Below are 42,514 nucleotides of genomic sequence, written 5' to 3' on the forward strand. Positions count from 1 at the left end.
GGGCCCGAGTTCGACGGTGTACGTGCCGGGTTCGCCACGCCGTACGTCGAACGAGATCCGCCCGCTCCTCCCCGGCCGCAGGGGGAGGGTCCGGCGCTGGTCCTCCTGGCCGTTCACGCGCAGGACGGCCGCGTACTCGCCGGCCAACTCCCCCACGTTCTTCACCTGGGCCCGCACCTGTACGCGCCCCGGCCGGGAGTGCTCCGAGGTGATCTTCAGGTCGCTCGGTGCGAACAGCGGCTCGGGGCCGGGGGCCAGGTCGTGCACGAAGACGTCGGAGCGGTGATTGGTGTCGCCTTCGACGAGGTTCCCCGCGGAGCTCTCGAAGGCCACGTACCTGCCGTCGGCGCTGATGGACGGCAGGTCGGCCCCGCCGTCGCCCTCGGCTCCCTTGGGAGCTCCTGAGATCTTCCTGCTGGTGCCGGCCGCGACGTCGCGGACGAACACGTCGTTCGACCTGTTGGTGTCTCCTTCGACGATGTCGTCGGCGAGACTGTAGAAGGCGACCAGGCGCCCGTCGGCGCTGAGCGACGGCGCGAACGACATGTTGGAGGCCTCGCCCCCGTCCTTGTTCGCCGACACCAGCTCGGACGTGCCGGTCGACAGGTCCTGGACGTAGATCTGGCCGGTCCCCACGCCGTTGGTGAAGGCCAGCGCGTTGCCGTCGGCGCTGAGCACCGGGGACCTGGTGTCAGTGTCCGGGTGCGGGACCACGACCAGCTTGAGCGCGCCGGCTTCGCGGTCGAGGACGAAGGCGTCCGTCCGGCCGTTGCCGTCACCAGGGACGAGACCGTCCGCGTCGCTCTGGAACGCCACGAAACGGCCGTCGGCGCTGATGGACGGCTCGCGGGACTGGTCGCCCGCCTGCGAGCCGTCGTGGGCGACGGAGATCCGCTCGGTCGTGCCGGCCTGGCGGTCGCGCAGGAAGATGTCGGCGCGGCCGTTCGTGTCGCCGGGCACGAGGTTGGCGGCGTCGCTGACGAAGACGGCGAACCGGCCGTCCGCCGAGAAGTCCGGCGCGCCGGAGACCCCGTCGCCCTGGACGCCCGCGGACGACAGAGAGATCCGCTCGGTCGTCCCCGTCCGCCGGTCGTGCACGAAAGCGTCGGTCTGTCCGTTCGTATCGCCGGGCACCAGGTTGGTCGCCCCGCTGGTGAAGCCGACGAAGCTCCCGTCGTGGCTGACCGTCGGCGACAAGGAGAACGAGTCGCCCAGGCCGCCACCGGTCGGCACCGACACCCGCTCGGTCGTCCTGGTCCGCAGGTCGGTGGCGAAGATGTCCAGTTCGCCGTTGGTGTCCTCGTCGCTGACGAGGTTGGAGGCGAAGCCGGCGAACACCACGACGTTCCCGTCCCCGCTCAGCTCCGGCCACCACGTCTCGTGGTTGGCCTGGCGGCCGTCGGGACCCAGCGACACCCGTTCGGTGCCGGGACGCCGTGGGAGGGTCAGGTCGGCGGTGTTCCTGCCCCTGCCGACGCTCGTCTGCACGGGCTCCGACCGCGAGACGCCGGGAGAGTTCGCCGAGACTCGGTAGCCGTCGCCGTAGGGGACGTCCCTGATGGTGTAGCGGCCGTGCCTGTCGGTGGTGGCCGACAGGTCGTCGGGCACATCGAGCACCGTGACCGTGGCGCCGGGCACCGTCGACCCGGTCGGCCCGTAGGTCACCCGCCCGGACAGCGTGCCCCGGCCCGTGCGCTCCAGCTCCATGCGCACGTCGGAGAGGCGGCCTGCCCGGACGCGTACGGTCTCCGTGCGGTTCTCGTAGCCGAACCGGGACAGCGACAGACGGTGCCTTCCCTCGGGCAGCCGCAGTTCGAAACGCCCGTCCTCCCCGGTCTCGACGCTGCGCCCGTCCGTCCTGGCCACCTTCACGCCGGCCAGCGGCCTGCGGGTGCGTTCGTCGGTGACGACGCCGCGCACGCCGCTTTCGAGCGCGGCCTCCGCGACGGCGGCGTAGGCGTCGATCCGGCCGGCGCCGACGCGGGGGTTCGGGCGAGGGCCGTAGCGGTCGTCGGAGACGGCCGTGCCGGTCAGGATGTCCAGCGCGGCGTCCACGCTCAGGCCGGGACGGGCCTCCATCATGAGCGCGACCGTGCCCGACACGTGGGGAGTGGCCATAGAGGTGCCGTTGAGCGACTGGTACGCGCCCCCGGGTATGGACGACAGCACGTCCACGCCGGGCGCCGACACGTCGGGCACGACGTACGAGTCCGGCCACTCGGGCGGGGCGTCGAACCAGTCGGTCCGGTCGACCACCCCGCCGCAGGAGAAGTCGGGCACGTTGTCGTCGGCGTCGGTCGCGCCCACGGCCACGGACTCGTACACGTTGCCCGGGCTGCCCGACCCGCCGGGGCGGCAGTTGTTGCCGATGGCGAAGGACGGGAACGCACCCGCGTAGTAGATGTTCCTGGCCGGCTGGATCATCTCGTCGGCGTAGCCCTCGCCGCCCAGCGACATGCTGACGATGTCGGCCGGCTCGCCCGCCCTGGTTCCGTCGGCGGTGAACGGCGCGATCGCCCACTGCATGCCCGCGATCACCTGGGCGAAGGTGCCCTGCCCGCCGGGGATGACCAGGGCGCCCATCAGGGTGGCGCCGGGCGCGACGCCGATGCGGGTGCCGGAGGCGTCGCCGCCCGCGATCGTGCCCGCCACGTGCGTCCCGTGATAGCTGCTGTCGTGCGGCTCCGAGGCCACCGGCCTGCCGTCCCGGCCGAACTCGATCCAGCCGCCCGGATGCTTCGGGTCGGAGGGGTCGGCCGTGGCGAGCTTGCCCTGGAGGTCGGGGTGCGTGATGTCGATGCCGGTGTCGAGCACGGCCACGCGCACGCCCTTGCCGGTGAGCCCGCGCTCGCCGCTCACCCTGTCGGCGCCGATCTTGGCGACGCCCCACGTGGTGGCGCCGGCGGCCTTGGGGGTGACGCCCTTCCCGGGGGCGGGCGCGGTCAGCGTGAAGTTGGGGATGATGCGCTCGACCGTCTCGAGCTCCGCCAGGGCGTTCAGGGTGCCGTGCGTGGCCCGTACCAGGACCATGTTCTTCAGCCAGAAAGTGTTGACCACCTCGTCGCCGCGTGAGGTGACGAGCCGGACCACGGGGTCCTGGCCGGCCTTGGCACTGCGCTGCAACGTGTCCCGCGCCTCGGCGCGGGACACCGGCGCGCCGGGCGGCGTGTGCGGGGCGCGAAGAACGACCGCCGCTTCGACGCGCGCGTCGGCGCTCTTGAGCTGCGCGGTCAGCTTCTGGTCGATCTTCGGTGCGGCCTCCGGCTCCGCGGTACGGGTCTCCGCCGCGGCCGGGCCGGCTGTCAGCGCGCCGAGCAGGACGGCCGGTAACAGTGTGGCGAGCAGGCGACGTGTGGCGGATCGTCGGCGGGATGGCGGCATGGTGCTCCTTCGGTGCGGTGGCCACGAGGGCCGATGGTGCACCTGAAACGCTGACATCTACCGATATTTCCTGACAAGATCGCTTTGTGACGAGTTTCCGTCACATGACGTGATCCCGACATCCAGGAGGGGCGGCGTGCTCGAGGCCATCGGACTCGGTCCTCAGGACGAGGAGGTCTACGACGCCCTGGTCCGCCGGACGCAGGCGACGGTGACCGAGATCGCCGACGACTGTCACCTTCCCGCCACGGCCGCGCGGCGCGTTCTGCAGTCGCTGGTGGAGCTCGGCCTGGCCACCCGCTCGGCCGGCAGGCCGACCCGCTACGTCGCGGTCTCGCCCGACAGCAGCCTGGAGGCCATTCTGCGCGAGCGCGAACGTGAGCTGGACGGGGTGCGCGCCCACATCAGGTCGCTGATGGACGTCTACCGCGCCGGCACCCGTTTCGCCCATCCGGGCGAGCTGATCGAAGTGGTCTCGGGCCGCGACGAGGTCAACCACCGCTGGGTCCGGATGCAGCAGGACACGCGGGCGCAGGTGCGCGGGCTCGACCGGCCGCCGTACGCCGCTCCCCAGGAGCACACCGAGTCGAACCCGATCGAGCTCAACCTGCTCCGGCGTGGTGTGAAATATCGCGTCATCTACGACACCAGCGTGCTGGATCTTCCTGGCTGGCTGGAGGACGTGACGGCCGGCATGCAGCACGGGGAACAGGCCAGGATCGCCGCCGGCCTGCCGATGAAGCTGGCCATCTCCGACGACCGGCTGGCCATCATCCCGCTGCTTCGGGCCGGCGACGACGCGGTCACGGCGTCGTACCTGATCCATCCGTCACCGTTGCTGGACGCCCTGGTGGCGCTGTTCGAGGCACTGTGGGAGCGCAGCGTGCCCGTCCGCATGACGGCCCGCGGCGGGGAGTTGTCGGACGACGAGGAGCGGCTGCTCACCCTGCTGGCGGCGGGGGCGACGGACCGCGCGGCGAGCCGGGCGCTGGGGTGGAGCGAACGCACGGTTCAGCGGCACATCACGAAGCTGATGCGGCGGCTGGGGGCGCGGACCCGCTTCCAGGTCGCGATGGAGGCGACCCGGCGCGGCTGGATCTGATCGGATGGAGAGCCGTCACGCCCGCCGACGCGGGATGGGTGACCGAGAACCACACGACCTTGCCGCCGTCGGCCGCCCGTACGCCCCAGTCGTCGGCGATCGCGGCGACGATCTGCAGGCCCCGGCCCGACGGTGTGCCGGGCGCCGGGGTACGCGGGCGCGGCATGCCGTCGCCCGGGTCGAACACCTCGCCGTAGAGGCGGCCGCCGTGGTCCTCCAGGCGCAGCGCGTACGCCGACCCGCCGTGGACGACGGCGTTGGTGACGAGTTCGCTGACGATGACGAGGCAGTCGTCGATCATGTCGTCGTGGCCCCACGCGGTCAGGTCGGCGCGGACCAGAGCGCGCGCCCTGCCGACGCCGGCCGGCACCGAGGGCAGCAGGTGCTCCGCCGTCCGGATCGGCGTCGCGGGCGGGGGCCCGTGGCGGAGGGGCATGCGCATCACATCTCTCGGTTTTTGGGAGCGCTCCCATACCAAGGTAAGCCCTTTCCCTGCTTCTGGGAATCCATGACGGCACACATTGTTGCCTAACCGTGTCCAGTCTCGGGCACGCTTCCAACACGGAGAGTAATCGTGCCGACACATGAGGTGTCGGCACCGGATCGAACTGAGGAGAGCGTATGTCCAGGAAGGCCATCACCGCCCTGACCCTCGCGGCCTGCATGCTCCCGGGGGCGGCACTCGCCGCGCCCGCGAGCGCCGACGCGGAGAACGACCTTAGTGACTGCTACGACGGCACATGCACGCTCACCGTCACCGAGCCGGTGACCTTCCCCGTCGACCCCCGCTACCGCCTGTCCGACGTTCGGGTCTCCAAGGTGCATGTCGCCGGCATGTTCCACGCCGTCATGATCCAGTCGACGAACTCCGGCGCGGCCACCACCCTCGGCGCGGGCACCCGCGGCAGCATCAACGGCCTGTCCGTACACGTGCAGCGCATCACCGACACCGACGCGACCGTCCGCTTCGAGGGCTGACGGCGGCGGCCAGGTCGGCGAGCAGGCACTCAGCGACCAGTTCCTCGGGTACGGCGAGCCCGTGAGAGCGCAGGGCCGGGGCCAGGCCGGGGTCCCAGGGGGCGTCGGTCACCCGGCCCGGCGTCGGGCCGGACAACAGACCTGACCACAAGCCCGACGAGGGGCCGGACGGCGGGCGGCCCGCGAGAGCCCGCAGGTAGTCGTCGGCGGACATCCGCCACGGCTCCGCCCCGGTCTTGGCCATGGTGTAAGCGGCGATCCGCAGGCCCTCCCCGTCGAAGTCGCCGTGATACCGCAGCCCGACGTCCCGCGGAAACGCCCGGAGCAGGCGGATGACGGCGCTGTTCGGCCAGCCGGAGGTGCAGACCATGGGCGGGCAGTCGCCGCCGAAGCGCTGCTCGGCCAGGGCGAGCACGGTCGGGTTCTCCACCACCCAGACGACCCGCTCGCGCACCCACAGCTCCTGCGTGTCGTGGAGCTGCGCCAGGGTGATCACGCTGGCCCGGCCGTCCCAGACGCGCAGGGCTCTGGCCAGGGGCTCCTCCCCGTCCGGGCGTAAGCCGGCGACCAGGGCCGTCGTCGACAGCGCGTCGCAGGCCACCCCCGCCCGCTCCCACAACGCCCGCCTGGCCTGCGCGCCCTCCGGCGCGGGCACGTCATAGAGCGTCGACAGCGCCTTCAGCACCAGCGACGACAGCCGCGTACCGTCGTCCAGGGCGTGCGGGTCGCCGGTCACGTCGGCGGCCACCGCCGCCAGCGGCCGTCCCGCGGCGGGCAGCGCGGCCAGCACGGCCAAGGCCCGCTCCATCAGGTCGCGGCCGGCGCGCGCGGCCGGCAGGGCGAGCAGCGCGGGCTCGGCCACGACCACGGGATGCGCCGCGAACCAGGCGGCCAGCGCCGTCCGCTCCCGTTCCCGCTCCTCGCGCCTGCGCCGGCGGTCGCCGAGCGGGCCGGCGATCTCCTCGGTGACGGCGCGCACGTCGAGCCCGCCGAGCGCGGCCGCCAGCCGGGACACCTCGATGGTGATCGAGGCGCCGGGGTAGCGGTCGAGGCCGAGCAGGTCGGCGACGGCGGCCTGCTGCCCGTCGGCCAGGCCCGTCACCCTGACCCGGCTGACAGGGCGGCCGGAGGAGAGCCGCTCGTGCAGGGCCAGCCACACCGGCCGCAGCTCGGGGGCGCGCAACCGGTCGGGGACGGTCATTCGGCCGGCACCGTACGGTAGCCGTTCCAGACGAACCTGGCCGTGGTCACCGCGTCGTCGCCGTCCCCTGTGATGAGCTGGTGGATCGCGATGCCGTCCAGCTCCCGGTATTCGCACCACTCGTGGTCGGACGTGAGCACCAGGTCCAGCCCCAGGTCGACCAGCAGGTCGAACACCTGCCCCCGGTTGGTCCTGTCGACCCCGACGAACACCTCGTCGAGCAGGATGAAGCGCGGGCACCCCGGATCGGTCTGGTAGTGCGCGGCCACGGCGGCGAACAACGGCAGGTGCAGCGCGATCGCCTTCTCCCCGCCGGACAGCGCCCCGTGCAGCTTCCTGGTGAGGTCCTGCCAGCCCTGACCGTCGCCCCGCTCCAGCCTGACCACGAACCGGTGCCAGGAGGTGTAGTCGAGCACCTTCATCAGCTGGTCCTCCCAGCTCGCCGACGAGTTGTCGGCCCGCGCCTCCTCCACGCGGTCCCTGAAGAAGACGTAGAGGGCCTCCTTGTCGGCCTCGCTCAGCCCGGCGGGGTCGCGCAGCAGCAGGTCGCGGGCGGCGCGGGTGCCGGCCGACTGGGCGGGATCGACCTGCCACACCAGCCGCACGGCCACCCGCGAGGCGGTGCGGACACGTTCGAGGCGCTGGTTCATGCCCTCGACCAGCGCGCTCGCCTGCCTGATGCGGTCGGCCAGGTGCCGGCGCGTGTCGCCGGCCAGCGTCCGGTCGAACAGGTCGCGCTCCGCCTCCGTGATGTCGGAGCGCCGCTCGTCGCGCTCCTTGCGCAGCGCCGCGCTGAGGGCCGCGGCCCCCGCCCGTACGCCGCTGACGGTGGCCGTCAGCACCTGCACGTCGTCGTCGGGCGCCAGCTCCAGGTCGGCCCGGTCGGCGAGGACCTCCCTGGCGTGGTGGAAGGCGTCCTGCAACCGCGCCTCGGCCTCCCTGACGTTCTTCAGCTCGTACGGCACGGAGGACAGCCGCTCGCCGACGGCCCTGGCCGCCTCCAGCACCGCCCTGACCCCGGCACCCGCGGCCGGCTCGACCGTCACCCGCGCGTCCGCCGGCAGGTGCCCGGCCGCCAGCCGCCGGAACCGTTCGGACACCTCGTCCCGCGTGCGCCCGGCCTCGGCGTGCCGTTCCTCCGCCGTGCCCAGCTCTCCCCTGAGCCGGCCGAGCCTGGCGTTGAGCTGGGCCAGGCTCTCGTTGACCGACTTGATGAGCCGGCGGCAGGCGTGGTAGGCGGTCTGGGTGTCCTGGAGTTGTCCGAGGACCCGGTGGTGCTCGGCGCCGACCGTGGACTCGACCGCGGCCAGCTTCTCCGCCAGCACGACGGCGGCGGCCGCGGCCTCCTCGGCGCGTTCGACGGCGGCCACGGCCAGCGCCTGGTATTCGCGGGCGGTCTCACGCGCGTGCCCGGCGCGTTCCCTGGCGGCGCGGGCGCCCGCGCGCCGGTCGTGCCAGACGGTGCCGGTCATCTCGGCGGTGCGCAGGGCGTCTTCCAGGTTGTCGAGCGCGGGCGGGCCCGTGGGCAGCGCGTGGCTCGCGGCCAGCTCGGTGAGCCGCCGCAGCGACCTGGCGACGTCCTGCTCGCGCTCGTGCAGGCGCTGCTCGCAGGCGTGGAGGCGGTCTTCGAGCAGCGCCACCCCTCGTACCGCGCCGTCGAGCTCCTGCACGGCCTCGGCGTACGGTGTCCTGTCGGGCCTGCGCCGCAGCTCGGCGGCGAGCGTGTCGCGGTCGCCCTCGACCACGGCGAGCAGGTGGTCGCACTCGGCGACGGTGCCCGCCAGCTCCCCGAGCCGGTCGTCGAGTTCGGCGATGCGGCGGCGCCGGGCGCGTTCGCGGGCGGTGGCGCCGATGTAGGAGGGTTCGGGCTTGACCCAGCGGCCCGCCGCGAGGCCGAGCCGCCAGGTGCCGTCGGCGCCGATGACGGCCGGATGGTCGACGCCGATCGCGCTGGGCGCGAACGCGATGCCGGACAACACCGTGTCGGCGGGCACCGGCGAGTCCGCCTCCGTGAACAGCACGTGGGCGAGGCTGTAGCCGGGCGCGGGCTTGGCCAGCGCGGCCACGGCGAAGGCGTCGTGCTCGCCCGCGTCGAACCCGCCGTCGGGCAGCAGCCACAGGTCCAGCAGCCCGGCCGCTTCGAGCGCGGCCTCCACGCCCGCCTGCGCGACCGGATCGAGGCCGGACCTGAACGCCACGGCCCGCCACAGCGGCGCGCCCGGACGGCCCTGCCGGCTCGTGGTGCGGGTGTGCGGGGCGGGCGGGTCCAGGACGGTCCGGTCGTTGAGGCGTTCGCGTTCCTTGGTGAGGTCGGCCCGTTCGGCGACCAGCCGGTCGCGCAGCCCCGTCAGGTGCTGTTCCCGGGCGGCGTAGCGAACGGCCGCGGCGGTGCGGGCGGCGCCGACCAGCTCGTCCGCCCGCTCGAACCGTTCGGCCAGGTCGGCCAGTTCGCCGGGGTCGAGCTGGAGCTGGGTGCAGCCGCCTGCCCACTCGGCCAGGGCCGTGGCGAGGTCGCGGGCCCGCTCGTCGCGCAGGCGTTCGGCCTGGTCGTGGGCGGCCCTGGCGGCGGCGAGGTCGTCCCTGGCGTCGTCGCGATCCTGCTCGGCGGTGGCGCGGCGGTCGACGGCCTCCTGGTGCCCGGCGATGCCCGCCCGGACCTCCCTGATCTGGGCGGCGCGGCTGGACACGGCGGCACGCAGGAGCTCCCGCGCCCTGCGTACGTCCTGCTCGCCGTCCGGCCCGCCCTCCGGACCGCCGGGTGCGGCGCCCACCTCGCCACCGGCGCCGTGGGCGACACTGTGGGCGGCGTCCTGCCCAGAGCCGTGGGTGGCGGCGCGTTCGCTCTCCTCGTGGACGCCGAGCAGGCCGGCGCGTTCCGCCGCCCTGCGGGCCTCGCCCCTGGCGCGGTCGGCCAGCGCGGCGGCCGTGCGGGCGCCGTCCTGGGCCCGGGCGGCCAGCTCCTCCTTGGCTGCGGCGGCGTGGGCCGCCGTCCCCGCCTGGTCGCGCAGCCGGGCCGCCGTCTCGTGCGCGGACTGCGCCTCCGTACGCAGCCGGTGCAGCCCGCCGCCGGCCTGGTACGCCTCGCTCTCCTTGAGACCCTCGATCTGCGCGGCCAGCGCCAGTTCCTGCGCCTCCTCCTCGGCCAGCCGCACGGTGGCGGCCTCCAGCTCGCCCTCGGCCTCCGTGAGCGCCTCCCGCTTGTTCCGCACCTCGGCGGCCAGCGAGTCCAGCGTGTAGCCGGCGGACGTGACGGCCGCGGCGGCGGCCCGCAGGACGCGCTGGGCGTACCCGCGTTGACGGGCGGCCAGCCGGTCGGCCTCCTCCACGTCGCGGTCGAGCAGCCGCAGCTCCTCGCGCTGCCGGTCGAGCCGCTCGAATCCCTCCGCGATCTCGTGGATCTCGCCCTCGCCGAGCGGCGGCAGCGCGCTGGACAGCAGCTCCGACAGCAGCCCGGGATCGAGGCGTTCGGACAGCTTGGGGGTGCGCAGCTGGCGCAGCGCGGTGAGCAGCGAGTCGTAGCGCTGCTCGTTGAGCCCCCGGTAGAGGGTCTGGCGCACGACCCTGCGGTAGGCGTCGGCGGACTCGTGCACCGTGCCCGAGGTGCCGAGCTCGTCGGCGAGCTGGGCCTTGGTCAGCGGCTGGCCGCTTTCGCCGCTGAGCCGGATGCCGTCGGGGGTGTCGACACGGGCCTCGGTCGTGAAGTAGGCGGCGGTGACGTTCTTGGTGTGGACGGTGGCCTGGAGCCGGGCGCCGCAGGTGAACCAGCGGCCGCCGGGGTGCCGGAACTCGATCCACACGTAGCCGACCCGGGTGGCGCCGGCGGCGCCGTCGCCCATGAGGTTCCAGTGCATGGTGCGTTCGGTGCCACCGAACGTCGACAGCCTGCTCGGCTTGAGGCTGGCGTCGAGCAGGTACGGCAGCAGCAGCTCCAGCACCTTGGACTTGCCGCTGCCGTTGGGCCCGCGCAGCAGCAGCCGGCCCCGGTGGAACTCGAACACCTCGTCGTAGTAGCGCCACACGTTGAGGATGCCCGCGCGTACGGGTACCCAGCGGTCCTCCACGACCTGCGCGGCGCGCGCGGGTGTGAGCTCGGTGACTGTCATGCATCCTCCTGGACGGCCGTGCCGCGGTCGACCCGGTAGCGGGCCGCGGCGGGCAGGGCGGCGACCCGGTCACCCGTGCGGCGGGCCAGCCCGAACATCGTGAGCACCTCCAGCGCGTCGGCGGCCAGCCGCGCCCCGCCGCCGTCGGACTGGTACGCCTTCGCCCACTGCGGGAACCGGCGCAGCAGCCCGTTCGCCTCGGCGTCGAGCCGCCGGGCGGTGACGGGACCGGCGGAGACGAGCAGGTCGAGCAGCAGCAGGGCGGCCACCTTGGCGTGGCTGCCGTCGTCGGGGAACCTCGTGTCGGTGGCGGTGCCGTCGGGGTCGACGAGCAGGAACCCCTCGGCCCGCTCCTCCAGCACGAAGCCGGCCTCCTCGGCGGCGCGGCGCAGGATCTGGCGGCCGGTGAGCGAGGCGGCGTAGTCGGACTCGGCGCCGGTCAGGTCGGCGCGGTAGACGACGGGCTCGTCGAGCAGCCGCCGGATGAGCGAGTGGCGGGCCCACAGGTTGCGCTGGGTCTCGGTGGGCTCGTCGCCGCCGTAGCGGCTTTCGGTGGTGAGGGCCGCGGTGAGCTCGGCGAGCGTGCCGGGGTCCGGCTCCTCGGCGGCGCGGGCGGCGATCCGGGACGGCGGCACGGGCGCGGCCAGCAGCCTGATCACGCGGGTGGTGTCGACCCGGTAGAGCACTTTGGCGTCTTCGTCGTCCAGGTAGGAGTCGGTCGTGCCGTCCATGACGGTGATGGCGCCGTGGTGTTCGAGCAGTTTGAGCGCGTCGACGAGGGCGGCCCGTTCGCCGGCCTTGACCGGGTCGAACGCGGGCACGTCGGCCTCGACGGCGGCCGCCTGCACGACCCGCTGGGCGAGCATGCCGATCGTGGTGACAGGCGAGGTGAGCAGCTCGGCCGCGCAGAGGCAGAACAGGGTGTAGCGGCGGCGGTCGAAAGGCGCTCTGGTGGCGCGGCGCCGGCGGGCGGGCCTGGTGGCGCTCGGCTCGGTCCTCACCTTGACCAGCCGGGCGTAGCCCTGGCGCGGCTCCACGACCAGCCGCCAGCCGCAGAAGTAGTCGAACCACTGGATGAGCGGCTGCCGGCGTTTCCTGATCAGGTCGAAGGCGGCGGGGTCGGTCTGCAGGGACACGAGCGGCCGCCCGAGCAGGGTCCTGATCGCCCGGGCGATCTCCTCCTTCTCGGCCCTGACGAGCTGGTTGGCGAGGCTGCTCATGCGCCCGCCGCCCGGGATCCCGCCGCGGGCACGCCGGCGTGGGAGTCGCCGAGCGCGCGCACGTCGATGAGGTAGTCGGGGCCGCGGAACCACCCCTCGGACGTGCACAGCACCGCCACGGCGCCGTCGCCGGGCGCCCTGAGCACGATCTCGACGCGCCCGTCGGAGGTGACGGCCCGCCGCGCGCCGGTCGTGTCGGGGCGTTCGGCGAGGGCCCTGCCGAGCAGGTCGAGCAGCCGCCCGAACGCCTCGTGGTCGAGCTCCTCCAGCTGCGAGAGCCGTACGGTCCCTGTGGTGGCGAGCGCGGCCCAGGCGGCCTCCAACTCGGCGCGTTCCTTCTCGGCCCGCGCTCGGCGCCCGGCCCGCAGCTCGGCCACGTCGCGGACCTTGCCCGTGCGCCCCATCCGCTCGGTGCGGCCGCGCGAGCGCAGCAGCGCCGACACCTCCACGGGCTGGGCCTCCGACCAGGGGACCCCGGAGGGGATCAGCTCGGCGTCGGGGTGCCCGAGGTGCGCGTGGCGGGCGGAGCCGAGCCCGAACGCCGCGTCCCACAGCCGGTGCGCGTCGTCCTCGGCGGGCGCGGTGGCGAACCAGCGGGCCAGCGTACGGAAGTCGGCGGCGGCGCTGGAGGATCGGCGGCGGGAGTCGGTGATCCGGTCGAGCACCTGCAGCAGCGCCACGATCGCCCGCCTGGCCACGTCGTGCAGTTGCCGCACGCGCGGCACGACGGGTTCGCCGGTGTTGTCACCGGTCCTGGCACCGAAGCCGTCGTGCTGGGCGAACCACGACCGCAACCCCTCCCACTTGGCCGCCCGCGCCGCCAGCCACGGGGTGGCGTGGTCGGTGCCGGGCGTCCTCGGCAGGTCGGCGCCGTCGAGCGCCCGCGCGTGCAGCACGCTGACGCCGTGCGTCTCGACCCCTTCCAGGGCGGCGGCGATGGTGTCGCCGCGCTGCTCCAGGTTGGTCACGAACTCCTGAAGGTAGGCCACCGTGGCCGACTTGACCTCGTGGAACGTGGCGAGGTCGGCGCCTTCGAGGCGCAGCAGCCGCTGCAACTCGCCGTTGAACCGCTTGGTGTTGTTGCGCAGGCCGTCGAGGTGGCCCTCCAGCTCCTGCAGGCAGGTGAAGACCCGCCGGTTGCGCCCGGGATCGGGGTCGCGCAGCAGCGTCTCCAGCTCCCCCAGCCGGTCGGCGACGGCGTCGAGCACCGCGGTCTGCAAGGCGCCCGCCGAGGCCAGCATCGCCATCGCGTGCTGCACCCCGGCGAACGCCGCCTCGCCCCGCCTGGTGAGCGAGTACTGCAGGTTCTTGCGTTCGTACTCCTCGGCGGTGGCGAAGGTGCCGGCGTGGTTGAAGATCACGTCGAGCAGCCCCCAGCCGGCCAGCTGCTTGAGCGTGCCGGACAGGTCGTGGTCGGCGACCGGGGCGTACCATCCGACCGCCCGCAGCCGCTCGCGGACCTCCTCCGACGTCAGCGCCGTCTCCAGCCGCTCGTTGGCCTCGCCGAAGGCGTAGAGCACGGCGGCGTGGAGGTCGGCCCGCTCGGTGGTGGTGAACCGGAACATCTCCGGCGGCACCCGTGGCAACTCCGCCATCGCCCCGCTCCCCTCGCCGCACGGACTCGCGCCGACAGCAACGGTAGCGGCAGGGCCCGGCGGTCCGGCGGCTGTTTGCCCGCACATCACACGGGTACGGCGGGAGCATTGATCAGGGGGTTGCGATGGCGGAGTTCGAGGCGACGCGCGGCATGCCGGCCGACAGCATGATCGTGTACGGCGTCGCGTCCGACGTGGAGATCATGGACAGGTGGCTGCCGCAGGGCCTGACGGTGACCGGCAGCGGCCCCGGCACCGTGGAGGCGGGCGGCGACCTGGTCCCCGGCACGGGCACGCACGAGGGCTTGTTCCGCGCCTCCGACGAGCAGCTGCGGGTGGAGTGGGGCGGGCGCGACCATCCCGGATACGCCGGCTGGCTGCAGGTGTCCGACTCGGCGAGCGGCACGAGCGAGGTGACCGTGCACATCTCGCTGCTCGACGAGCCCGATTCGGGGGCCCACGCCGACGAGGTGCGCGAGCTGCTCGACCGGTCGCTCGGACAGCTGGCCGACGAGGTGCGCAGGCGCGTCGACGCCGCCGACTGAGGCGCTCGCTGAGGCGCTGACGACGTCGGCTGCGCGCGCGTCCGGCGCTGACGGCTCCGGGTGGGCGCGCGTCCGCGGCTGACGGCTGCGTCCCACCCATCGGTGTGGGAGTGGTGAGGTTCGGGTCAACCCTGGTCGTGCCTGCGCGCCTGCGTCGGCACGACGGGAGAGATTGGGCGGACGTAACCGGAATTTCCGCCCGAGGAGCCCATGGAGCTGCTGCTGATCCTGCACGCGGTGGCGGCGGTCTGCGCTCCCTGGCTGGCCGCCCGCATGGGGCGCGGCTCCCTCGTCGTGCTGGCCGTGCCGCCGGCCGCCGCCTTCGCCTACACGCTGTGGGTGGCGATGCGGGGGCTGCCCGTGGCCGGGACCACCGCGTGGGCGCCGGTGATGCAGATGGAGCTGGCCTTCCGCGCCGACCAACTGTCCGTGGTGATGATGGCGCTGGTGTCGGGCGCCGGCGTGCTGGTGCTGGTCTACAGCGCCGCGTACCTGCCGGCGGACGACGACGGGCTCGGCCGCTACGGCGGCGTCATGGTGGCCTTCGCCGGGTCGATGCTGGGACTGGTGACGGCCGACAACCTGCTCCTGCTGTACGTGTTCTGGGAGCTCACCACCGTCTTCTCCTACCTGCTGATCGCGTACCACCCGGAGAGCCGGGTGAACAGGCAGGCGGCGATGAAGGCGCTGATGGTCACCACGTTCGGCGGGTTGTGCATGCTGGCCGGGTTCGTGCTGGCCGCACAGGCTGCCGGCACGTACCGGGTGTCGGCCATCGTCGCCGATCCCCCGGCGGCCGCGCCGGTCGCGCTGGTGCTGGTGCTGGCGGGCGCGCTGGCCAAGTCGGCGATCTTCCCGTTCAGCACGTGGCTGCCCGCCGCGATGGCCGCGCCCACGCCCGTGTCGGCGTACCTGCACGCGGCGGCCATGGTGAAGGCGGGCGTGTACCTGGTGGCCAGGCTCGGGCCGGCGTTCGGCGACGTCACGCTGTGGCGGGCGGTGGCCGTGCCGCTCGGGCTGGTCACGATGGTGCTCGGCGGCTGGCGGGCGCTGCGCGAGACGGATCTGAAGCGGCTGCTGGCCTACGGCACGGTCAGCCAGCTCGGCTTCCTCGTGGCGCTGTTCGGCGCGGGCACGCGGGGGACGGCGCTGGCCGGGGCCGCCATGCTGGTGGCGCACGCGCTGTTCAAGGCGTCCCTGTTCCTCGTGGTGGGCATCGTCGACCACGCGGCGGGCAGCCGCGAGACGGGCGAGCTCAGCGGGGTGGGCCGGGCGATGCCGTGGGTGTGCGGGGCGGCGTCGCTCGCGGCGGCGTCGATGGCGGGCCTGCCGCCGCTCGTGGGGTTCGCCGCCAAGGAGGCGGCGCTGGAGTCGCTGCTCGACGCGCCGTTCGCGCTGGCGGGCGTGGTGGCCGGGTCGGCCTTGACGGCGGCGTACGCCCTGCGCTTCCTGTGGGGGGCGTTCGCCGCCAAGCCGGGGGTGGCGGCGCGGCCGGTGGGCCGCGTGCCCGCGGCCATGTTCGTGCCCGCCGCCCTGCTGTCGGTGCTGGGCCTGGTGCTGGCGCCGGCGGCCTCGTCGTACGCGGAGGCGATGTCGCCGTACACGGAGGCCTTCCGCGACCCCGGCCACGAGACCCATCTCGTGGTGTGGAGCGGGTTCGGCCCGCCGCTGCTGATGTCGGTGGTGGCGCTGGCGGCCGGCGTGCTGTTGTTCGCGGCCAGGGAGCCGGTGGCCAGGGCGGGGGCGATGCTGCCGGTGCTGGACTCCAGCCAGGTCTTCTGGATCATCGTACGCCGCCTCGACCGCTTCGCCGTCCAGCTGACCGGGCTCGTCCAGCGCGGCTCGGTGCCCGACTACCTGATGCTCACCATGCTGGCCACGGTCGGCGTCGGCGTGTTCGCGGTCGCCTACGGGGGCGGGCCGCGTCTGGACGTGCCGGTCGTCGCCTGGCAGCGGCCGGGGCAGCCCGTCATCGCCGTGCTGGTGCTGGCGGCGGCCGTGCTGGCGCTGCTCGTCCGCGCCTCCGTCCATCTCGCCGTCGTCGTGGGCCTGCTCGGGTACGGGACCGCGCTGCTGTTCCTCGCGCACGGCTCGCCCGACCTGGCGCTCACCCAGTTCCTGGCCGAGACGCTGCTGCTGGTCGTCTTCGCCCTGGTGCTGCGGCGGCTGCCGATCGACTCGGGCAGGGGACGGCTGCCGTTCCCGGTCAGGCTCGGGCTGGGGCTGGCCGTGGGCGCGGTGGTCACGGGCGCGGGCATGCTGGCGTCGAGCGCCCGCGACGTCGTGCCGGTCGGGGCGCTCATGGCGACGGCGGCCCCGGAGGCGGGCGCGCGCAACATCGTCACCGCGCTGATCGTGGACATCCGCGCCTGGGACACGCTGGGTGAGAGCACGGTGCTCGTGGTGCTCACCCTGGGTGTGACGAGCCTCGTGTTCCTGCGGCGCAGGTCGTACCGGATCGAGCCGGCCGAGGCGGAGCACCCGACGGCGGACGCGCACTGGCTGGCCTCCACGCTTCCGCGCGGGCCGCGGGCGCTGGCGTTCGACGTGGTGGCCAGGCTGACGTTCCACACGGTGCTGCTGCTCTCGGTGTTCCTGCTGTTGGTGGGGCACAGCGGGGTCGGCGGCGGGTTCGCCGGCGGCATCGTGGCCGGGCTGGCGATCACCGTGCGCTACCTGGCCGGCGGGCGGAACGAGCTGGCCGTGGCGGTGCCGGTGCACGCGGGCGTCCTGATGGGCGTCGGGCTGACGTTGTCGGCGGGCACCGCGGTGATCGGGCTGCTGTTCGGCTCGGCGGCGCTGGACATGCTGGCCACGGACGTGAGCGTGCCGCTCGTCGGGCACGTGCACCTGTCCACCGGGCTGCTGTTCGACCTCGGCGTGTACATCTCGGTGATCGGCATGGTGCAGGACGTGCTGCGCGGCCTGGGCGCGGAGCTGGACCGGCAGATCGACGCCGAGGAGGGCGGGTGACGGTCTCCCTGGTGCCGTTCCTGGCCTGCTTCGTGCTCATCACGACGGGCGCGACGCTGCTGCTCGAAAGGAGCCTGGTACGCGCGCTCGCCGGCGTCATCGTCCTCAGCAACGGCGTGAACCTGCTGATCGTCACGGCGGGGAGCGGCGCCGGCGGCCCGCCCATCCTGGGGGTCACGCCGCCCGGTCGGATGGCCGATCCGCTGCCGCAGGCGATGGTGCTCACCGCCATCGTGATCACCATGGGCGCGACGGCGTTCCTGCTGGCCATGGTGCACAGGACGTGGCAGCTGACCGGCAGCGACGAGGTGCAGGACGACACCGAGGACCGGCGTGTGCGGCTGCTGTCGCGGCGTGGCGAGCTGGGCGACGCGGTGCGCCGCAGGGTGGACGACTACCGCCGGCTGCTCGTCCGGCAGCGGGCCGAGCTGGCGAACCTGCAGGCCGAGCAGGCCGAGCGGGAGCGGCTGCAGGAGGCCGACCTGGAGCAGCGCCTGGCCCGGGTGTACGAGGAGCTCGAGGAGTGGATGCGCCAGGGGCGTGAGCAGGGGTTGTCGGAGGAGGAACTGCACCGGCGCTTCGAGGACGTCGGGCAGCGGGAGGAGGCGCGGGCGGGCGACAACCTCGAGCGCATCGAGGAGCTGCGCAAGGAGCACGCCCGCCGGCGGGCGACGCAGGAGGCCGAGGAGAAGGAGCTGCGCAAGAGGCTGCGGGCGCGGCAGCGGGAGGCGCGCAGGCAGCTGCGGGCGGCCATCAGGGAGGAACGCGAGCGCCAGGCGCTCGCGCAGGACCCCGATCTGGAGGGCGACGACTGATGCGCCGCGTGATGGGCCGCCTGGTGGGGCGCCTGACGGTCCGCCGTTCTGGCGCGGGAGGGGGATGAGCGTGGAGCCGTCCCTTCCCGTGGAGAGCCTCGTCTGCCTGCCGGTGCTGCTGCCGCTGCTGGCCGCCGGCGTGAAGCTGGCCATCGGGGGGCGGCTGCGGCGGCTGCAGTCGCTCATCAGCCTCGTCACCCTCGGCGTGTCCCTCGCCGTGTCCGTGGTGCTGCTGGTGGCGGCCGAGTCGCGCGGCCCGCTGGTCACCGACATCGGCGGTTGGCCGTCGCCGATCGGCATCTCCCTGGTCGCAGACCGCCTGTCGACGCTGGTGCTGGTGGTGTCGTCGGCGGTGACGTTCTGCGTCATGGTGTACTCGGTCGCCAACGCCTACGACGAGCAGGAACACGACGCTCCCATGGCGATCTTCCACCCGGCCTTCCTGGTGATGGTCGCCGGCGTGGCGGACGCGTTCCTGTCCGGCGACCTGTTCAACATGTTCGTGGCGTTCGAGCTGCTGCTGAGCGGTTCGTACGTGCTGCTCACCTTCGGCGGCACCGACGCGAGGATCCGGGCCGGCGCGACGTACACGCTGATGGCCCTGGCCTCGTCGATGTTGTTCCTGGTGGCGCTGGCCATCACCTACGGCGCCACGGGCACGCTGGCGCTCGCGCAGCTGGCCGAGCGCTTTCCCGGCCTGCCGGAGCAGGTCAAGCTGCTGGTGGAGCTGACGCTGCTGCTGGCGTTCGCGATCAAGGCGGCGATCTTCCCCATGTCGGCCTGGCTGCCCGACTCCTACCCGACCGCGCCGGCCCCCGCCACGGCCGTGTTCGCCGGGCTGCTCACCAAGGTCGGCGTCTACTCGATCATCAGGCTGGAGGCTCTGCTGTTCCCCGGCGGGCCGGTGTCGACGCTGCTGATGTGGCTGGCGCTGGCCACCATGCTGGTGGGCGTGCTGGGCGCGGTGGCGCAGACCGACCTCAAGCGCATGCTCTCGTTCACGCTGGTCAGCCACATCGGCTACATGGTGTTCGGGGTGGGGTTGTCCACGCGGGCCGGGATGGCGGGCGCGATCTTCTACGTGGTGCACCACATCACCGTGCAGACGAGCCTGTTCCTGGTGGCGGGGATGGTCGAGCGGCGCACCGGAACGACGTCGGTGACCGGGCTCGGCGGTCTGATGAAGGCCACGCCGGTGATCGCGGTGCTGTTCTTCGTGCCCGCCATGAACCTGTCGGGCATCCCGCCCATGTCGGGGTTCCTCGGCAAGCTGCTGCTCGTGCAGGCCGGGCTGGCGGCGGGCGGCTGGCTGCCGGTCACGCTGGTGGCCGCGGGCCTGGTCACGAGCCTGCTCACGCTGTACGCCATCGCCAAGGTCTGGAACAGGGCGTTCTGGAGCGGCGTGCGCGCCGAACGGGTGGGCACGGTCGTGGAGAGCGAGGAGGACACCGGCGAGGACCCGACGGTGACCACGACGTCGCTGCCGGCGGCGCTGGCCGTGTCGGTGACGGCGCTGGTGGTGCTCGGGCTGTCGTTCACGGTGCTGGCCGGGCCGCTGTCGGCGCTGGCCGCGCGGGCGGCGGACGAGCTGATGGCGCGCGAGCCGTACATCACGGCGGTCCTGGGGAGGCAACGGTGAACCTCGACGTGCTGGCGCCGCGGCTGTTCGGCAGGCGGGTGCCGCTGCCGCTGGTCGCCTGGCTGGCGCTGGTGTGGACGGCGTTGTGGGGCGAGCTCAGCGCGGGCAACGTGATCGGCGGGCTGGCCGCCGCAACCGTGGTGACCTGGCTGCTGCCGCTGCCCGCCGTGGACCCCGGCATCAGGGTCAACCCGGCCGGCCTGGTGCGGTTCCTGCTCTGGTTCGCCAAGGAGACGGTGGTCTCGACCGCGCGAGTGGTCTACTGGGTCGTCCGCCCGGACCGGCCGCCGACGCAGGTCGTACGCGTGCGGCTGCGCACGTCGTCGGAGTCCATGATCGTCCTCACCATGGTGGCCATCATGTCCGTGCCCGGCAGCCTGGTGGCGGAGCTCTACCCCGACGAGCGCGAGCTGGCGGTGCACGTGCTGGGGCTGCCCGGCGAGGTCACCGAGGCCGTGCGGGCCAACGTCACGGCGCTGGAGCGGCGCATCGTGGAGGCCTTCGGCACCCGGGCCGACAGGGAGGAACTGCGATGACGACGGTGTATCTGGTGGTGATCGGGCTGCTCGGCTGCGGGGCCGCGGCCACGCTCTACCGGCTGGGGCGCGGGCCGTCCATGCTGGACCGGGCGGTGGCGCTCGACGTGCTGACGGCCATGGCGATGTGCGGCGTGGGGGCGTTCGCGGTGGTCACGGACGACTACTCCGACCTGCCGATCCTGCTGGTGCTGTCGCTGCTGGGGTTCGTCGGCTCGGTGTCGCTGGCCCGGTTCTTCTCGGGAATCTCGCGATGAGCCCGCTCGACGTGGCCTCGGCGGCCTGCCTGCTGCTGGGGTCCGTGCTGGCGCTGGCGGCCGGCATCGGCCTCGTACGGTTCCGCACGACCCTGGACCGCATGCATGCCGGCACGAAACCGCAGGTGCTGGGCGTGTTGCTGGTGTTGTTCGCCATGTGGCTGCACCGGCCCACGTGGGCGATCGCGGGCACGCTGCTGCTGGCCGGGATCTCCCAGGTGATCACCGTGTCGGTCGCGGCCTACATGGTGGCCAGGGCCTCCTACGCCCGCGGGTCGTCGGCGCCGCCCGACGACGGCTCGGGCATGCCGTCCGGCGACTGATCCGCCCGGGTCAGCGCCGGCTGGCCGAACCAGGTCCACAACGCCAGCAGGGCGAGCACTCCCGCGGTGACCCCCGCCAGCGCGGCGTCGAACAGGTGGTCGATCACGAACATGGTGGCCGTGGTCATCGACACTGCCAGGGCCAGCGCGCCGGCCAGGCCGTAACGGTTCGAGCGGCGTACGAGTGTCTCCTTGCGCCCCTGCCGGAACAGCACGCGGTGCTGCGCGGTCGGCGCGATGTACCAGATGGACGCGAGTGCGGCGCTGACCAGCGCCGCGTAGTAGAGCCACTGGTCGATCGCGTCGATCCGGGTGAACCCCGGCGAGAACGGCACCGTCAGCAGGAAGGCGAACAACACCTGGACGCCGGTGACCGCCACGCGGGCTCCCTGCAGCAGTTCGACGAAGTTCCGGTCCGCCCGCTCCCCGTGCGATTCGTTCTTCACCGCACCCTCCCGCCCGTGACCGCCTTTCTCCTTCCTCGGGCGCGGCGCCTAAAACCTAGACAAAATGCTGCCCGGGGTGATGGGCAGCTCACGCACGCGATGGCCGGTCGCGTGGTGAACGGCGTTGCCGATGGCCGCGGCCGTGCCGACGATGCCGATCTCGCCGATGCCCTTGCTGCCCATCGGGTTGAGCTCGCCGTCCTGCTCGTCCAGCCAGACCGCCTCGACGTGCGGCACGTCGGCGCAGGCGGGCACGTGATACTGCGCCAGGTCCCTGCGCAGGAACCCGCCGAACTCCTCGTCGGTGAGCGTCTCCTCCATCAGCGCCATCCCCAGGCCCATCGTCATCCCGCCGATGAACTGCGACCTGGCCAGCTTGCCGTCCACGATGCGGCCGGCGGCGAAGACCCCGAGCAGGCGCGGCACTCGGATCTCGCCGGTCACCGAGCTGACCCGTACCTCGGCGAACTGCGCCCCGAAGGCGTGCCTGGCCAGCTTGGCGTCGCCCTTGACCTCGTCGGTGGTGTCGGCGCGGCCCTCCTTGCCGTCCTCCTTGAGCTCCTCGCAGGCGCGTACGACGGCCGATCCCCACGAGGAGGTGCCCATCGAACCGCCCGCGACCGGCGCGTCCGGCAGGTCGCTGTCGCCGAGCTCCAGGTGCACCCGGCCGGGCGCGACGCCGAGCGTCTCCGCGGCGATCCTGGTGAGCGCGGTACGCGCGCCCGTGCCGATGTCGGCGGCGGCCACCTGGACGACGTAGTCGTCGTCGCGCACGAACGCGAAGGCCGTGGCCGGGCGGCGCCTGGCCGGGTAGGTGGAGGCCGCCACGCCGGTGCCGACCAGCCACTCCCCCTCGCGCCTGACGCCGGGCTCCGGGTCGCGGTCCCGCCAGCCGAACCGGCGGGCGCCCTCGCGCAGGCACAGGACGAGGTTGCGGGAGCTGAACGGCAGCCCGCTCTCCGGCTCGGCGTCGGCGTCGTTGACGACGCGCAGCTCGACGGGGTCCATGCCGAGGGCGCAGGCCAGCTCGTCCATGGCGGACTCCAGCGCGTACATGCCGGGGCACTCCCCCGGCGCGCGCATCCACGACGGGGTGGCCACGTCCAGCCGGACCAGCCGGTGCGCGGTGCGCAGCGCGGGCGTGGCGTACATGACCCGGGCCGGGGTCGCGGTCTGCTCGGCGAACTCCACCAGCGTCGAGGTCTGCTCGTACGCCAGGTGCTCGACCGCCGTGAGCCGGCCGCCGGCGTCGGCGCCGAGCCGCAGCCGCTGGATCGTCGGCGTGCGGTAGCCGGTGACGTCGAACATCTGATGCCGGGTCAGCGCGATCTTGACCGGGCGGCCCGCGGCCCTGGCCGCCAGGGCGGCGAGCACGGCGTGCGGCCTGGTGGAGCCCTTCGACCCGAAGCCGCCGCCGACGTGCCTGGACACCACGCGCACGTCCTCCCGGGGCAGTCCGAGCGTCTGCGCGATGGTGTCGCGGTCGGGGGACGCGCCCTGCGTGCTGTCGTAGACCAGCAGCCTGCCCTCGGGGTCCCACACGGCCATGGCGGCGTGCGGCTCCATCGGGTTGTTGTGCAGGACGGGCGTCGAATACGTCACGTCGACGCTCGCCGCGGCTCCGGCCAGGCCCGCCTCGACGTCGCCCTTGACGGTGTCGGCCGGGTAGTTGGGATTGACGACGTCCGGCCGGTAGAAGCCGGGATGGCCGGTGCGCAGGGTCACGTCGTGGTCGTCCGGGTCGTACTCGACGCGCACCGCCGCGGCGGCGGCGCGGGCGTTCTCGTAGGTGTCGGCGACGACGGCGGCGACGATCTGGCCGCGGTAGGCGACGTCGCCGCTCTGGAAGAGCGCAAGCTCGGGGTCGGCGTCCTCGGCCAGCCGGGGCGGGTCCGCGCAGGACAACACGGCCAGCACGCCGGGCATCTCGCGCGCCTCGGCGTCGTGGACGCGCACGACGCGGCCCTTGGCGACCAGCGACTGCACGGGGTAGGCGTAGGCGACGGACTCGATCGGGTATTCGGCCGCGTACGTGGCCAGCCCGGTGACCTTGACGCGGCCCTCGACACGGTTCACGGTGCCAGCTCCTCAAGGGTGGCGACGATCAGGTTCCTGGCCAGCGGCAGCTTGTAGGCGTTGCGCGGCAGCGGGCGGGCCTGCTCCAGCTCGGCCTCCGCGGCCCGCAGGAACGCCGCGCCGGTGGCGGGCCCCCCGATCAGCAGCCGCTCGGCGCGCTCGGCCCGCCACGGTACGTGCGCCACGCTGCCGAGCGCGATGCGGCAGTCGTTCACGACACCGTCGGAGCCGACGTCGAGCGTCGCCGCGATGGACACGAGCGCGAACGCGAACGACGCCCGCTCGCGTACCTTCCGGTACGTGGACGCCCCCGGAGGGGGCGCGGGCAGCTCCACGGCGGTGATCAGGTCGCCGGGCTCCAGCACCGTGTCCCGTTCCGGCTCGTCGCCCGGCAGGCGGTGCAGCCCCGGCATCGGGATGATCCGGTCGCCTTCCGGGCCGGTGACGTGCACCTCGGTGTCCAGCGCGGCCAGCGCGACCGCCATGTCCGACGGGTGGGTGGCCACGCACGAGTCCGAGGTGCCGAGCACCGCCAGGTTGGTGTGGTCGCCCTCGATCGCCGGGCAGCCGGACCCCGGGCGGCGCTTGTTGCACGGCCTGCCGACGTCCTGGAAGTAGGCGCAGCGGGTGCGTTGCAGCAGGTTGCCCGCAACGGTCGCCATGTTGCGCACCTGCCCCGACGCCCCGGCCAGCACGGCGCGCGCGAGCATCGGGTAGCGGGCGCGTATCAGCGGGTCGGCGGCGAGGTCCGTGTTGCGTACGGCCGCGCCGACGCGCAGCCTGTCGCCGGCCTGCTCGATCGCGTCCAGCGGCAGCCGGCTGACGTCCACCAGCCGGTCGGGCTCGGCCACGCCCAGCCGCATGAGGTCGACCAGGTTGGTGCCGCCGCCCAGGTACATGGTGCCCGGCCGGTACCGGCGCACGGCGTCGGACGGGCTGCCGGCGCGGGCGTACTCGAAAGGTTTCACGGTGCCGCCTCGCCGATCGCGCTGACGATGTTGACGTAGGCGCCGCATCTGCACAGGTTGCCGCTCATGCGTTCCCTGATCTCCTCGGGCGTCAGGTCGGGGTCGACCACGAGATCGCCGGTGACCGCGCTCGGACCCGGCTCCCCCAGCATGCCCACGGCGGAGCAGAGCTGCCCCGGCGTGCAGTAGCCGCACTGGAACGCGTCGTGCTCGATGAAGGCCTCCTGCAGCGGATGCAGGTCGTCCCCCTCGGCCAGCCCCTCGACGGTGGTGACCTCGGAACCGTCCACGGCCACCGCCAGCGCCAGGCACGCGTTGGCCCGCCGCCCGTCGATGATGACGGTGCACGCGCCGCACTGGCCGTGGTCACAACCTTTCTTGGCCCCGATCAGCCCCAACCGCTCGCGCAGCAGGTCGAGCAGCGACATCCGCGGGTCGACGTCGACCGCGCGGGGTGTGCCGTTCACCTTCAAGGTGATGTCCATGGCGCACGACTACCCGACGCCCTGACCAAGCAATCCTGAAGACGCCAAATCCAGACGGAGCCTTGATTTGCCCAGTTTTGCGGGGACGCTACCGGGTAGCGCGCGGTCATGAGGCGGGCCATGGACGAACAGACGACGGACTCCGCGGCGATCCTGACCGTGAACGCCGGCTCGTCGAGCCTGCGCCTCGACCTCGTCCAGGGCGGCAGCGTGCTCGACAGCGCGCACGCCGAGCGCGCCGCCGACCCGGGCACCGCGCGGGAGGAGCTGTCGGCGTTCCTCGGCGGCCACTTCGACCGCGACGTACGGGCCGTGGCGCACCGGCTCGTGCACGGCGGCGACCTCGTACGCGCCCCGGCCGTCGCCGACGACGAGACGGTGTCGGCGTTGCACGGCCTCACGAGCCTCGCGCCGCTGCACCTGCCGCCCGCACTGGCCCTGCTCGACGCGGCCCGCGAGCAACTGCCCGCCGTGCCGCACGTGCTCTGCCCCGACACCGCCTTCCACTCCGGCCTGCCCGACGCGGCGGCCGTCTACCCGCTGCCGGCGGAATGGCGCAAGCGGCACGGCCTGCGCCGTTACGGCTTCCACGGGCTGTCGTACGCGTGGGCCGCCGACCGGGTGGCCGACCTGCTCGGCAGGCCTCTCGCCGAGCTGGACCTGGTGCTGGCGCACCTGGGCGGCGGCTGCTCGGTGTCCGCGGTGTCGGGCGGGCGCAGCCTCGACACCTCGATGGGGTTCACGCCGCTCGACGGACTGCCCATGAGCAAGCGGTCGGGCAGCGTGGACCCGGGCATGCTGGTGTGGCTGCTGTCGGAAGGCCACCTGTCCGTGGCGGAGCTCGGCGAGGGGCTGGAACGGCGGTCGGGGCTGCTCGGCCTGTCCGACGGGCTGTCCGGCGACACGCGGGACCTGGTCGCGGCCGAGCGCGAAGGCAACGACGCGGCGGCGCTGGCGCTGGACGTGTTCGCCCACCGGGTGAGCAGGGAGATCGCCGCCGCGGCCACCTCGCTCCGGCGGATCGACGCCCTCGTGTTCACCGGGGAGATCGGCTGGGACCAGCCGGAGGTGCGCGAGGCCGTCTGCGCGCGTCTCGGCCTGCTCGGCGTGCTGCCTCCCGTACGCGGCAACCGCCGTGACGACGGGCCGGTCAGCGCGCCCGGCGCCGCCGTACCGGTCCTGGTGGTCCAGGTACGTGAGGAGCTGCAGCTGGCCCGCGAGTGCCTGGCCGTCCTCGCGGACACCGGCTCATGACGCACCGGCCACCAGCGCGCGTCACGCGATCGCAGCCCACGTCCCGTCACCCCTGGCCGGAGCCGGGACGTCACCTCATCCCGGGACCGCGCCGCCTTGGACGTTGCCGGGCGGGCTGAGGGCGCCGGCGGTCCGGCAGCGCCGGGACGGGTCGTGGAACCGGTGCCCCGGACCGTGGTTTGGACGATTGTCGGTGACGGGTGGTTGGATCGCTGCTGTGGAGGCGTCGGTCGAGCAGCTTGTCTACGTCCGCGAGGACGCATACACCGTGGCGCGGATGAGCGCCGACGGCGTGCCCGACTTCGTGGCCACCGGGCGGGCGCTGGGCGGGGTGCAGCCGGGCGAGACGCTGCGGCTGTTCGGGGAGTGGAGCAGGCACCCGCGCCACGGCAGGCGGTTCGCCGTGAGCGCGTGCGAGCGGGTGACGCCCTCGTCGGTCCGCGCCATCCGCATCTACCTCGGGTCCGGCCTGATCAGAGGCATCGGGCCGCGACTGGCGTACGCGATCGTCGACCACTTCGGCGAGGCCACGCTCAAGGTGATCGACGCCGAGCCGGAGCGGCTCACCGAGGTGGTCAACATCGGGCCGCAGCGGCAGAGCCAGATCGTGCAGGCGTGGCAGGAGCAGAAGGCGATCGCCGCGCTCATGGTGACGTTGCAGGGGCTCGGTGTCAGCCCGCTGCTGGCGGCGAAGATCTACCAGGTGTTCGGGCCGGATGCCGACGAGGTCCTGGCCGCCGACCCCTACCAGCTCATCGGGCGGGTCAGGGGCATCGCCTTCCGCGTCGCCGACAAGATCGCGCTGCAGTCGGGGGTGCCCGAGCGCAGCCCGCAGCGGGTCAAGGCGGCCCTGCTCGACCGGCTGGAGGCGGCGGGAAGCCGCGACGGCCACTGTTTCGTGCCCGTCGCCGCCCTGGTCAGGGAGACGGCGGAGCTGATCGAGCAGGATCAGGAGCTGGTGCTGCCGATGGTCGACGCGCTCGTGGGCGAGCGCCGGCTGGTCGTGGAGGCCGCTCCTGACCGGCCGGGGCAGGCGGTCGCCTACGCCAAGCACGTCCACGCCCGCGAGGTGGCGCTGACCGAGCAGCTCACCCGGCTGGCGCGGGCCCGCTCCACGCTGCCGCTGCGCGCCTTCCGCGAGGACCCTGAGCTCCACGACGACCAGCGCGCCGCCGTCAACATGGCGCTGACCAGTACGCTCTCCCTCCTCACCGGCGGCCCGGGGTGCGGCAAGAGCCACACGGTCAAGGCCATCGCGACCACCGTCAGGGCGGCGGGCGGCACGGTGACGCTCACCGCGCCCACGGGCAAGGCGGCCAAGCGGCTGTCCGAGCTCACCGGGCTGCCGGCCATGACCGTGCACCGGATGCTCGCCCAGCAGCCCGACCCCGACCCCGAGACGCTGTTCGACGAGCGGCCGGCCCAGGCCGACCTCATCGTGGTCGACGAGGCATCCATGCTCGACCTGCACCTGGCGACCCGGCTGACCGCCGCCGTGCCGTCCGGCAGCCATCTGCTGCTGATCGGTGACAGCGACCAGCTTCCGAGCATCGGGCCCGGCAACGTGCTGGCCGACCTGCTGCGCGTCACGGAGATCCCCCGGGTCCAGCTCGCCCACGTCTTCCGGCAGGCGGGCGGCAGCGGCATCATCGACGCCGCGCACCGCATCCGCGCCGGCCGGTCGCCGGCGGTGGGCGGCGGGTTCTGGTTCGAGGAGCTCGACGATCCCGAGCAGGTCGCCCGGCGGGTCGCCCACCTGGCGATGGTGGCGATCCCGCGGAAGCAGCAGGTCGAGCCCGACCAGGTCCAGGTGTTGTGCCCGATGCGCCGGGGAGAGACCGGCGCCACCTCGCTCGGGCGGCTGATCCAGGACCAGCTCAACCCCGCCGCCGACGGCAAGGCCGAGCACTGGTCGGGGGCGACGGTGTTCCGGGTGGGCGACCGGGTCATGCCGATCCGCAACAACTACGACAAGGGTGTCTTCAACGGCGAGACCGCGACCGTCACCGCGGTGGTCCAGGAAGAGCGGATGATCGAGATCCGCACGGACGACGGCGAGAGCGTGCGCTACGGGTTCGACGAGCTCGACGATCTCACCCATTCCTACGCGATCAGCGTGCACCGCTCGCAGGGCAGCGAATACCCGTTCGTGGTCGCGCCGATCGTGGCCGAGTCCGGCGGCATCATGTTGCGCCGCAAACTGCTCTACACGCTGGTCACCAGGGCCAAGGCGTGGGTCGTGCTGGTCGGTCAGCGCGAGGCGCTGGAGCTGGCGGTGCACCGGGTGGGTCGTCGCAGGAACACGGGGCTGGCTCGCCGCCTGGCCCTCAGCCTCCAGGGTTGACGTGCTTGAGGAAAACGGTTGACGGGCGCGGGACCATGGCGTGATGGACGAGCGTCGCCTGACACGGATCTCGAAATACCTGGCCCGGCACCTGCGGCACGATCCGCAGCGCATCGGCCTGGAGCTCGACGCCCACGGGTGGGCACCGGTCGACGAGCTGCTGCTGGCCGCCGCCTCGCACGGGTTCCCGTTCACGGACGCGGAGTTGCGGCAGGTCGTCGCCTCCAACGACAAGCGGCGCTACACGATCGCCGGCGGCCGCATCCGCGCCGACCAGGGGCACTCGGTGCCGGTCGACCTCGAGCTGCCCGCCGTAGCGCCGCCCGAGGTGCTCTATCACGGCACGGTGGGGCGGTTCGTGGCGGCGATCAAGGAGGAGGGGCTGCGCCCGATGAACCGGCACCACGTGCACCTGTCCCCCGATCGGGAAACGGCCGCGCGGGTGGGCGGCCGCCGCGGCGTTCCCGTGGTGCTCGTGGTGGCGGCCGGGGCGATGCACGCCGACGGGCACATGTTCCTGCGCAGCGCCAACGGGGTGTGGCTGGTGGACCACGTGCCACCCGGTTACCTCCGTCTCCCCTAGGCCGGCTCCCGGCTCACGACGATCCGCCCGATGGCCGGGCCGGCGCCTCGCCGGCCCGGCCGAGGCGTTCGGAGACCTCCCGTAGCACCGGGAGCAGTTCCGGCGGATCCAGGACCTCGAAGTCGAAGCCCTTCACCGCGACGTGGACGGCGAGCTCGTCGAGTGAGTCGGAGCCCGCGAGGAAGAGGCACGTGTGCTCGTCCACCGGCTCCAGCCGGCCCGCCCCGGGCGAGGTGCGTGGCGCGACGGACTCCAGCGGCGCGCGGAAGAGAATGCGGGCCCGGTAGCGGTAGGGCTCTGAGGTGATCGAACGCGACACGTACGCCGCCACGTCGTCCTGTGGCGGCGGCCGGGGCGTGAAGCGGGCGCCCGGCGGCTCCTGCGGCGCCTCGATGCGGTCCACCCGGAACGTCCTCCAGTCCTGTCTGCCCACGTCCCAGGCCAGCAGGTACCAGCGTCGCGGCGTGTGGACCAGCCGGTGCGGCTCCACCTCGCGTGCCGTGTCACCGCCGGTTCCCCGGTAGCGCAGCCGCAGCCGCCGGTGGTCGCGGCAGGCCGCCGCGAGGACCGCCAGGAGGTCGGCGTCCACCGCCGGTGTGGCGGCCCCGGCCAGCGGCACCGTGGCCTCCTGGAACGCGCTCAGCCGGTGCCGCAGCCGCGACGGCAGCACTTGGTGCAGCTTGGCCAGGGCGCGCAACGCGCTCTCCTCGATGCCGGCGACGCTGCCGGTCGCGGCGGTGCGCAGGCTGATGGCCACGGCCACCGCCTCGTCGTCGTCGAGCAACAGCGGTGGCAGCGCGGCGCCTGCGCCGAGCCGGTAGCCACCGGCCACTCCGGGGGTGGCGTCGACCGGGTAGCCCAGCTCGCGCAGCCGGTCGATGTCGCGCCGCACGGTACGCAGGCCGACCTGCAGGCGCCGGGCCAGCTCGGCACCCGTCCAGGCGGTACGCGACTGCAGAAGGGAGAGCAGGCGGAGCAGCCGGACCGAGGTTTTCACCATGGTGGCCATTGTGCTCCTGATCGGTGCCAGAACCTGACATCAATGCCCTCTATCGTCACGGCATGAGCAACAGCGACATCACCCCCACGATCCGGCCGTACCGCATCGAGATCCCGCAGGCGGACCTCGACGACCTGCGCGCCCGGCTGCGGCGCACCCGCTGGGCCCCCGGCCTTCCCGGCGCCGGCTGGGAGCGCGGCGTCCCCACGAGCTACCTGCGGGAGCTGGCCACCTACTGGGCCGAGAGCTTCGACTGGCGCGCCCAGGAGGCCATGCTCAACGCGTACCCGCAGTTCGTCACCACGATCGACGGGACGGACGTGCACGGCCTGCATGTGCGCTCCGCCGAGGCCGGCGCCACCCCGCTCATGCTGATCCATGGCTGGCCGGGGTCGATCGTGGAGTTCCTCGACGTCATCGGCCCGCTCACCGACCCGGTGGCGTACGGCGGCGACCCGGCCGACGCCTTCCACCTGGTGATCCCGTCGCTGCCCGGATACGGGTTCTCCGGCCCGCTGCCCGGCACCGGCTGGACGGACGGCCGTACCGCCGCCGCGCTGGTGGAGCTGATGGCCAGGCTGGGCTACGACAGGTTCGGTGTCCAGGGGGGCGACGTCGGGGCCTTCATCGCGCCGCTCATGGGCCGCGCCGCACCGAGCCATGTCATCGGCGTGCATGTCAACGCGCTGCTCACGTTCCCGGTCGGGGACCCCGCCGTCATGGCCACGCTGAGCGAGTCCGAGCGCGGCCGGCTGGCCGGGATGAAGGAGTGGCGGGACAAGCTGGGGGCGTACATGAGCCTGCAGAGCACCCGCCCGCAGACCATCGCCGCGTCACTGCACGACTCCCCCGCGGGCCAGCTCGCCTGGATCGTGGAGAAGTTCAGGGACTGGACGGACCCGGCCGCCAAGCTGCCCGAGGACGCCGTCGACCGGGACCGTATCCTCACCGACGTGAGCATCTACTGGTTCACCGCCACGGCCGGCTCCGCCGCGCACACCTACTACGAGCGGTTCAACGACGCCGACGCGTGGCGCCCGCGGGAGCGCGGCACCGTGCCGACGGCGGTGGCGGTGTTCCCGACGGACTTCTCGGTCCGGCCGCTGGCCGAGCAGACGCACCACGTGGTGCGGTGGTCGGAGTTCGGTCACGGTGGCCACTTCGCCGCCCTGGAGACGCCGGACGTACTGGTCACCGAGCTGCGGGAGTTCTTCCGTTCCCTCGCCTGACCTGGGTAAAGAACGGGGTGCGCTCCGGCTACCCGTGCGGACGCCGGGTAGCCGGAGCGCATGGGAAAGAAGAAGAAGGAACCGTCCGAGGGTGACGAGGTCACCTGGAGCAGCCACGGCTCCACCGCCAAGGGCAAGGTGGAGAAGAAGCTCACCAAGAGGCAGAAGGAGGCCGGCCGCACGGTCGCGGCCTCTCCGGAAGAGCCCCAGTACGTGGTGCGCAGCGAGAAGAGCGGCAGGAAGGCCGTGCACAAGCCGTCGGCGTTGCGTAAGGAGGGCAAGTGAGCGACGACCGGCGCGCGGTCGCGGCAGAGTTCGGCGAGGCCGTGAACATGACCGCCGGCGAGCTCGAACGCTGGCTGGCCACCGACGAGTCGCAGTCGGTCGGCCAGAAGGACGGCGGCGGCGAGTCGGTCGGCCACGAGTCGGGCAGGAGGATCATCACGCTCCTGCGGAAGAAGAAGGGCGAGTGGACGGACGACGACTACGAGCACATGAGCAAGGTCGTCGGCTACATCCACCGCCATCTCGCGCAACGTCCCTCCGGCGACGTGACGTCGTCCAGGTGGCGTTACTCGCTGATGAACTGGGGTCACGATCCGCTCAAGTGACGCCGGGCCCCTGGACGGACCGGCGGCTCCGGTGCGCCGGCGCCCCCGGAGGCTGTTACCGTAGTGCGCTGTGAGCAGGGAAGTCTCGTGCTTCGACTGCCGGTTGAGGGTTCCCTAGGGGCGTTCACATGCGTGACATGCGGGGCGGCGGCCGATGGTGAGCGCGACGCCGTCGTTTCCTGCCAGGTTCCGGCATCCCGCCCAGCTCGTGGTCGCCGCGTTCGGGCTCGCCGTGGCCATCGGCACCGCGCTGCTCTCGCTGCCGATCGCCACAGCCGAGGGCGAGGCCACCGACACCGTGGTCGCGCTGTTCACCGCCGCCTCGGCCGTCTGCGTCACCGGGCTGGCCGTGGTCGACACCGCGTCGCACTGGTCGACGTTCGGCGAAGTGGTGATCGCCGGGCTGTCCCAGGCGGGCGGCCTCGGCATCATGACGCTGGCCACCCTGTTCACCCTGCTGGTGTCGGGCCGGCTGGGGCTGCGGACGCGGATCGCCGCCCAGACGGAGACCAAGACCCTCAGCATGAGCGACGTGCGCAGGCTGGTGCGCAAGGTCTTCCTGTTCAGTCTCGCCTGCGAGGCCGTGGCCGCGGTCCTGCTCACGGGCCGCTTCGTCATCGGCTACGGCGAGTCCTTAGGCCGCGCCGCCTATCTCGGGGTCTTCCACGCGATCTCGGCCTTCAACAGCTCCGGATTCGTGCTCTGGCCGGACAACTTCATCCGGTTCGTCGCCGACCCGTGGATCTGCCTGACCATCGCGGTCGCGGCCATCGTCGGCGGGCTGGGTTTCCCCGTGGTGTTCGAGCTGGCCCGGTCATGGCGGCATCCGGGCAAGTGGACGGTGCTGACCAGGATCACCGTCGCGGTGACCGTGACGTTGCTGGTGTTCGGCACGCTCGTCTTCCTGGCCACCGAATGGCGCAATCCCCGGACCTTCGGCCCGCTCGACGACGGCGGCAAACTGCTGGCCGCCTTTTTCACGTCGGTGATGCCGCGCTCGGCCGGGTTCAACGTCGTGGACATCGGGCAGATGTACCCGTCGAGCTGGCTGGCCACCGACCTGCTGATGTTCATCGGCGGCGGCAGCGCCGGCACCGCGGGCGGCATCAAGGTGACCACGATCGGGATGCTGGCCTTCATCGTCTGGGCCGAGCTGCGCGGGGAGAGCCGGGTGAACATCGGTCACCGCCGGCTCCCCGAGACGACGCAGCGCCAGGTGGTCACGATCACGGTGATGGGCGTCGCCCTCGTGGCCGTCGCCACGTACACGCTGCTCGCGCTCACCCCGCACAGGCTCGACCAGGTGCTGTTCGAGGTGATCTCGGCGTTCGGCACGGCCGGTCTGTCCACCGGCATCACCCCCGCCGTCGGCACGGCAGGGCACCTGCTGCTGACGGTGCTCATGTTCATCGGCCGGATCGGCCCTCTCACCCTGGGCTCCGCCCTGGCACTCAACAGGCGCGCCCGCCACTACGAGCTACCCGAGGAGCGAGTCATCGTTGGCTGAGTACAAGGGCGACCCGGTCGTCGTCATCGGCTTGGGGCGATTCGGCACGTCCCTGGCGCTGGAGCTCACCCGGCGCGGCACGGAGGTGCTGGCCATCGACAGCCGGCCCAAGATCACACAGAGCCTCGCCGGGCGGATCACCCAGATCGCGACCGCCGACGCCACCGACATCGAAGCGCTGCGCCAGCTCGGCGTGCCCGACTTCTACCAGGCGGTGGTGGCCGTAGGCAGCGACGTCGAAGCCAGCATCCTCGCCACGTCTCTGCTGGTCGAACTGGAGATCAACGACATCTGGGCCAAGGCCATCAGCACCCAGCACGGCCGCATCCTCAGCCGTATCGGCGCCCACCACGTCGTCTTCCCCGAGCACGACATGGGCGAGCGGGTCGCCCACCTGGTCAGCGGCCGGATGCTCGACTACATGCAGGTGGACGAGGATTTCGCGCTGGCCAAGACCACGCCGCCCAAGGAGTACGTCGGCATCCCGCTCGGCCAGTCCAACCTGCGCCGCAAATACGGCGTCACCATCGTGGCCGTCAAGCCGCCCGGCGAGGAGTTCACCTACGCCACCGCCGAGACCGAGCTCTCGTACGGCGACGTGATCCTCGTGTCGGGCCGCACCGAACAGGTCGAACGCTTCGCCGAGCTGCCATGACGGCTAGGCTCGTGCAGCGGAGGTCATGATGCGCGCACACGCTCTCGCGGCCGAGTTCCCCACGGCCACCTTGGACACCCCGGCGCTGGAGGCGGCCCGGCTGCTCGCCGAGCGCGATCTGCCCGGGCTCATCCTGGTCGACGACGCCGGGCTGCCGATCGCCATCCTGCCCGGCACGCAGGTGCTGCGCCTCGCGGTGCCCACCTACTGCCGGGAAGACCCGGCGCTGGCCCGGGTGGTCGACGAGGCCCACGCCGACCTGTTCCTGCGGCAGCTCGGGGGGCGCACCGTCCGTGAGTGCCTTCCTGAGCAGCCGCGTGAGCTGCCGGTGGCCGACACGCAGGCGACCGTGCTGGAGCTGGCGGCGCTCATGGCGCGCACGCGCAGCCCGCTGGTGGCCATCGTGGACGACGGCCGGCTGGTCGGGGCGGTCACCCTGCAGGCTCTGCTCGACCGCGCCCTCGCACTGTGACGCTCGCCCGCCCGTTGTCCGAACCGGGTGTTCATCCCGCCCGGCGGGCGGGCTGGGGGTGGGGTGACCAGGTGCGTACGTTGCCGCGCGCCCAGCGGTCGAGCAGTTCCGTGTCGTGGCTGATGGCCAGCACCCCGGCCCCCGTGCGCTCCCGGTACGCCTCGATCCTGGCGACGAGGTGGGCCTGGGTGGAGGCGTCGAGCATGGTGGTCATCTCGTCGCAGATGAGGTAGCGCGGTTCGAGCGCCAGAGCCCGCGCCACGCAGGCGCGCTGGAGTTGCCCGTCCGACACCTCGTGCGGCCGGCGGCCGAACAGCTCGGCCGTGAGGCCCAGTTCCTCCGCCAGGACGCGGGCTCGTTCCAGGGGCCGACGGTTGGCGCGCAGCGGCTCGGTGATCACGTCGTGCAGCGTGAAGAGAGGGTCGACGGCCAGCCGGGGCTGCTGGAAGATCAGCCCGATCGAGGTGCGCTGGGGCGCCCGGTGCCGCCACCGCGTCGCGGCCTGCCCGTCGACGGTGACCGTGCCCGCGGAGGGACGCAGCAGGAGGGCGAGCACGCGGGCGAGGGTGGACTTGCCGCAGCCGCTGGGCCCGGCCAGGCCGAGGACCTCGCCGGGAGCCACGGACAACATGACGGCGTCGAGCACTCGGTGCCGGCCGAAGGAGACGGTGACGCCGTTGGCCTCAAGCATGGTGGCAGGCCACTCCTTTTCCGCTCATGACGGGGAGTTCTTCGCATGCGGGTGTCGCCCGGGCGCAGCGCGGCTGGAAGGAGCAGCCGTCCGGCAGGCGGGTGAGCTCGGGCGGCTGCCCGGGGATCGGGACGAAACCGCGGGTGGGCAGCGCGTCCAGCAGCCCGCGCGCGTAAGGGTGGCGGGGGCCCGCGAAGAACGCGCCCGCCTCGGACAGTTCCACGATGCGGCCGGCGTACATGACGGCGATGTCGTCGGCCACCCGCTCGGCCGCGCGCAGGTCGTGCGTGATGACGAGCACCGCGCGGCCTTCGTCGCACAGGCGGCGCAGCTCGGCCATGGTCGCGTCCACGAGGGGCCGGTCCAGGCCGGTGGTGGGCTCGTCGGCGACGATCAGGGGCGGGTCGCCGGCGAGGGCGAGCGCGTTGGCGACGCGCTGCGCCATGCCGCCGGAGAGCTGGTGCGGGTAGCGGTCGAGGTCCTGCGGGCGCAGCCCGGCCCGCGCGGCGACCTCGTCGGGCGCCTCCGTACGGCCGAGCTCGCGCAGCGCCTCGGCGAGCTGGGCGCGGGCGGTGCGGACGGGCGTGAGGTGGGCGGCGGGGCTCTGCGGGACGAGACCGATCATGCGCCCGCGTACCTGCCTGGCCAGCACCTTCTCCGGGGCGGCGACCAGGTCGAGCGGGCCGAGCCAGGCGTGCCCGGTGACATCGGCGTTGCCCGGCAGCAGGCCGAGCAGGGCGTGCGCCATCACGGACTTGCCGCAGCCGGACTCGCCGGCCAGTGCCAGGCAGCGGCCCTCGCGCAGCTCGAAGCGGGCGTCGGTGACCGCGTGCACGACCGCGCCGGGCAGCCGGAAACGGACCGACAGACCATCGACGCGCAGCTTCACAACACCGGCTCCGATCTCCACCGCGGGTTGGTCCGGTCGCGCAGGTGCTGGGCGAGCGCGGAGACCGCGAGCGTGGGCAGCAGGATGAACAGCCCGGGGAACAGACTCGGCCACCAGTCCCCCGCGAGCAGCGAACGCTGCCCGTCGTTGATCATGTTGCCGAGGGAGGCCAGGTGGGGCGGCAGTCCCAGGCCGAGGAAGCTGAGCGCGGTCTCGTGCCAGATGGCGTGCGGGATCATCAGCACGGTGGCGAGCAGCAGGTGGGGGGCCAGATTGGGCAGGAAGTGGCGGCGGATGACGCGCAGCCGGCCAGAGCCTCCGGAGATGGCGGCGTCCACGAAGGGCCGGCCGCGCAGTGACAGCACCTCGGACCGGACGATCCTGGCGGCCGTGGTCCAGTGGGTGACCGCCACCGACACCACCACGGCGACCGCGCTGGGCGCGAACAGGGCCACGATGAAGATGCCGAACAACAGGTGCGGCAGCGCGTTGAACCCGTCGACCATCCGCATGAGCAGCCGGTCGGCCGTTCCGCCCGCCGCGCCGGCGGCCAGCCCTACCAGGCCGCCGATCATCACGCTGGCCAGGGCGGCGACCAGACCGACCAGGATCGACACGCGCAGCCCGTAGACGGAGCGGAGCAGCACGTCCCTACCGACCTCGTCGGTGCCGAACGGGTGGCCGGGCGAGGGCGGCAGTGAGGCGGTCCGCAGGTCGACGAGCTGCTGGTCGAGCTGGACGATCAGCGGCACCAGCACCACGGCGAGGACGAGGACGGCCAGCGTGCCGAGGGCGAGCCGCAGCCGGCGCACCGGCCTGCGGGCTGCTCCCGTGTTGTCCTGTGCGATCGTCATCAGCCCACCCCGAGCACGCGGACGCGGGGGTCGGCCACCGTGTAGGCCAGGTCCGCCAGCAGGTTGCCGGCCACGACCGCGAGCGTGGCCAGCAGGGTGAGCGCGGCCAGCAGCGGGAAGTCGACCGACAGCGCCGCCTTGATGGTGGTGCCGGCCACTCCGGGCCAGGAGAACACCGCCTCGACCAGGATCGCCCCCGTCACCAGCTCCGGCACCCTGGCCCCCATGATCGTGATGAACGGCAGCAGCGCCGAGCGCAGCGCGTGCCGCAGCAGCACCGTACGCCCGCGCAGCCCGCGCGCCCGCGCCCCCGTCACGAAGTCCTCGCGCAGCACGCCGATGACCGACTCCCGCACGAACAGCAGCAACCAGGACGACTGCGAGAACGCCAGCACGGCCACCGGCAGCACCATGTGGCGCAGCAGGTCGGGCAGCGTCACCGTGGTGGAGGCGGCGTCGGTGAGCCCGCCCGCGGGCAGCCAGCCGAGCGTCACGGAGAACACCCAGATCGCCAGCAGCCCCACCCAGAAGACCGGGGCCGCCTCGTTGGTGTACGCCGCGCCGGTGACGAGCCGGTCGAGCCACGAGTCGCGCCGCCAGGCGGCCAGCGTGCCGACGACCGGCCCGGCGACGAGCATCACCACGAGCGCGCAGCCGACGACGAGCAGCGTCCAGCCCAGCCGCTCGCCGATGACCTGCGCGACCGGCAGGCGCAGCGACCGCGACTCTCCGAGGTCTCCGGTGAGCAGGTTGCCGAGCCAGGTGGCGTACTGCTCCATCAAGGGCTTGTCGAGTCCCCAGTTTGCCCTGATCCCGGCCATGACCTCCGGGCTGGTGATCATGGCCCGCTCGCCCAGGTACTGCCGTACGGGGTCGAAGGGGGACGCCTTGGCCAGCGCGAACATCCCGAACGTCACGGCCAGCAGCAGCGGCACGGTGAAGGCGAGCCGCCAGGTGACGATCCGCACCCAGGTCACGAGGCGGGCTTCCAGTTCACGACCGTGCCGAGCAGGCCGCCGGTGGAGTGCTCGTGCGCCTCGACGCCGATCCGCAGCCCGCTCCAGCCGCCGCGGACGACGTAGGTGTGCTTCAGGTAGACGAGGTACAGCCAGACGGCGTCGTCGCGGATGAGCCGCTGCACCTCCTGGTACGTCTTCTCGCGGGCGGCCCGGTCGGACGTTCGGCGGCCGGCGTCGAGCAGCCGGTCCATCTCGGGGTTGTCGTACCGGCCGGGATTGAAGTAGCCCTGGCCGGCGTAGGAGGAGTGGAACAGCTCGTAGTTGGTGTAGTCGGGGTCGTACGGGGTGCCGTACCCCATGATCAGTGCGTCCTTGGCCATGCGCTGGTCGATGGCGTCCCAGTCGAGCCCGGCGAGCCGCACGTCGATGCCCACCTGTTTGGCGTCGGAGGCGACGGCGAGGGCGAGTTCCTTGCGCAGCGAGTCGCCGGCCGGGTACATCAGCGTGAACCTGGCGGCCGTGCCGTCCTTGGTCCTGATGCCGTCGGCGCCCGCCTTCCAGCCGGCCGCCTCCAGCGTCGCCGCGGCCTTGGCCCGGTCGGGTTGCGCGGAGCCGGTGACGGAGGGGTCGTGCCAGCCGGTGCCGGGCGCGATCGGCCCGAACGCGGGAGCGCCCGCTCCCGCGAGGATCGCCGACACCATCGCGGAGCGGTCGACGGCCAGGCTGAGCGCCCTGCGGACGGCCAGGTCGCCGGTCACGGGCTGGTCCATCGGGAACATGACGCCCCGGTAGTCGGCGCTGGGTGCCTCGTGGACGGTCACGCCCGGCTGGTTCCTGAAGCGGGCGACCGCCTTGGGCGGCAGTTCGGTCGCGGTGTACTCGCCCGCCGCCATCCTGGTCGCCCTCGCGTTGTCGTCCGTGGTGTACGCGAGCACCAGGTTCTTGACGGCCGGCACGTCGCCCCAGTAGCCCTCGTTGGCCTTGAGCGCGATCTTGTCGCCCTTGGTCCAGGACACGAACGCGTACGGGCCGGTCCCTACCGGCTTGCCGGACAGATCGGATTTGTCGGGCACGATGCCGAGCGTGGCCCGCTGCACGATGGGCGCATAGGGGTACTTGAGGTGGAAGACGACCGTGCGATCGTCGGGCGCGTCGACCTTGTCGATGGCGGCGTAGTCGCCCCTGATCGGCGAGTTGTTGCCGGACTTCAGCACCTCCTCGTAGGTGTAGACGACGTCCGCGCTGGTCAGCGGCCTGCCGTCGTGGAACGTGACACCCTGGCGCAGGGTGAACTCCACCTTCTTCCCCTCCGCCTCGGGCAGCGACTCGGCCAGGGCGGGCTGCACCTTCAGGTCGGGCGTGCGCCGTACGAGCCCGTCGAACATCAGCGAGCCGCCGTCCGGGGCGTAACCGAGGACCGGGTTGAGCGCGTCGGGCTCCGAACTCAGGCCCAGCACGACGGTGTCCTGCGCGGCCGGGGCGGGCTGCGAGGGAGCCGAGCACGCGGTCAACGCCAGGACGAACACCCCGAACAGCGCGGATCTTCGCTTCATGCTGGCGACCTTAAAGCGAGTGAATACTAATTGCAAGCAGGTCGCAATAGTGGTGCGGGCGCCGCATAGGGACCCCGTGCCACGGTTCGCCCGCGCGGGCCGTTACACGGTCGCAACCTTGGCTACGGCATCCTGGGTCCAGTGGAACTCCGTGACGCGGACCGTCTGCTCGCCGCCGCACGCGCGTTGCTGGGCGAGCACGCCGTCGTGCACCGGAACGCCGCGGCCGCGCTCGACAAGGTCCGTCTCGACGCGGCCAGAGCGCAGCTGGAGTCGGTTCCGATCTCCCGTCTGAAAGACGTCACCGACGGCCGGCTGCGGGTCGCCACGCTGGAGAGTTCCGGATACACCACGGTGCGGCAGGTGCTGGAGGCCTCGGCGTACCGGCTGCAGTTACTGCCGGGGATCGGCGCGCGCACGGCCGGCCACATCCACGCGGCCGCACGCCAGCTCGAGCGGGCGGCGGCCGACGCCGCGAGCGTGCGCATCGACGTCGAGCACCACGACCAGCCGGTCACCGACCTCGTGATCGCCCTGCACGGCCTGGTGCGGGTGGGCCCCGACCTGCCGCGCGCCCTCGATGCCGCCCGCGACCTGGAGGGGCGGCTGGGGCCGCTGCTGGCCGCGGCCCGGCCGGCGCGCAGCCGCCTGCGCATGTGGTTCACGCTGCCCAAGCGGCGCCAGCGGGCGCGCGACGCGCTGGCCGAGATCTCCGGGCTGCTCGACACCTCCCAGGAGACGCCGCTGCTGCTCGCCCAGGTCACCACCGACCTGCTGCGCCCGCCCGCGTCCGACCTGGAGGCGTGGACCGACTTCGAGTCCCGCTCCCCCGAATACTTCGGCCTGCTGACCGAGCTCGCCGGCGAACCCCTGCCGACGGGCGAGACCTCGCTGCCCGGCGACCTCGCGGCCAAGGTCGGCGGGCAGCAGCTCGACGACACCCGCCGCCGGGTGTCGCTCCGCGGCTACCAGGCGTTCGGCGCCCGCTTCGCCCTCGCCCAGGAACGGGTGATCATCGGCGACGAGATGGGCCTGGGCAAGTCGATCGAGGCCATCGCCGTGATGGCGCACCTCGCGGCGAAAGGGGCGACGCACTTCCTGGTGACGTGCCCCACGAGCGTGCTCATCAACTGGGTGCGTGAGGTCGAGTCGCGCAGCACCCTGCGCGCCCACCCCCTGCACGGGCCCGACCGGCTCGCGGCCCAGCAGGAGTGGGAGCGGCAGGGCGGCGTCGCCGTGGCCACCCTCGACAGCCTCCACCGGCTCGGCACGAAGGCCGTGCCCGGCCTGCTCGTCGTGGACGAGGCCCACTACGTCAAGAACCCGCAGGCCAAGCGGTCCCAGACGGTCGCCTCATGGTGCGGGCGCGTCGACCGCGTGCTCTTCCTGACCGGCACCCCGATGGAGAACCGCGTCGAGGAGTTCCGCGTCCTGGTCTCCTATCTGCGGCCCGACCTGGCCGTCGGCCTGCGCAACAGCGACATGGTGGCGGGTGCGCAGGCGTTCAGGAAGGCGGTCGCGCCGGTCTACCTGCGGCGCAACCAGCAGGACGTGCTGGCCGAGCTGCCCGACCGGGTCGACGCGGACGAGTGGGTGGAGTTCAGCGGCGCCGACTTCACCGCCTACCGGCGGGCCGTGGCCGACGGCAACTTCATGGCCATGCGCCGCGCCGCCTACGCCGAGCCCGCCACCTCGGCCAAGTTGAAGCGCCTGCTCGAACTCGTCGAGGACGCCGAGGCCAACGGGCTCAAGGTGGTCGTGTTCTCCTACTTCCGCGCGGTGCTCGCCTGCGTACAGGCGGAACTGGACGGCCGTGCGCACGGGCCGCTGTCGGGCGACGTCGGCGCCGCGCGCCGGCAGCAGGTGGTCGACGAGTTCACCGCGGCCAAGGGGCACGCGGTGCTGCTCAGCCAGGTGCAGGCCGGCGGGGTGGGGCTCAACCTGCAGGCCGCCTCCGTCGTGATCCTGTGCGAGCCGCAGGTCAAGCCGAGCACGGAGAACCAGGCGATCGGCCGCGCCCACCGGATGGGACAGGTGCGCAAGGTGCAGGTGCACCGGCTGCTCACCGTCGACTCGGTCGACCAGCGCATACTGAACATCCTGCAGCGCAAGTCGCGGCTCTTCGACGCCTACGCCCGGCGCAGCGACCTGGCCGAGTCGGCGGCGGACGCCGTCGACATCTCGGAGCAGACCCTCGCCCGTCAGGTGGTCGAGGAGGAGCAGCGCCGCCTGCTCGACCGCGGTGACGCCCCCGATTGAGGTGACGGCGTCAGGCGCTCAGCGGCCGAGCCGCGCCTTGGCGACCGGCACCAGCACCTGCCCGGTGACGAACTCGCTCCACAACCCGAACCTCAGCGCCGACCCGGGCCTGGCCGTGGACTCCACGAAGCCGACGGTGCGGCCGTGGTGCTCGCGGGTGGCGCCGAACGACAACCGGAACCTGGTGGTGCCGGCGCGCTCCTGCGGCGGGGTGTCGTTCGGCGGCAGGATCTCGTCCATTGCCCACCGGTAGTGCTCGCGGTACGGGTGCGAGACACGTTCCATGGTCTGCTCCAGCACCACGCCGGTGGAGGGCAGCACGACCAGCACGCCGGGCGTGCGGCCGATCCGGGTGTTGAAGGCGAGCACCTCGCGCGGCTCCCCGGTGGCGTACTCGGCCAGCCCGCTGCCCACTTGGGAGCCGTCCGGGCAGGCGGCGGCGCCCTTCTCCTCGATGAGGGCGCGGTCGCAGGTGGGGAAGGCGTCCGGGTTGAAGCGCACCGACCGGTCGAACAGGAACACGAACCGCCTGGCGCCCGCGGGCACCTGCCCGGTCTCGGCGCGGCTGCGGCGGTCCCATGCGAGGGTCACACTGTGGCCCGGGCCCGCGGTCGCCGTCACCGACAGGGAGTCGAGGTTGCGGGCGCCCTCGACGTCCGCCTCGTGGGGCCGTTGCGGCCCGCCCGGCGCGGGGTCGGCGGGATGGGCGTACGCGGGCGTCGCCAGAGCGGGAAGGGACACGAGCGCGGTCAGAGCGGCCAGTACGATCTTCGCCTTCATGATGCCTCCGAGGGATCGATCAACGTCGCGGTGGTCACTCAACCAGCGGGCCCCGAAAGATCACGTAAAGCGGATGAGGAGACTTCCAGCATGTCTGAAGCGTTCGGGGGTGTTGCTACGGTTCTCGCCCGGTAGTGATGACGTGACGGGGAGACCGGATGGCGCTCTGGCCAAGAGGGCCCCAGGATCGGTTTCGGCACGCCGGGCCACCCCCACGCCATGGCCGCCCCC

The 42,514-nt window shown here is 72.9% G+C and carries 36 protein-coding genes; 19 read left to right on the top strand and 17 right to left on the bottom strand.

Annotated features, from left to right (window positions below; all coding sequences use genetic code 11):
• The coding region (locus GUY59_RS23920) for a S8 family serine peptidase (protein ID WP_161714662.1) at positions 1–3,381 on the bottom strand (3,381 nt) is incomplete at its 3' end.
• Positions 3,382–3,517: 136 nt separating this feature from the next.
• Between GUY59_RS23920 and GUY59_RS23925 the strand changes: the two genes are divergently transcribed.
• Complete coding sequence (locus tag GUY59_RS23925) at positions 3,518–4,483, top strand: helix-turn-helix transcriptional regulator (protein WP_138202941.1); 966 nt, start codon at positions 3,518–3,520, stop codon at positions 4,481–4,483.
• On the opposite strand, the gene GUY59_RS23930 is transcribed toward GUY59_RS23925, so the two are convergent.
• A complete protein-coding gene (locus tag GUY59_RS23930) occupies positions 4,404–4,919 on the bottom strand; it encodes an ATP-binding protein (protein ID WP_201761262.1) in 516 nt (171 codons plus the stop codon). The two genes, GUY59_RS23925 and GUY59_RS23930, sit on opposite strands and share 80 nt — an antisense overlap.
• Positions 4,920–5,104: 185 nt before the next feature.
• On the opposite strand from GUY59_RS23930, the gene GUY59_RS23935 reads away from it, so the two are divergent.
• Positions 5,105–5,461 (top strand): hypothetical protein, encoded by a 357-nt coding sequence (locus GUY59_RS23935; protein ID WP_138202937.1) that lies wholly within the window; start codon positions 5,105–5,107, stop codon positions 5,459–5,461.
• On the opposite strand, the gene GUY59_RS23940 is transcribed toward GUY59_RS23935, so the two are convergent.
• Genes GUY59_RS23940 through GUY59_RS23955 form a run of 4 tightly spaced genes read right to left on the bottom strand, consistent with a single transcriptional unit; the run spans position 5,424 to position 13,580 of the window.
• Positions 5,424–6,662 (bottom strand): TIGR02679 family protein, encoded by a 1,239-nt coding sequence (locus GUY59_RS23940; RefSeq protein ID WP_138202935.1) that lies wholly within the window; start codon positions 6,660–6,662, stop codon positions 5,424–5,426. The two genes, GUY59_RS23935 and GUY59_RS23940, sit on opposite strands and share 38 nt — an antisense overlap.
• On the bottom strand, positions 6,659–10,765 hold the full coding sequence (locus GUY59_RS23945; RefSeq protein WP_138202933.1) for a TIGR02680 family protein: 4,107 nt from the start codon (positions 10,763–10,765) through the stop codon (positions 6,659–6,661). Before GUY59_RS23945 ends, GUY59_RS23940 begins: the two co-directional genes overlap by 4 nt.
• Positions 10,762–11,985 carry a TIGR02678 family protein gene (locus GUY59_RS23950; RefSeq protein ID WP_138202931.1) on the bottom strand — a complete coding sequence of 408 codons (1,224 nt, stop codon included), beginning with the start codon at positions 11,983–11,985 and terminating at the stop codon, positions 10,762–10,764. The genes GUY59_RS23945 and GUY59_RS23950 overlap by 4 nt, the downstream gene beginning before the upstream one ends.
• Complete coding sequence (locus GUY59_RS23955) at positions 11,982–13,580, bottom strand: TIGR02677 family protein (protein WP_201761263.1); 1,599 nt, start codon at positions 13,578–13,580, stop codon at positions 11,982–11,984. The genes GUY59_RS23950 and GUY59_RS23955 overlap by 4 nt, the downstream gene beginning before the upstream one ends.
• Positions 13,581–13,705: 125 nt before the next feature.
• Between GUY59_RS23955 and GUY59_RS23960 the strand changes: the two genes are divergently transcribed.
• The 7 genes from GUY59_RS23960 (at position 13,706) to mnhG (ending at position 20,668) form a co-directional block, all read left to right on the top strand.
• Positions 13,706–14,125, top strand: a complete 420-nt coding sequence (locus tag GUY59_RS23960) for an SRPBCC family protein (protein ID WP_138202929.1) — start codon at positions 13,706–13,708, stop codon at positions 14,123–14,125.
• 210 nt (positions 14,126–14,335) lie between these two features.
• Positions 14,336–17,098 carry a Na+/H+ antiporter subunit A gene (locus tag GUY59_RS23965; protein WP_138202927.1) on the top strand — a complete coding sequence of 921 codons (2,763 nt, stop codon included), beginning with the start codon at positions 14,336–14,338 and terminating at the stop codon, positions 17,096–17,098.
• The gene (locus tag GUY59_RS23970; protein ID WP_138202926.1) at positions 17,095–17,913 is read left to right on the top strand and encodes a Na(+)/H(+) antiporter subunit C; all 819 of its coding nucleotides are present in this window, start codon (positions 17,095–17,097) and stop codon (positions 17,911–17,913) included. Before GUY59_RS23965 ends, GUY59_RS23970 begins: the two co-directional genes overlap by 4 nt.
• Before the next feature lie 64 nt (positions 17,914–17,977).
• Positions 17,978–19,552, top strand: coding sequence for a Na+/H+ antiporter subunit D (locus tag GUY59_RS23975; protein ID WP_201761264.1), 1,575 nt, complete (start codon positions 17,978–17,980; stop codon positions 19,550–19,552).
• The gene (locus tag GUY59_RS23980; protein ID WP_132339443.1) at positions 19,549–20,088 is read left to right on the top strand and encodes a Na+/H+ antiporter subunit E; all 540 of its coding nucleotides are present in this window, start codon (positions 19,549–19,551) and stop codon (positions 20,086–20,088) included. Before GUY59_RS23975 ends, GUY59_RS23980 begins: the two co-directional genes overlap by 4 nt.
• Positions 20,085–20,345: a monovalent cation/H+ antiporter complex subunit F gene (locus GUY59_RS23985; RefSeq protein ID WP_132339441.1), complete on the top strand. Its 261-nt coding sequence runs from the start codon at positions 20,085–20,087 to the stop codon at positions 20,343–20,345. Before GUY59_RS23980 ends, GUY59_RS23985 begins: the two co-directional genes overlap by 4 nt.
• A complete protein-coding gene (mnhG, locus tag GUY59_RS23990; RefSeq protein ID WP_132339439.1) occupies positions 20,342–20,668 on the top strand; it encodes a monovalent cation/H(+) antiporter subunit G in 327 nt (108 codons plus the stop codon). Before GUY59_RS23985 ends, mnhG begins: the two co-directional genes overlap by 4 nt.
• Here mnhG and GUY59_RS23995 read toward each other — a convergent pair.
• Genes GUY59_RS23995 through GUY59_RS24010 form a run of 4 tightly spaced genes read right to left on the bottom strand, consistent with a single transcriptional unit; the run spans position 20,608 to position 24,643 of the window.
• The gene (locus GUY59_RS23995) at positions 20,608–21,114 is read right to left on the bottom strand and encodes a DUF6328 family protein (RefSeq protein WP_201761265.1); all 507 of its coding nucleotides are present in this window, start codon (positions 21,112–21,114) and stop codon (positions 20,608–20,610) included. The genes mnhG and GUY59_RS23995 overlap by 61 nt on opposite strands.
• 48 nt (positions 21,115–21,162) lie before the next feature.
• The gene (locus tag GUY59_RS24000) at positions 21,163–23,190 is read right to left on the bottom strand and encodes a xanthine dehydrogenase family protein molybdopterin-binding subunit (protein ID WP_138202924.1); all 2,028 of its coding nucleotides are present in this window, start codon (positions 23,188–23,190) and stop codon (positions 21,163–21,165) included.
• A complete protein-coding gene (locus GUY59_RS24005; protein WP_138202922.1) occupies positions 23,187–24,158 on the bottom strand; it encodes an FAD binding domain-containing protein in 972 nt (323 codons plus the stop codon). Before GUY59_RS24005 ends, GUY59_RS24000 begins: the two co-directional genes overlap by 4 nt.
• Positions 24,155–24,643 (bottom strand): (2Fe-2S)-binding protein, encoded by a 489-nt coding sequence (locus GUY59_RS24010; protein WP_132339433.1) that lies wholly within the window; start codon positions 24,641–24,643, stop codon positions 24,155–24,157. The genes GUY59_RS24005 and GUY59_RS24010 overlap by 4 nt, the downstream gene beginning before the upstream one ends.
• A gap of 120 nt (positions 24,644–24,763) precedes the next feature.
• Here GUY59_RS24010 and GUY59_RS24015 point away from each other — a divergent pair, with 120 nt between their 5' ends.
• The 3 genes from GUY59_RS24015 to GUY59_RS24025 all read left to right on the top strand — a co-directional run bounded on the left by GUY59_RS24015 (position 24,764) and on the right by GUY59_RS24025 (position 28,824).
• Positions 24,764–25,897, top strand: coding sequence for an acetate/propionate family kinase (locus GUY59_RS24015; RefSeq protein ID WP_236667437.1), 1,134 nt, complete (start codon positions 24,764–24,766; stop codon positions 25,895–25,897).
• 193 nt (positions 25,898–26,090) lie between these two features.
• Complete coding sequence (gene recD2 / locus GUY59_RS24020) at positions 26,091–28,241, top strand: SF1B family DNA helicase RecD2 (protein WP_252375054.1); 2,151 nt, start codon at positions 26,091–26,093, stop codon at positions 28,239–28,241.
• 43 nt (positions 28,242–28,284) lie between these two features.
• Positions 28,285–28,824 (top strand): RNA 2'-phosphotransferase, encoded by a 540-nt coding sequence (locus tag GUY59_RS24025; protein WP_138202917.1) that lies wholly within the window; start codon positions 28,285–28,287, stop codon positions 28,822–28,824.
• Between the two features lie 13 nt (positions 28,825–28,837).
• Here GUY59_RS24025 and GUY59_RS24030 read toward each other — a convergent pair whose 3' ends face one another.
• Positions 28,838–29,824 (bottom strand): helix-turn-helix transcriptional regulator, encoded by a 987-nt coding sequence (locus GUY59_RS24030; protein WP_138202915.1) that lies wholly within the window; start codon positions 29,822–29,824, stop codon positions 28,838–28,840.
• A 62-nt stretch (positions 29,825–29,886) separates the two neighbouring features.
• Between GUY59_RS24030 and GUY59_RS24035 the strand changes: the two genes are divergently transcribed.
• From GUY59_RS24035 to GUY59_RS24060, 6 genes are all read left to right on the top strand, one after another.
• Positions 29,887–31,053 carry an epoxide hydrolase family protein gene (locus GUY59_RS24035; RefSeq protein ID WP_138202913.1) on the top strand — a complete coding sequence of 389 codons (1,167 nt, stop codon included), beginning with the start codon at positions 29,887–29,889 and terminating at the stop codon, positions 31,051–31,053.
• Between the two features lie 60 nt (positions 31,054–31,113).
• Entirely contained in the window at positions 31,114–31,338 is a 225-nt protein-coding gene (locus tag GUY59_RS24040; protein WP_138202911.1) for a DUF2945 domain-containing protein, read from the top strand.
• Positions 31,335–31,664 (top strand): DUF3140 domain-containing protein, encoded by a 330-nt coding sequence (locus GUY59_RS24045; protein ID WP_138202909.1) that lies wholly within the window; start codon positions 31,335–31,337, stop codon positions 31,662–31,664. The genes GUY59_RS24040 and GUY59_RS24045 overlap by 4 nt, the downstream gene beginning before the upstream one ends.
• Before the next feature lie 154 nt (positions 31,665–31,818).
• Complete coding sequence (locus GUY59_RS24050) at positions 31,819–33,171, top strand: TrkH family potassium uptake protein (protein ID WP_138202907.1); 1,353 nt, start codon at positions 31,819–31,821, stop codon at positions 33,169–33,171.
• The gene (locus tag GUY59_RS24055; protein ID WP_138202905.1) at positions 33,164–33,826 is read left to right on the top strand and encodes a potassium channel family protein; all 663 of its coding nucleotides are present in this window, start codon (positions 33,164–33,166) and stop codon (positions 33,824–33,826) included. The genes GUY59_RS24050 and GUY59_RS24055 overlap by 8 nt, the downstream gene beginning before the upstream one ends.
• 28 nt (positions 33,827–33,854) lie before the next feature.
• On the top strand, positions 33,855–34,298 hold the full coding sequence (locus GUY59_RS24060; protein ID WP_138202903.1) for a CBS domain-containing protein: 444 nt from the start codon (positions 33,855–33,857) through the stop codon (positions 34,296–34,298).
• Positions 34,299–34,329: 31 nt separating this feature from the next.
• Here the strand turns inward: GUY59_RS24060 and GUY59_RS24065 are convergent, their stop codons facing one another.
• The 5 genes from GUY59_RS24065 to GUY59_RS24085 are packed head-to-tail and all read right to left on the bottom strand — an operon-like array spanning position 34,330 to position 39,244.
• On the bottom strand, positions 34,330–34,989 hold the full coding sequence (locus tag GUY59_RS24065; protein ID WP_161714663.1) for an ABC transporter ATP-binding protein: 660 nt from the start codon (positions 34,987–34,989) through the stop codon (positions 34,330–34,332).
• Positions 34,982–35,878 (bottom strand): ABC transporter ATP-binding protein, encoded by an 897-nt coding sequence (locus tag GUY59_RS24070; RefSeq protein WP_252375250.1) that lies wholly within the window; start codon positions 35,876–35,878, stop codon positions 34,982–34,984. Before GUY59_RS24070 ends, GUY59_RS24065 begins: the two co-directional genes overlap by 8 nt.
• On the bottom strand, positions 35,875–36,732 hold the full coding sequence (locus GUY59_RS24075) for an ABC transporter permease (protein ID WP_138208338.1): 858 nt from the start codon (positions 36,730–36,732) through the stop codon (positions 35,875–35,877). The genes GUY59_RS24070 and GUY59_RS24075 overlap by 4 nt, the downstream gene beginning before the upstream one ends.
• A complete protein-coding gene (locus GUY59_RS24080; RefSeq protein WP_252375249.1) occupies positions 36,732–37,709 on the bottom strand; it encodes an ABC transporter permease in 978 nt (325 codons plus the stop codon). The genes GUY59_RS24075 and GUY59_RS24080 overlap by 1 nt, the downstream gene beginning before the upstream one ends.
• Positions 37,706–39,244: an ABC transporter substrate-binding protein gene (locus tag GUY59_RS24085; protein ID WP_138208337.1), complete on the bottom strand. Its 1,539-nt coding sequence runs from the start codon at positions 39,242–39,244 to the stop codon at positions 37,706–37,708. Before GUY59_RS24085 ends, GUY59_RS24080 begins: the two co-directional genes overlap by 4 nt.
• Before the next feature lie 141 nt (positions 39,245–39,385).
• Between GUY59_RS24085 and GUY59_RS24090 the strand changes: the two genes are divergently transcribed.
• The gene (locus GUY59_RS24090) at positions 39,386–41,503 is read left to right on the top strand and encodes a DEAD/DEAH box helicase (protein WP_252375248.1); all 2,118 of its coding nucleotides are present in this window, start codon (positions 39,386–39,388) and stop codon (positions 41,501–41,503) included.
• Positions 41,504–41,521: 18 nt separating this feature from the next.
• On the opposite strand, the gene GUY59_RS24095 is transcribed toward GUY59_RS24090, so the two are convergent.
• Complete coding sequence (locus GUY59_RS24095; protein WP_138208336.1) at positions 41,522–42,283, bottom strand: hypothetical protein; 762 nt, start codon at positions 42,281–42,283, stop codon at positions 41,522–41,524.
• Between the last annotated feature and the right edge of the window lie 231 nt (positions 42,284–42,514).

Source organism: Nonomuraea sp. K271 (assembly GCF_009908215.1).
Lineage (GTDB): Bacteria > Actinomycetota > Actinomycetes > Streptosporangiales > Streptosporangiaceae > Nonomuraea > Nonomuraea longispora.

Coding starts and splice junctions, on each gene's coding strand:
- GUY59_RS24015 (WP_236667437.1), top strand. CDS start 24,764: ATGGACGAACAGACGACGGACTCCGCGGCGATCCTGACCGTGAACGCC.
- GUY59_RS24065 (WP_161714663.1), bottom strand. CDS start 34,989: ATGCTTGAGGCCAACGGCGTCACCGTCTCCTTCGGCCGGCACCGAGTG.
- GUY59_RS23985 (WP_132339441.1), top strand. CDS start 20,085: ATGACGACGGTGTATCTGGTGGTGATCGGGCTGCTCGGCTGCGGGGCC.
- GUY59_RS23975 (WP_201761264.1), top strand. CDS start 17,978: ATGAGCGTGGAGCCGTCCCTTCCCGTGGAGAGCCTCGTCTGCCTGCCG.
- GUY59_RS24010 (WP_132339433.1), bottom strand. CDS start 24,643: ATGGACATCACCTTGAAGGTGAACGGCACACCCCGCGCGGTCGACGTC.
- GUY59_RS23960 (WP_138202929.1), top strand. CDS start 13,706: ATGGCGGAGTTCGAGGCGACGCGCGGCATGCCGGCCGACAGCATGATC.
- GUY59_RS23945 (WP_138202933.1), bottom strand. CDS start 10,765: ATGACAGTCACCGAGCTCACACCCGCGCGCGCCGCGCAGGTCGTGGAG.
- GUY59_RS23940 (WP_138202935.1), bottom strand. CDS start 6,662: ATGACCGTCCCCGACCGGTTGCGCGCCCCCGAGCTGCGGCCGGTGTGG.
- GUY59_RS24085 (WP_138208337.1), bottom strand. CDS start 39,244: ATGAAGCGAAGATCCGCGCTGTTCGGGGTGTTCGTCCTGGCGTTGACC.
- GUY59_RS24025 (WP_138202917.1), top strand. CDS start 28,285: ATGGACGAGCGTCGCCTGACACGGATCTCGAAATACCTGGCCCGGCAC.
- GUY59_RS24035 (WP_138202913.1), top strand. CDS start 29,887: ATGAGCAACAGCGACATCACCCCCACGATCCGGCCGTACCGCATCGAG.
- mnhG (WP_132339439.1), top strand. CDS start 20,342: ATGAGCCCGCTCGACGTGGCCTCGGCGGCCTGCCTGCTGCTGGGGTCC.
- GUY59_RS24030 (WP_138202915.1), bottom strand. CDS start 29,824: ATGGTGAAAACCTCGGTCCGGCTGCTCCGCCTGCTCTCCCTTCTGCAG.
- GUY59_RS24060 (WP_138202903.1), top strand. CDS start 33,855: ATGCGCGCACACGCTCTCGCGGCCGAGTTCCCCACGGCCACCTTGGAC.
- GUY59_RS23930 (WP_201761262.1), bottom strand. CDS start 4,919: ATGCCCCTCCGCCACGGGCCCCCGCCCGCGACGCCGATCCGGACGGCG.
- GUY59_RS24075 (WP_138208338.1), bottom strand. CDS start 36,732: ATGACGATCGCACAGGACAACACGGGAGCAGCCCGCAGGCCGGTGCGC.
- GUY59_RS23965 (WP_138202927.1), top strand. CDS start 14,336: ATGGAGCTGCTGCTGATCCTGCACGCGGTGGCGGCGGTCTGCGCTCCC.
- GUY59_RS24095 (WP_138208336.1), bottom strand. CDS start 42,283: ATGAAGGCGAAGATCGTACTGGCCGCTCTGACCGCGCTCGTGTCCCTT.
- GUY59_RS23955 (WP_201761263.1), bottom strand. CDS start 13,580: ATGGCGGAGTTGCCACGGGTGCCGCCGGAGATGTTCCGGTTCACCACC.
- GUY59_RS24040 (WP_138202911.1), top strand. CDS start 31,114: ATGGGAAAGAAGAAGAAGGAACCGTCCGAGGGTGACGAGGTCACCTGG.
- GUY59_RS24050 (WP_138202907.1), top strand. CDS start 31,819: ATGGTGAGCGCGACGCCGTCGTTTCCTGCCAGGTTCCGGCATCCCGCC.
- GUY59_RS23950 (WP_138202931.1), bottom strand. CDS start 11,985: ATGAGCAGCCTCGCCAACCAGCTCGTCAGGGCCGAGAAGGAGGAGATC.
- GUY59_RS23935 (WP_138202937.1), top strand. CDS start 5,105: ATGTCCAGGAAGGCCATCACCGCCCTGACCCTCGCGGCCTGCATGCTC.